The 50,387-nt window shown below is 61.3% G+C and carries 69 protein-coding genes, 2 tRNA genes and 1 pseudogene (1 of these 72 running past the window's edge); 36 read left to right on the top strand and 36 right to left on the bottom strand.

Annotated elements, in window-relative coordinates:
* Window positions 1-22: the beginning of a phosphoribosylformylglycinamidine cyclo-ligase gene (gene purM / locus AC0L3D_RS23560; protein WP_027152620.1), read on the bottom strand. 1,043 nt of this gene lie to the left of the window's left edge; only the first 22 of its 1,065 coding nucleotides appear in the window; the start codon lies at window positions 20-22; its stop codon lies off the left edge, out of view.
* Window positions 23-280: 258 nt separating this feature from the next.
* Here purM and AC0L3D_RS23555 point away from each other — a divergent pair, with 258 nt between their 5' ends.
* Genes AC0L3D_RS23555 through hdaA form a run of 3 tightly spaced genes read left to right on the top strand, consistent with a single transcriptional unit; the run spans window position 281 to window position 2,719 of the window.
* A complete protein-coding gene (locus tag AC0L3D_RS23555) occupies window positions 281-838 on the top strand; it encodes a CDP-alcohol phosphatidyltransferase family protein (RefSeq protein ID WP_473627737.1) in 558 nt (185 codons plus the stop codon).
* Window positions 810-2,009 (top strand): AI-2E family transporter, encoded by a 1,200-nt coding sequence (locus tag AC0L3D_RS23550; RefSeq protein WP_473627651.1) that lies wholly within the window; start codon window positions 810-812, stop codon window positions 2,007-2,009. Before AC0L3D_RS23555 ends, AC0L3D_RS23550 begins: the two co-directional genes overlap by 29 nt.
* A gap of 5 nt (window positions 2,010-2,014) precedes the next feature.
* Window positions 2,015-2,719 carry a DnaA regulatory inactivator HdaA gene (gene hdaA / locus AC0L3D_RS23545; protein WP_023800641.1) on the top strand — a complete coding sequence of 235 codons (705 nt, stop codon included), beginning with the start codon at window positions 2,015-2,017 and terminating at the stop codon, window positions 2,717-2,719.
* A gap of 381 nt (window positions 2,720-3,100) precedes the next feature.
* On the opposite strand, the gene AC0L3D_RS23540 is transcribed toward hdaA, so the two are convergent.
* A complete protein-coding gene (locus tag AC0L3D_RS23540) occupies window positions 3,101-4,102 on the bottom strand; it encodes a GlxA family transcriptional regulator (RefSeq protein WP_473645968.1) in 1,002 nt (333 codons plus the stop codon).
* 128 nt (window positions 4,103-4,230) lie between these two features.
* Between AC0L3D_RS23540 and AC0L3D_RS23535 the strand changes: the two genes are divergently transcribed.
* Window positions 4,231-5,058 (top strand): alpha/beta fold hydrolase, encoded by an 828-nt coding sequence (locus AC0L3D_RS23535; RefSeq protein ID WP_287341773.1) that lies wholly within the window; start codon window positions 4,231-4,233, stop codon window positions 5,056-5,058.
* A gap of 132 nt (window positions 5,059-5,190) precedes the next feature.
* Here the strand turns inward: AC0L3D_RS23535 and AC0L3D_RS23530 are convergent.
* Window positions 5,191-5,267 (bottom strand) — tRNA-Pro (locus AC0L3D_RS23530).
* A gap of 375 nt (window positions 5,268-5,642) precedes the next feature.
* Between AC0L3D_RS23530 and AC0L3D_RS23525 the strand changes: the two genes are divergently transcribed.
* Together AC0L3D_RS23525 and AC0L3D_RS23520 are read left to right on the top strand one after the other, a co-directional pair.
* Window positions 5,643-5,948, top strand: coding sequence for an ETC complex I subunit (locus AC0L3D_RS23525; RefSeq protein WP_027152615.1), 306 nt, complete (start codon window positions 5,643-5,645; stop codon window positions 5,946-5,948).
* 61 nt (window positions 5,949-6,009) lie between these two features.
* Window positions 6,010-6,086, top strand: a tRNA-Arg gene (locus AC0L3D_RS23520).
* 61 nt (window positions 6,087-6,147) lie between these two features.
* On the opposite strand, the gene AC0L3D_RS23515 is transcribed toward AC0L3D_RS23520, so the two are convergent.
* From AC0L3D_RS23515 to AC0L3D_RS23475, 9 genes are all read right to left on the bottom strand, one after another.
* Complete coding sequence (locus AC0L3D_RS23515) at window positions 6,148-7,182, bottom strand: tyrosine-type recombinase/integrase (protein ID WP_473645967.1); 1,035 nt, start codon at window positions 7,180-7,182, stop codon at window positions 6,148-6,150.
* A 237-nt stretch (window positions 7,183-7,419) separates the two neighbouring features.
* The gene (locus AC0L3D_RS23510; protein ID WP_473645966.1) at window positions 7,420-8,091 is read right to left on the bottom strand and encodes a Lar family restriction alleviation protein; all 672 of its coding nucleotides are present in this window, start codon (window positions 8,089-8,091) and stop codon (window positions 7,420-7,422) included.
* Between the two features lie 181 nt (window positions 8,092-8,272).
* Window positions 8,273-8,665, bottom strand: coding sequence for an HNH endonuclease signature motif containing protein (locus AC0L3D_RS23505; protein ID WP_473645964.1), 393 nt, complete (start codon window positions 8,663-8,665; stop codon window positions 8,273-8,275).
* The gene (locus tag AC0L3D_RS23500) at window positions 8,665-8,844 is read right to left on the bottom strand and encodes a hypothetical protein (protein ID WP_473645963.1); all 180 of its coding nucleotides are present in this window, start codon (window positions 8,842-8,844) and stop codon (window positions 8,665-8,667) included. The genes AC0L3D_RS23505 and AC0L3D_RS23500 overlap by 1 nt, the downstream gene beginning before the upstream one ends.
* Complete coding sequence (locus tag AC0L3D_RS23495) at window positions 8,841-9,110, bottom strand: hypothetical protein (RefSeq protein ID WP_473645962.1); 270 nt, start codon at window positions 9,108-9,110, stop codon at window positions 8,841-8,843. Before AC0L3D_RS23495 ends, AC0L3D_RS23500 begins: the two co-directional genes overlap by 4 nt.
* On the bottom strand, window positions 9,107-9,877 hold the full coding sequence (locus AC0L3D_RS23490; protein WP_473645960.1) for a hypothetical protein: 771 nt from the start codon (window positions 9,875-9,877) through the stop codon (window positions 9,107-9,109). The genes AC0L3D_RS23495 and AC0L3D_RS23490 overlap by 4 nt, the downstream gene beginning before the upstream one ends.
* Window positions 9,874-10,266, bottom strand: coding sequence for a recombination protein NinB (locus AC0L3D_RS23485; RefSeq protein WP_473645959.1), 393 nt, complete (start codon window positions 10,264-10,266; stop codon window positions 9,874-9,876). Before AC0L3D_RS23485 ends, AC0L3D_RS23490 begins: the two co-directional genes overlap by 4 nt.
* Before the next feature lie 2 nt (window positions 10,267-10,268).
* Window positions 10,269-10,943, bottom strand: coding sequence for an ERF family protein (locus tag AC0L3D_RS23480; protein ID WP_473645957.1), 675 nt, complete (start codon window positions 10,941-10,943; stop codon window positions 10,269-10,271).
* A complete protein-coding gene (locus AC0L3D_RS23475) occupies window positions 10,940-11,116 on the bottom strand; it encodes a hypothetical protein (RefSeq protein WP_473645956.1) in 177 nt (58 codons plus the stop codon). Before AC0L3D_RS23475 ends, AC0L3D_RS23480 begins: the two co-directional genes overlap by 4 nt.
* Before the next feature lie 141 nt (window positions 11,117-11,257).
* On the opposite strand from AC0L3D_RS23475, the gene AC0L3D_RS23470 reads away from it, so the two are divergent.
* On the top strand, window positions 11,258-11,875 hold the full coding sequence (locus AC0L3D_RS23470) for a hypothetical protein (RefSeq protein ID WP_473645954.1): 618 nt from the start codon (window positions 11,258-11,260) through the stop codon (window positions 11,873-11,875).
* 123 nt (window positions 11,876-11,998) lie between these two features.
* Here the strand turns inward: AC0L3D_RS23470 and AC0L3D_RS23465 are convergent, their stop codons facing one another.
* Entirely contained in the window at window positions 11,999-12,298 is a 300-nt protein-coding gene (locus AC0L3D_RS23465) for a hypothetical protein (protein WP_473645952.1), read from the bottom strand.
* A 108-nt stretch (window positions 12,299-12,406) separates the two neighbouring features.
* On the opposite strand from AC0L3D_RS23465, the gene AC0L3D_RS23460 reads away from it, so the two are divergent.
* From AC0L3D_RS23460 to AC0L3D_RS23450, 3 genes are read left to right on the top strand one after another with little or no spacing between them, the layout of a single operon-like run.
* Complete coding sequence (locus AC0L3D_RS23460) at window positions 12,407-13,051, top strand: hypothetical protein (protein ID WP_473645950.1); 645 nt, start codon at window positions 12,407-12,409, stop codon at window positions 13,049-13,051.
* A 4-nt stretch (window positions 13,052-13,055) separates the two neighbouring features.
* Entirely contained in the window at window positions 13,056-14,006 is a 951-nt protein-coding gene (locus AC0L3D_RS23455) for a hypothetical protein (RefSeq protein WP_473645949.1), read from the top strand.
* Window positions 14,007-14,029: 23 nt separating this feature from the next.
* Window positions 14,030-14,710, top strand: a complete 681-nt coding sequence (locus AC0L3D_RS23450; RefSeq protein ID WP_473645947.1) for a hypothetical protein — start codon at window positions 14,030-14,032, stop codon at window positions 14,708-14,710.
* Here AC0L3D_RS23450 and AC0L3D_RS23445 read toward each other — a convergent pair.
* Entirely contained in the window at window positions 14,703-15,065 is a 363-nt protein-coding gene (locus tag AC0L3D_RS23445; RefSeq protein WP_473645946.1) for a hypothetical protein, read from the bottom strand. The genes AC0L3D_RS23450 and AC0L3D_RS23445 overlap by 8 nt on opposite strands.
* A gap of 163 nt (window positions 15,066-15,228) precedes the next feature.
* Here AC0L3D_RS23445 and AC0L3D_RS23440 point away from each other — a divergent pair, with 163 nt between their 5' ends.
* From AC0L3D_RS23440 to AC0L3D_RS23420, 5 genes are read left to right on the top strand one after another with little or no spacing between them, the layout of a single operon-like run.
* Entirely contained in the window at window positions 15,229-15,894 is a 666-nt protein-coding gene (locus AC0L3D_RS23440; RefSeq protein ID WP_473645944.1) for a glycoside hydrolase family 108 protein, read from the top strand.
* A complete protein-coding gene (locus tag AC0L3D_RS23435) occupies window positions 15,891-16,094 on the top strand; it encodes a Pam3-gp28 family putative phage holin (RefSeq protein WP_287257643.1) in 204 nt (67 codons plus the stop codon). The genes AC0L3D_RS23440 and AC0L3D_RS23435 overlap by 4 nt, the downstream gene beginning before the upstream one ends.
* Window positions 16,091-16,330: an ABC transporter permease gene (locus tag AC0L3D_RS23430; protein WP_473645942.1), complete on the top strand. Its 240-nt coding sequence runs from the start codon at window positions 16,091-16,093 to the stop codon at window positions 16,328-16,330. Before AC0L3D_RS23435 ends, AC0L3D_RS23430 begins: the two co-directional genes overlap by 4 nt.
* 17 nt (window positions 16,331-16,347) lie before the next feature.
* The gene (locus AC0L3D_RS23425; RefSeq protein WP_473645940.1) at window positions 16,348-16,545 is read left to right on the top strand and encodes a hypothetical protein; all 198 of its coding nucleotides are present in this window, start codon (window positions 16,348-16,350) and stop codon (window positions 16,543-16,545) included.
* Window positions 16,546-16,570: 25 nt separating this feature from the next.
* Complete coding sequence (locus AC0L3D_RS23420; protein WP_473645939.1) at window positions 16,571-16,864, top strand: hypothetical protein; 294 nt, start codon at window positions 16,571-16,573, stop codon at window positions 16,862-16,864.
* Window positions 16,865-16,899: 35 nt separating this feature from the next.
* On the opposite strand, the gene AC0L3D_RS23415 is transcribed toward AC0L3D_RS23420, so the two are convergent.
* From AC0L3D_RS23415 to AC0L3D_RS23405, 3 genes are all read right to left on the bottom strand, one after another.
* On the bottom strand, window positions 16,900-17,184 hold the full coding sequence (locus AC0L3D_RS23415; protein ID WP_473645937.1) for a hypothetical protein: 285 nt from the start codon (window positions 17,182-17,184) through the stop codon (window positions 16,900-16,902).
* A 159-nt stretch (window positions 17,185-17,343) separates the two neighbouring features.
* Window positions 17,344-17,568, bottom strand: a complete 225-nt coding sequence (locus tag AC0L3D_RS23410) for a hypothetical protein (protein WP_473645936.1) — start codon at window positions 17,566-17,568, stop codon at window positions 17,344-17,346.
* Window positions 17,565-17,771: a hypothetical protein gene (locus AC0L3D_RS23405; RefSeq protein ID WP_473645935.1), complete on the bottom strand. Its 207-nt coding sequence runs from the start codon at window positions 17,769-17,771 to the stop codon at window positions 17,565-17,567. The genes AC0L3D_RS23410 and AC0L3D_RS23405 overlap by 4 nt, the downstream gene beginning before the upstream one ends.
* Window positions 17,772-17,851: 80 nt before the next feature.
* Here AC0L3D_RS23405 and AC0L3D_RS23400 point away from each other — a divergent pair, with 80 nt between their 5' ends.
* Entirely contained in the window at window positions 17,852-18,052 is a 201-nt protein-coding gene (locus tag AC0L3D_RS23400) for a hypothetical protein (protein ID WP_473645933.1), read from the top strand.
* Here AC0L3D_RS23400 and AC0L3D_RS23395 read toward each other — a convergent pair.
* The 4 genes from AC0L3D_RS23395 to AC0L3D_RS23380 form a co-directional block, all read right to left on the bottom strand.
* Window positions 18,049-18,357, bottom strand: a complete 309-nt coding sequence (locus tag AC0L3D_RS23395; RefSeq protein ID WP_473645932.1) for a hypothetical protein — start codon at window positions 18,355-18,357, stop codon at window positions 18,049-18,051. The two genes, AC0L3D_RS23400 and AC0L3D_RS23395, sit on opposite strands and share 4 nt — an antisense overlap.
* A gap of 143 nt (window positions 18,358-18,500) precedes the next feature.
* Window positions 18,501-18,692, bottom strand: coding sequence for a hypothetical protein (locus tag AC0L3D_RS23390; protein ID WP_473645930.1), 192 nt, complete (start codon window positions 18,690-18,692; stop codon window positions 18,501-18,503).
* Entirely contained in the window at window positions 18,682-19,005 is a 324-nt protein-coding gene (locus AC0L3D_RS23385) for a hypothetical protein (protein WP_473645928.1), read from the bottom strand. The genes AC0L3D_RS23390 and AC0L3D_RS23385 overlap by 11 nt, the downstream gene beginning before the upstream one ends.
* Before the next feature lie 94 nt (window positions 19,006-19,099).
* Window positions 19,100-19,522, bottom strand: coding sequence for a YidB family protein (locus AC0L3D_RS23380; protein WP_027152614.1), 423 nt, complete (start codon window positions 19,520-19,522; stop codon window positions 19,100-19,102).
* A gap of 277 nt (window positions 19,523-19,799) precedes the next feature.
* Here AC0L3D_RS23380 and AC0L3D_RS23375 point away from each other — a divergent pair, with 277 nt between their 5' ends.
* The 3 genes from AC0L3D_RS23375 to AC0L3D_RS23365 all read left to right on the top strand — a co-directional run bounded on the left by AC0L3D_RS23375 (window position 19,800) and on the right by AC0L3D_RS23365 (window position 21,147).
* Window positions 19,800-20,084 (top strand): DUF982 domain-containing protein, encoded by a 285-nt coding sequence (locus AC0L3D_RS23375; RefSeq protein WP_287395122.1) that lies wholly within the window; start codon window positions 19,800-19,802, stop codon window positions 20,082-20,084.
* Window positions 20,085-20,579: 495 nt separating this feature from the next.
* A complete protein-coding gene (locus AC0L3D_RS23370; protein ID WP_473627609.1) occupies window positions 20,580-20,879 on the top strand; it encodes a DUF1236 domain-containing protein in 300 nt (99 codons plus the stop codon).
* 67 nt (window positions 20,880-20,946) lie between these two features.
* Window positions 20,947-21,147: a hypothetical protein gene (locus AC0L3D_RS23365; RefSeq protein ID WP_023800633.1), complete on the top strand. Its 201-nt coding sequence runs from the start codon at window positions 20,947-20,949 to the stop codon at window positions 21,145-21,147.
* Window positions 21,148-21,465: 318 nt separating this feature from the next.
* Here AC0L3D_RS23365 and AC0L3D_RS23360 read toward each other — a convergent pair whose 3' ends face one another.
* Window positions 21,466-22,758 carry an Nramp family divalent metal transporter gene (locus tag AC0L3D_RS23360; protein ID WP_473627607.1) on the bottom strand — a complete coding sequence of 431 codons (1,293 nt, stop codon included), beginning with the start codon at window positions 22,756-22,758 and terminating at the stop codon, window positions 21,466-21,468.
* A 461-nt stretch (window positions 22,759-23,219) separates the two neighbouring features.
* Between AC0L3D_RS23360 and AC0L3D_RS23355 the strand changes: the two are divergent.
* Window positions 23,220-24,447, top strand: a pseudogene (locus AC0L3D_RS23355) (anion transporter).
* A 38-nt stretch (window positions 24,448-24,485) separates the two neighbouring features.
* On the opposite strand, the gene AC0L3D_RS23350 reads toward AC0L3D_RS23355, so the two are convergent.
* Complete coding sequence (locus tag AC0L3D_RS23350; protein WP_128247585.1) at window positions 24,486-24,875, bottom strand: YkvA family protein; 390 nt, start codon at window positions 24,873-24,875, stop codon at window positions 24,486-24,488.
* 111 nt (window positions 24,876-24,986) lie between these two features.
* Window positions 24,987-26,153, bottom strand: a complete 1,167-nt coding sequence (locus AC0L3D_RS23345; RefSeq protein WP_287395117.1) for a cystathionine beta-lyase — start codon at window positions 26,151-26,153, stop codon at window positions 24,987-24,989.
* Window positions 26,154-26,582: 429 nt separating this feature from the next.
* On the opposite strand from AC0L3D_RS23345, the gene AC0L3D_RS23340 reads away from it, so the two are divergent.
* The 5 genes from AC0L3D_RS23340 to AC0L3D_RS23320 all read left to right on the top strand — a co-directional run bounded on the left by AC0L3D_RS23340 (window position 26,583) and on the right by AC0L3D_RS23320 (window position 31,638).
* Window positions 26,583-27,611, top strand: a complete 1,029-nt coding sequence (locus AC0L3D_RS23340; protein ID WP_023800623.1) for an amino acid ABC transporter substrate-binding protein — start codon at window positions 26,583-26,585, stop codon at window positions 27,609-27,611.
* Window positions 27,612-27,674: 63 nt separating this feature from the next.
* Entirely contained in the window at window positions 27,675-28,862 is a 1,188-nt protein-coding gene (locus AC0L3D_RS23335) for an amino acid ABC transporter permease (protein WP_023800622.1), read from the top strand.
* A 4-nt stretch (window positions 28,863-28,866) separates the two neighbouring features.
* The gene (locus AC0L3D_RS23330; protein WP_027155356.1) at window positions 28,867-30,024 is read left to right on the top strand and encodes an amino acid ABC transporter permease; all 1,158 of its coding nucleotides are present in this window, start codon (window positions 28,867-28,869) and stop codon (window positions 30,022-30,024) included.
* A 21-nt stretch (window positions 30,025-30,045) separates the two neighbouring features.
* Window positions 30,046-30,849, top strand: a complete 804-nt coding sequence (locus tag AC0L3D_RS23325; RefSeq protein WP_023800620.1) for an amino acid ABC transporter ATP-binding protein — start codon at window positions 30,046-30,048, stop codon at window positions 30,847-30,849.
* 102 nt (window positions 30,850-30,951) lie between these two features.
* On the top strand, window positions 30,952-31,638 hold the full coding sequence (locus tag AC0L3D_RS23320) for a TIGR02117 family protein (protein ID WP_473627606.1): 687 nt from the start codon (window positions 30,952-30,954) through the stop codon (window positions 31,636-31,638).
* Window positions 31,639-31,875: 237 nt separating this feature from the next.
* Here the strand turns inward: AC0L3D_RS23320 and AC0L3D_RS23315 are convergent, their stop codons facing one another.
* Together AC0L3D_RS23315 and AC0L3D_RS23310 are read right to left on the bottom strand one after the other, a co-directional pair.
* Window positions 31,876-33,102 (bottom strand): FAD-dependent monooxygenase, encoded by a 1,227-nt coding sequence (locus AC0L3D_RS23315; protein WP_473645926.1) that lies wholly within the window; start codon window positions 33,100-33,102, stop codon window positions 31,876-31,878.
* Between the two features lie 15 nt (window positions 33,103-33,117).
* Window positions 33,118-33,363: a zinc-finger domain-containing protein gene (locus tag AC0L3D_RS23310; protein WP_091590655.1), complete on the bottom strand. Its 246-nt coding sequence runs from the start codon at window positions 33,361-33,363 to the stop codon at window positions 33,118-33,120.
* A gap of 319 nt (window positions 33,364-33,682) precedes the next feature.
* Here AC0L3D_RS23310 and AC0L3D_RS23305 point away from each other — a divergent pair, with 319 nt between their 5' ends.
* Together AC0L3D_RS23305 and ppx are read left to right on the top strand one after the other, a co-directional pair.
* Window positions 33,683-35,884, top strand: coding sequence for an RNA degradosome polyphosphate kinase (locus AC0L3D_RS23305; protein WP_287341764.1), 2,202 nt, complete (start codon window positions 33,683-33,685; stop codon window positions 35,882-35,884).
* The gene (gene ppx, locus AC0L3D_RS23300; protein WP_473535508.1) at window positions 35,884-37,419 is read left to right on the top strand and encodes an exopolyphosphatase; all 1,536 of its coding nucleotides are present in this window, start codon (window positions 35,884-35,886) and stop codon (window positions 37,417-37,419) included. The genes AC0L3D_RS23305 and ppx overlap by 1 nt, the downstream gene beginning before the upstream one ends.
* Window positions 37,420-37,464: 45 nt before the next feature.
* Here the strand turns inward: ppx and AC0L3D_RS23295 are convergent, their stop codons facing one another.
* The 4 genes from AC0L3D_RS23295 to AC0L3D_RS23280 all read right to left on the bottom strand — a co-directional run bounded on the left by AC0L3D_RS23295 (window position 37,465) and on the right by AC0L3D_RS23280 (window position 40,883).
* Window positions 37,465-37,887, bottom strand: a complete 423-nt coding sequence (locus AC0L3D_RS23295) for a DoxX family protein (RefSeq protein WP_473645924.1) — start codon at window positions 37,885-37,887, stop codon at window positions 37,465-37,467.
* Window positions 37,888-38,038: 151 nt separating this feature from the next.
* Window positions 38,039-38,473, bottom strand: a complete 435-nt coding sequence (locus AC0L3D_RS23290) for a DoxX family protein (protein WP_023800614.1) — start codon at window positions 38,471-38,473, stop codon at window positions 38,039-38,041.
* Between the two features lie 122 nt (window positions 38,474-38,595).
* Window positions 38,596-39,993, bottom strand: coding sequence for a class II fumarate hydratase (gene fumC, locus AC0L3D_RS23285; protein ID WP_128169203.1), 1,398 nt, complete (start codon window positions 39,991-39,993; stop codon window positions 38,596-38,598).
* A gap of 107 nt (window positions 39,994-40,100) precedes the next feature.
* Window positions 40,101-40,883 carry an NIPSNAP family protein gene (locus tag AC0L3D_RS23280; RefSeq protein WP_473627603.1) on the bottom strand — a complete coding sequence of 261 codons (783 nt, stop codon included), beginning with the start codon at window positions 40,881-40,883 and terminating at the stop codon, window positions 40,101-40,103.
* Between the two features lie 95 nt (window positions 40,884-40,978).
* Here AC0L3D_RS23280 and AC0L3D_RS23275 point away from each other — a divergent pair, with 95 nt between their 5' ends.
* On the top strand, window positions 40,979-41,644 hold the full coding sequence (locus tag AC0L3D_RS23275; protein ID WP_473645922.1) for a TetR/AcrR family transcriptional regulator: 666 nt from the start codon (window positions 40,979-40,981) through the stop codon (window positions 41,642-41,644).
* A gap of 37 nt (window positions 41,645-41,681) precedes the next feature.
* Here AC0L3D_RS23275 and AC0L3D_RS23270 read toward each other — a convergent pair whose 3' ends face one another.
* Window positions 41,682-42,269, bottom strand: a complete 588-nt coding sequence (locus AC0L3D_RS23270; RefSeq protein WP_473627599.1) for a hypothetical protein — start codon at window positions 42,267-42,269, stop codon at window positions 41,682-41,684.
* Window positions 42,270-42,388: 119 nt separating this feature from the next.
* Between AC0L3D_RS23270 and AC0L3D_RS23265 the strand changes: the two genes are divergently transcribed.
* On the top strand, window positions 42,389-43,519 hold the full coding sequence (locus tag AC0L3D_RS23265) for a metallophosphoesterase (protein WP_473627597.1): 1,131 nt from the start codon (window positions 42,389-42,391) through the stop codon (window positions 43,517-43,519).
* 69 nt (window positions 43,520-43,588) lie between these two features.
* Here AC0L3D_RS23265 and AC0L3D_RS23260 read toward each other — a convergent pair whose 3' ends face one another.
* Complete coding sequence (locus tag AC0L3D_RS23260) at window positions 43,589-43,768, bottom strand: CsbD family protein (protein ID WP_091590669.1); 180 nt, start codon at window positions 43,766-43,768, stop codon at window positions 43,589-43,591.
* Between the two features lie 271 nt (window positions 43,769-44,039).
* Window positions 44,040-44,294 (bottom strand): hypothetical protein, encoded by a 255-nt coding sequence (locus tag AC0L3D_RS23255; protein WP_473627595.1) that lies wholly within the window; start codon window positions 44,292-44,294, stop codon window positions 44,040-44,042.
* Window positions 44,295-44,337: 43 nt separating this feature from the next.
* On the opposite strand from AC0L3D_RS23255, the gene AC0L3D_RS23250 reads away from it, so the two are divergent.
* From AC0L3D_RS23250 to AC0L3D_RS23230, 5 genes are all read left to right on the top strand, one after another.
* Window positions 44,338-44,547, top strand: a complete 210-nt coding sequence (locus AC0L3D_RS23250; RefSeq protein WP_010915421.1) for a cold-shock protein — start codon at window positions 44,338-44,340, stop codon at window positions 44,545-44,547.
* 347 nt (window positions 44,548-44,894) lie between these two features.
* Window positions 44,895-45,122: a hypothetical protein gene (locus AC0L3D_RS23245; protein ID WP_128248410.1), complete on the top strand. Its 228-nt coding sequence runs from the start codon at window positions 44,895-44,897 to the stop codon at window positions 45,120-45,122.
* Window positions 45,122-45,529 carry a hypothetical protein gene (locus AC0L3D_RS23240; RefSeq protein ID WP_027155370.1) on the top strand — a complete coding sequence of 136 codons (408 nt, stop codon included), beginning with the start codon at window positions 45,122-45,124 and terminating at the stop codon, window positions 45,527-45,529. The genes AC0L3D_RS23245 and AC0L3D_RS23240 overlap by 1 nt, the downstream gene beginning before the upstream one ends.
* A gap of 1 nt (window position 45,530) precedes the next feature.
* Window positions 45,531-45,698, top strand: a complete 168-nt coding sequence (locus tag AC0L3D_RS23235) for a hypothetical protein (protein ID WP_287120983.1) — start codon at window positions 45,531-45,533, stop codon at window positions 45,696-45,698.
* A 5-nt stretch (window positions 45,699-45,703) separates the two neighbouring features.
* Window positions 45,704-46,087, top strand: coding sequence for a YkgJ family cysteine cluster protein (locus tag AC0L3D_RS23230; protein WP_473627593.1), 384 nt, complete (start codon window positions 45,704-45,706; stop codon window positions 46,085-46,087).
* Between the two features lie 138 nt (window positions 46,088-46,225).
* Here the strand turns inward: AC0L3D_RS23230 and AC0L3D_RS23225 are convergent, their stop codons facing one another.
* The gene (locus tag AC0L3D_RS23225) at window positions 46,226-47,530 is read right to left on the bottom strand and encodes a metal-dependent hydrolase family protein (protein WP_473627591.1); all 1,305 of its coding nucleotides are present in this window, start codon (window positions 47,528-47,530) and stop codon (window positions 46,226-46,228) included.
* 490 nt (window positions 47,531-48,020) lie between these two features.
* Here AC0L3D_RS23225 and AC0L3D_RS23220 point away from each other — a divergent pair, with 490 nt between their 5' ends.
* Entirely contained in the window at window positions 48,021-48,632 is a 612-nt protein-coding gene (locus AC0L3D_RS23220; RefSeq protein ID WP_473627590.1) for a LysE family translocator, read from the top strand.
* Between the two features lie 12 nt (window positions 48,633-48,644).
* Here AC0L3D_RS23220 and AC0L3D_RS23215 read toward each other — a convergent pair whose 3' ends face one another.
* The gene (locus AC0L3D_RS23215; RefSeq protein WP_287064456.1) at window positions 48,645-49,031 is read right to left on the bottom strand and encodes a nuclear transport factor 2 family protein; all 387 of its coding nucleotides are present in this window, start codon (window positions 49,029-49,031) and stop codon (window positions 48,645-48,647) included.
* A gap of 17 nt (window positions 49,032-49,048) precedes the next feature.
* Window positions 49,049-49,498, bottom strand: a complete 450-nt coding sequence (locus AC0L3D_RS23210; protein ID WP_473645920.1) for an OsmC family protein — start codon at window positions 49,496-49,498, stop codon at window positions 49,049-49,051.
* 115 nt (window positions 49,499-49,613) lie between these two features.
* On the opposite strand from AC0L3D_RS23210, the gene AC0L3D_RS23205 reads away from it, so the two are divergent.
* A complete protein-coding gene (locus AC0L3D_RS23205) occupies window positions 49,614-50,225 on the top strand; it encodes a TetR/AcrR family transcriptional regulator (RefSeq protein ID WP_027155376.1) in 612 nt (203 codons plus the stop codon).
* The last annotated feature ends 162 nt before the right edge of the window (window positions 50,226-50,387 follow it).

The following is a 50,387-nucleotide window of genomic DNA, read 5'->3' as shown; positions in this document are numbered from 1 at the left end:
GCCCGTTCTTGCGCTTGCTCATCACTCTTTCCTGCTTTCCGGGGCTCTTCGCATGAACGGCTGCGCCTCGCAAGGATAACGGCTGGCTCAGGCATTTTCGGCATCACAAAATCGTGGACAGAGGCCCCGGGCAAATCTCCAACATTGGCGATGGCGAAGGCTTTGAAGACAGCCAATCTCTCCCCACGAGCGGAGATTGGCAGCATCTGCGTCGCTCTGACTTGCCGTAGCCTCTCATCTCTATCATGTATCATCAAAACAGAAGCGACGGGACATGCGTTTGACCATCCCCAACATGATCACGATCATGCGTTTCGTGCTGGTGCCGGGCGTGGTACTTGCCATGCTGCAGGGGCGCTGGGACTGGGCTTTCGCCGGCTTCCTGATCGCCGGCGTTTCCGACGGCGTCGACGGCTTCATCGCCCGCCATTTCAACCAGTTTTCGCAGCTTGGCGCCTATCTCGATCCGATGGCCGACAAATTGCTGCTGGTCTCGGTGTTCGTGGTGCTGGGCTTCATCGGTGAATTGCCGCTGTGGCTGGTCGTCACCATGGTGTCGCGCGATGCGCTGATCGTCTGTGCCGTCGTTTTGTCCACCGTCATGGCCCACCCGGTCGAGATGAAGCCGCTGTTCGTGTCGAAGGCCAACACCGCCGTCCAGATCGGGCTGGCGGCGGTGGTGCTGGGCGAACTGGCCCTCGCCATCGATCTCGATCCGCTCAGGCCGGTGCTCATATTGCTGTCCGGGGTCTTGACCGTGGCTTCGGCCGCGGCCTATCTCGTGGCTTGGCTGAGGCATATGAGCGGCTATGGCGAAGGCTCCAAACCGGATACCTGACCAGAACATCGACGCGGCAGCCGAAGCTGCCGCTGCCGATGCGGCCGCGTCTGGCGTGTTTCGGCGCCAAATCCGCTTCTGGCTGATCAGCGCCATCATCCTCGCGATCTTCCTCTATGTCTTCAGCGGCATCCTGCTGCCGTTCGTCGCCGGCATGGTGCTCGCCTACTTCCTCGACCCGGTCGCCGACCGGCTGCAGCGGCTCGGCCTGTCCAGGCTGATGGCGACGATTGTCATCCTGTTTGCCTTCATCGTCGTTCTGGTGCTGGCCTTCGTCATCCTCATTCCGGTGCTGGCTTCGCAGATGGCCGATTTTGCCAGCAAGCTGCCGGAATACCTGACCCGGCTGCAGAGCCTGATCACCAGCTTCGATCCGAGATGGCTGGAAGAGCAATTCGGCGTCGACGCCAATGGCCTGCGCGAAGGGTTGAACTCGCTGCTGACCTCCGGCTTCGGCCTGCTGACCACGGTGTTCACCTCGATCTGGAGTTCCGGCGTGGCGCTGGTCTCGGTGGTCAGCCTGTTCGTCGTCACGCCCGTCGTCGCCTTCTACATGCTGCTCGACTGGGATCGCATGGTGACGATTGTCGACAGCTGGGTGCCGCGCGATTATGTCCAGACCGTCAGGGCGATCGCCAACGACATCAACACCGCCACCGCCGGCTTTGTGCGCGGCCAGGGCACGCTGTGCCTGGTGCTGGGCGCCATGTACGCCACCGGGCTGACCTTGACCGGCCTGAATTTCGGCATCCTCATCGGGCTGTTCGCCGGGCTGATCTCCTTTATTCCCTATGTCGGCTCGCTGACCGGGCTGGTGCTGGCCGTCGGCGTCGCCTTCGTCCAGTTCTGGCCGGACTGGACCATGGTCGCGGCGGTGGCCGGCGTGTTCTTCGTCGGCCAGTTCATCGAGGGCAACATCCTGCAGCCGAGGCTGGTCGGAAAAAGCGTCGGCCTGCATCCGGTGTGGCTGATGTTTTCGCTGTTTGCCTTCGGCGCGCTGTTCGGCTTCGTCGGCCTGCTGATCGCCGTGCCGGCCTCGGCCGCCGTTGCCGTCCTGGTGCGCTTTGCCATCGCCCGCTATCTCGAGTCGCCGCTCTACAAGGGCCACAACACCGAACCTATGCCGCCGCTGCCGGCGCGTCGCCGCGGGAGCGGTGGGCCGCGCAGTTGAGCCAGATGCCGGACAACAAGATCGACCCGCCGCGCCAGTTGCCGCTCGATCTCGGCCACGGAACCGGCTATTCGCGCGACGAACTCGTCGTCTCAGGCACCAACAGCCAGGCGGTGGCGCTGGTCGATCGGTGGCCGGACTGGCCGTCGCCGGTGGTCGTGCTCGCCGGCCCCGCAGGCTGTGGAAAAACCCATCTGGCGTCGATCTGGCGCGCCCGCGCCGGCGCAGTGAAGGTCGACGCCGGGCGGATCGGCGACTGCATGGCGAGCCTCGGCGCGCGGCCGGCCCTGATCGACGATGTCGATGCCGGTCCGGTCGATGAAGAGGGGCTGTTCCATCTGATCAACGCGGTGCGCGCGGCCGGCTCGACCTTGCTCTTGACCGCGCGGCGCTTTCCGTCCGCCTGGGGTGTCAGGCTCCCCGACCTCGCATCGCGGCTGAAGGCGGCGGCGATGGTCGAGATCCACGAGCCCGACGATCTCTTGCTGGCCGGTGTCATCACCAAACTGTTCGCCGACCGCCAGGTAGAAGTCGAGCCGCACGTCGTGCAATATCTGGTGCGCCGCATCGAGCGCTCGCTGGCCACCGCGATGCGCGTGGTCGAGCGGCTCGACCGCACGGCACTGGAACGCAAGACGCCGATCACAAGGGCGCTCGCCGCCGAAACCGTCAGCGCCATGGATGAGGGGCAGGGCGAGTTCGAGATTTAGGCCGTGGGAGAACTTCCCTTCTCCTCTTATTGTGGGAGAAAGTGGCCGAGCGAAGCTCGGTCGGATGAGGGTGTTCCAGCTTGGCGAACACCCCCGTCCAAATCGGGCGCACTGCGACAGGATCGCCAGCGCCTCATTTCTTCCAGCACCCCTCATCCGGCTCGGCGCGGCGCGCCGATCCACCTTCTATTACAAGGAGAGAAGGAAAAAGCTCCGGTCGGTGTCCCATTTCGGGAAACATTGACTGGCATCTCTCTTGCACATGCAAGCTTGCCGGCTAACACCGGTCCTGATGCGTATCAAATCAGGTTGTAGGCTCGCCGGGAGATGAGGCGGTTGGGGTTCTCTTCCCGGCGAGCTTGCCTTCAACGAGATGATAACTCAACTCCCTACGCCCACCACCGCCGCTCGTTCCGCGCCGAAGCGCCTGCGGTAGTCGCCCGGCGCCAGGCCGGTTATCCTGGCGAACACTTTGCGGAAGGAGCCGGGATCGTCATAGCCGACATCCCAGGCGATCTGGTCGATGGATCGGGTCGTCGCTTGCAGCATCTCACGCGCCTTGCCGACGCGCAGGTGCTGGCAATACTCGGTCGGCTTGAGGCCGGTGGCGTTGCGAAAGCGGCGCAAAAAAGTCCGCTCCTCCAAGGCCGCATGCTCCGCCATGGTGGCAAGCGTCACGTCGCGCGCGCCTCTCGTCTGGAGCCAGTGCTGCACCTTGAGGATGGCCTCGTCGCCATGGTTCAGCCTGGGAGCAAAGGGGCTGTAGAAGCGTTGCTCGCGTCCCGGCGGGTCGACCAGCATGAAACGGGCGGTGTCCATCATGACGGTCGGCCCAAGCACCCTGTCGACGAGTTTCAGGCCAAGGTCGGTCCAGGCCATATAGCCGCCGGCGGTGATGATGTCGCCGTCGTCGATGACCAGCTTGTCGGCATCCAGTGCGATGTCGGGAAAGCGTATCGCCAGCGCGTCGCGATAGGCCCAGTGCGTGGTCGCCGCACGACCCGATAGCAGACCGGCCTCGGCAAGCACGAAGGCGCCGGCGCAGACCGAGCCGAGCGTCGCGCCGGCAGCGTGGCGGGCCCTGAGCCAGTCGGCATAGGGCGCGGCCGCCTCGCGAGCGATCGGATCGCCCAGGGTCGGAGGCAAGATGACCATGGCAGGTCCATTGTCGGGGCCGGGCTCGCTGTCGAAGCTGCGGATGACGGTTTGGCTCGCTTCCTGCCACTGCCAATGGCTGACGCGAAGCCTCAGCGCGTCCGGCGACCGGTCGGCAGCCAGCCGGTTGGCCAACTGGAACAGGTCGGTCAGACCGAGAACTGCCGCCTGCTGAACGCCGGGATACACAACAAGCCCGATTTCGACCCGATCACGCCCCGCACGCATCTGTCAGTTTTGCCACGTTCAATGTCTGTTTTGCCAATACTCACCATGACTCCGTTGCAATAGCTTGTCCACAGAAGGAACGAACCTTCCCCCCACCAATCCAGCCAACTGCAGCAAGGAGCACGACGATGAGCACATTCACCACCCAGGACGGCACCGAGATTTTCTACAAGGATTGGGGCACAGGCCAGCCAATCGTGTTCCATCACGGCTGGCCTCTGAGCGCCGACGACTGGGACAACCAGATGCTGTTCTTCCTCGACAAGGGCTATCGCGTCATCGCGCATGACCGGCGCGGGCACGGCCGCTCGACACAGACCGCGACCGGCAACGAGATGGACACCTATGCCGCCGACGTCGCGGCTCTGGTCGCGCATCTTGATCTCAAGAACGCCGTCCATATCGGCCATTCGACCGGCGGTGGCGAGGTGGCGCGTTACGTGGCCCGCTACGGTGGCGAAGGACGCGTCGCCAAGGCGGTGCTGATCGGCGCGGTGCCGCCGATCATGCTCAAGACCGACAGCAACCCCGGCGGCCTGCCGATCGAGGTCTTCGACGGCTTCCGTGCCGCTTTGGTCGCCAACCGCGCCCAGTTCTACAGGGATGTGCCGGCCGGCCCGTTCTATGGCTTCAATCGCGAGGGCGCCAAGGTTTCGCAAGGGGCCGTCGACAATTGGTGGCGCCAGGGCATGATGGGCGGAGCCAAGGCCCACTACGACTGCATCGAGGTTTTTTCCGAGACCGACTTCACGGAAGACCTGACGAAGATCGACGTGCCCGTCCTGATCATGCACGGCGATGATGACCAGATCGTGCCGATTGCCGACTCAGCCCTGCTTGCCGCCGAGTTGGTGAGGCACGGCACGCTCAAGGTCTACAAGGGCCTGCCGCACGGCATGTGCACCACCCACCCGGAGATCATCAATCCGGATCTCCTGGCGTTCATCCAGGGCTGACGCTTCGCAAGCTTCAGGCGGGCACCCCGGGAAGTCCGGGCTGCCCGTTGGTCGCTTGGGTGCTTCGTCAGTCGCAGATGCTGTCCGGCGCAGGTGCGCCGGCAGCACGGCCGGTGATTTCCGGTGAATGGATGGTCGGAGTGGAGAGATTCGAACTCCCGACCCTCTGGTCCCAAACCAGATGCGCTACCAGGCTGCGCTACACTCCGAGTCCTTGGCGGCGTATAGGGTTACGGGCTTGGCTGCGCAACCCCTAAAAGACGAAAACGCAACAAACGGCAGGCCCGGGTCGAGAGCGGAGTCGGAAATGCCGGCCGGCGCAACGGTTTCGCGGCAGCGCCACCTCAGGCACCCAGGTTGCTGTCCAGCGGCACGCTGCCGTTAACCCGGATAAAACGTCCCCGCCGGGAAGAAAACGCCCGGCGCGATCTCGGTCGTCCTGTCCACGGCCGTCACCTCGCGCGATCATCGTCGGTGGCCCGCCGTGAAGGGGTACGGCAGGCTCGGCCTTGCCGCCGGCAGCATTGCGCAGTAATGACGGGAATACAGCGGCGGTGCCGCTTGCACGTAGCAACGAGGTGTTCATGTCCGCGCGCATTTTCAGCCCAGCCAAAACCGCGATGCAGTCCGGCAAGGCCAAGACCGGCCACTGGGTGCTGGAATTCGATCCCGAGATGCGCAAGAAAATCGATCCGCTGATGGGCTACACCACGTCCGGTGACATGCGGAGCCAGATCAGGCTCACCTTCGACACAAGGGAAGAGGCGGTGGCCTATGCGGAGAAAGAGGGGCTGGCCTATCGCGTCGAGGAGCCGAAGGAATCCAAGCGCCGCCAGATTTCCTATGCGGAGAATTTCCGCTATGACCGCAGGACGCCCTGGACGCATTGACCGGCAAATGCCGGGCAGCCGTCCCAGCGCATAAATTAGCCGGCCCTTGGCGTCGGCCAGCGGTCCCGTAGCTCAGCTGGATAGAGCACCGGCCTTCTAAGCCGATGGTCACAGGTTCGAATCCTGTCGGGATCGCCAATAAATTCAAGTGGTTAGCCTAACATAAGGGCGAGCCGGTTTACAGCAAAAATCGTGCGGTTTACACATCTGTTCGCTTTTTGCCCCGCTCCATCTTCAGGATAACGGCGTCATTCGTCTCCTGATCGTGTGCAAGATAATGCGCATCGAGGACGCGGGTTATTTCCTTCATGCTGTGGCCGGAAGCGGCCGATATCTGTTCCAGGGTTGCCCCATGCCGTCGCGCAACCGTGATGAACGTGCCGCGCAAGTCGTGGAATGTGACGCCGGCAATCCCCAGCTTTGCCTTGCGCATCTCCTTGCCCCAGCTCGTCTTAAAACCATCGCTCGTCCACGGCTCTCCTGACAGATTGGTGAGGATCGTACCCTCGGTGCGCTTCATGCCGTCGAGCATCGTCTTCAGATCCGAATAGACGAGAATCGCCACGCGCTTCCCAGTCTTCGATTGCTTCAGGCGGATATGCGTACCGTCATAGGCCATCCATGTGAGGCGCAGGAGGTCGCCCTGTCTCTGCCCAGTCCACAGCGCCAGCATCATGGCCTGCATGACCCGCTCTGAGGCCAGCCCCTTCACCTTGGCGATTTGCTCGGGCGTCCAGATGATGTCGGCCCGTTCCCCGCCACTGTAGAGGCGGCCGCCCTTGTCGCAGGGGTTTCGGGTAATCTTCTCGCCGTCAACGGCCCAAGAGAAGACGCGGCGCAGCACGGCCCATGCCCTATCCGCCTTGCGTGGGTTTGCGGCCATCGTGTCGCGCCAGTCCTTGAACAGTCCGCGCGGACCCTTCTCGTTCAACGCTGCAACCGGCATCGTGCCGAATTCCTCGCGGATCATGTCAAAGAACGGCGCATAGTCGCGCTTCGAGGCGTTGGACAGCTTTGCGAATTCGGGTGAGGACTTGTAGCCGACGACAAGGCCCGCGAGCGTGTCGTCCTCCGGAAGTTTCTTGGTAAGCCGGCCGAATTCTGCTACAAATTCAGGGGTGCCATGCTTCGATTTGAGGCGCGGGCCGCCGCGCCAAGCATAGTAGTAGGTGCGAATAGAACCGTCCGCCAAGGGCTTCTTGACGGTGTGAAGTCCGCTAAGCACGACGCGCATCCTTGGAACCCTTCCAGCGCTCGAAAGCCGAAAGGTTAGAATAGTCCTCGTTTTTATCCAAGGATGACAACCACTCATCGAGGCGCTGTCGAAGGTATCTGTGGCCTCGTGTGGATTGCGTGAAGGGAATCGGCTTGACCGGACAAACCTCTTTGAAAACTTCCGGCGATAGGCCACAATATGCGGCCGCCGAATGCAGCGGAAGCGCAGCCGGCCAAAATGGCACGGTTTCTCGCGTCACTCTGCCCTCCTAGATGCAAGGGAACGGGCGGCGCGGCGAAAATCGCTTGCGTCAACTAAAGGTGCGTCGAAACTGTTGGTCTTCGCCCTAACGATGTATTCCACAGAGTTGCCGGTGATCGCGCTCCCGACCTTCGCAAACGGCTCCAACGCCGCTTCGAGTTCCGTGCAGCGCGCTCCGAGCGTTGCATTGGCGATCGCAAACTTGATCGACCCATCCCGCAGTTGAGCTATTTCAGCTTCAAGGGCGGCCATATCCGGCCATGCCTGGGTGGCAGGGACTTCTGCCCAAATATGATTGTCAAAAACAGGAGCGTTATCAGCCCATCCCGTCATTGCTTCATCAAGCTGTTTTGGGTGGTATTCGCACACCCATGCAAGAGCGGCCCCTTTGTCGGGGAAATGCAGTTGTTTCACGACGTACTGCAGTCCGTGCTTACGTGCGCGTTTCCAGTACTGTGGACGCGAAGCCACCGCCACAGCAGGAACAGGCTGTGATGCGAGAGCGCGGCGGTTCCACGCTGCAATGGAGCGTTCCCTGCTGCGGTCATCCGACGTAGCCGAACAGCCTTCGCAGCGGACGTAGTGACAACCGGGCGCACCACTCATGATTTGCGCTGGCCCATAGCAAAACGGGCATGGCTTCAGATCCTCAGTCGGGTCGGTCATGGCGCTGCCTCCCACGTTTCAGGATGATCGATCGTCATGGTATGCGAGCAGCACTTTGGCCAGCCGGAGCGCAGGCATTCAGCGCTGTCGACTTTCTCCTCTCGGCGACATGTGCGGCACCAGACCTTCCCGCGCTGCAATGACGGGTGGCTCTGGGAGAGTTCTTGGTAGTCGAGCGGCTTCATGCGCTGGTCCTCGCGGTGTAAAGCGACCTACGGGCCGGCATAGCCTTCGGTGCTGGCTTCTCGGGTTTGGGTGGGCTGGGTATCTTGACTTTGATCTTGGTCTTCATGCCCATGAGCGACTGCGCGACCGTCTTCGCCGCGGTCGGCGTGTCATGCTTGGCCGTCTTGTAACGATGGCACTTGATGCAAACGGCAGCGCAGTTTTCGAGGCTGTTATCCTTGGAATTGGCGTCGAGAATGATATGGTCGTATTCAACGCCATAGGCGAGATCAGCGGCGCAGCGCCGGCCAGCATCTAGGCCATACCAGGCACCAACAGCCTCGCAGCGCATGTCGGAGCGCTTCAGGGCAGCCTTGCGCACCTTGCCGGTGAACTCGCGGCGAGCCATCAGTTCGCATCCTCGGCCAACTCGCGAGCAAGCTCCTCGGCCAGCTCATGTTCTTCGCTGGCTCTCCTCTCCATTTCTAGTAGATATGCGCGGCCGAGTTCGAGATGAACGCGGGCGAATGCATCGGGACGCTCTGGGATCTTGCGCCAGTAAGCGCTGACAGGGCGAAGTCGGGTCATTGACGCCACTCCCATCCGTCACATCCACCGCCGACACGCCAATTGGCATAGATCGGGCGATAATATTGCGGACACCCAAGAGTGCGGAGAAGCCAAGGCGTCTGCTTCCAGTCTTGTGAACCGCGAAGTTTTTCAACGTGCGCTTTGGCTTCATCAACGGTGTCATGGCCCACGTATTCAGCCACGGCTCTTTGCTCATCGCACATACATGAGTAGTCAACGATGGTCCGGCAGATCGGGCATGTGAAAATTAAGGCACCGGTCATGCTGCTTCTCCAAGGTCCATCTCTGCGATGTGGCAGAGGAAATCGCAGGACGGCTGGATTGGGCTCGTTGTCGGCTGGTTCGCCGGGATCTCATCAATGAAAATCCGCTCATCGTTGATGCGGCTAAGGCGCACGTCCAGTTCCCGCGACAGCTTCGCCATGCGCTCGAAATCGGCTGGATAGGACTTCCTGACGAGCGCCCAATAGTCGGGGCTGGTGGCCTTCACACACGTCTTGCAGTTATTGTTTTGAAAGCCCAGTAAGTAGGGGGCGGGGAGTTCGATTCCTGCGCTTTGCACCATCGCCAGCACCGCGCTCTTGGTCAGCCCCGCGTCGATCAGCGGCGTTAGGATGGTTAGTTCAGGGTAGTTCTCCCGAAGCTGCTTTGCGCGCTTCATATCTGGACCATCCGCCGTATAACCGAACACATGGATATCGGTCGGGCGCTGGAAGGCGAGGCGCGGTTTGACCTTCAATTCGATCGTGCAGCGAGCGCCGTTGATCCCGGCAAGCCATCTGGTCTTTTCCCAAACGTCCCAGGTGTCGGCGTATTCGTCGGATTTAAGGCGAATGACCGACTGGCCAAACCAGTCTTCGCAATTCTCCATGAACCGCCTGCTGTCTTCGTGCTCTTGACCTGTCTCGCAATAGGCGATCCAGACATTCCCCGACAGATTACCGGGTCGTGGACCGTGCTCTTTGAGCGTGAGTTTTGTCGCAACCGCGCTGGCGGCACCGCAGGAGAACCAACAAACGATCCGGCTCATGCTGCTTCTCCATAAGCCGGGTCAGTCCAACGAACGCCGTGGCGCGTGCCGTACTCGGTCACGAATTCCATCAGATCCGACATTTCCGCCTTGGTCAGGCGCGATGAGCGGAAACCGACCGGGAACGGCTTTCCGTCAAGCCCATGCTCGAACTGCACCGCATGGCCGCAGGCGTGCATGAAGAGGTTCTTCCAAACCTCCGGCGTGTGCATCCGGCCATCAGGCTTGGCGCGGCTGACGTCCGACAGCATGGCCCAGAGACGGGCGTTCTGGTCCAGCGAACGCGATGCTTCCTTGATGGTGACAACTGCATCGGCCGGCGCGCGATCGAGGAGGGCCTTGGCGAAATCGCGCTGGGACTGTCCTCGAAGGATTACGGTCTGGGCCATCGCTATTCTCCTGCCTGCAGCGTTTCAGCCTTCATCAAGGCGTCTTCCTGAAGATCAAATTCGTTCTTGAGAGCGCCAAGCCACGCCGCCGGCCAGCCGTTATCCTTGGCCTTCACGCGGTAGTCGGCACGGAGTTTCGCCAGCGCAACCGTTGAATGACAGTCTGCGAAGTCATTGCGCAGTTCGCTCTCCAGCCGCTCCCATGCGCCATCGCGCTTTAGGGAGGCGCTGGACGCAGGCTTGATGGGCGGGCCGGTGACGGTGTTCGGCGTGCCTGCCTGGCGCTCCATTGCCGCTTCACCGTCATCATCGGTCGGTGGCAGCCCAAGCATGGCCATGAGGGAGTAGCGGCAGCCGTAGGTAATGGCAGAGCCGACGCCTTGCGGATCGCGCTTGCCGAGCGGCACATGCAGCGTGGCCTTCATCCACTCGCCAGACGAATGGACCAGCATCGTGGTCACTTCCACAGATCCATCGACCACCAGGCCGGGAGCCTGGACGAAGGCGATTCCAGCCTCTTGCAGAGCCGGCCGCGCGGTGTCGATGACGTTTTCCAGCGTCGCGTAGCTGCTACGGAAATGCGGGTTCTTGGCGTTCTTGTGGACGCCGCTGATAGCGCCCTGGACCTTGATAATGCCGGCGGTCAAGGCTACGATTTGTTCGCTTGTTTCGATCACTGCTGTAACTCCCAAATGTACCGGCGCCAGTAGAACCGGGCGTTGTTGACGAGGCGGGCGACTTCGTTGGTGTTGCCGTATTCCTTGGCGTCACGCGCGGCGCCGGCAAACTTGGCGGCCAAACCGCCAAGGGCCGCGCCTATTCCAACCTGGCGCAAGAGCTTCGCGGCCATCTCAAGGATTTGGTTCCAGAATATGGGCAGGCACTCGAAACCGCCGCCGATCCAATTCGCCGATCCAAGGCCGTTGAGCTAGGTTCAAAGCTGTTTTCGCCGGCCACGACGCGCGACCAGGTTGACGAAGCCGTTCGAGGCATGACGCAGGCCGAAAAGGACGCGGTAGCGCAGGGCGTTCGCTCGCGCCTCGATGACGCCATGGCGAACGTTACGCGCACTGTTCAGGACGGCGATACGCCGGCCCGGGAAGCGATAAAGGCGATAAAAGACCTGTCCAGCCGCGCCAACCGCGAAAAGCTGGAAGCCGTGATTGGCAAGCAAAAGGCCGATGCTCTGTTCTCCGAGGTAGACAGGGCCGCGACCTCTTTCGATCTCAGGGCATCCGTAGCCGAAAACAGCAAGACGTATGCTCGGGATGCGACTGACAAGCGCATTTCGCAGATGACGCAGCCGGGTCCAGTTGGAACACTGGCGCAGGGAAAGCCGCTCAATGCTCTGCAGCGCATTGCACAGACTTTGACGGGGCAAACCCCGGAGAAGATCACGGCGAAACAGGATGCTGTCTATTCGCAGCTAGCGGAGATTCTGACCCGCGGCGGTGCGCAGGCGCAGCCCGTTTTCGATGCGATCCAAGGACTTGGGAAAACTGATGCGGCAACAAAGCTCATGAGCGATCGGATTGTTCGCGCGCTTTCCGGGCCGCGTCTCGCTTATCCGACCACCATCCAAATGCAAGACAGGCTGCGCAGCCGGTAGTGCATATTGCCAGAAACGGCAAAAGCGGCATGTTCTCTGAGAGTGTCCAGAGATAGCGCGCCAGAAACGAACAAAAGATGGTCGCGACGACCGTTCCAAAGATGCCGGCGGCGAGAGGGCTGTTCATCCCATGCAGCCATAGTTGTGCATTTGATCGTAGATGACCGCCTTCTGCCAGTCAGACAAATAACGATTGCCTAGCGCTTGGCCGGCATATAGGCAATATTCTCGTCTAGTGTATTTCTCGCCTCGCCAGCATTGAGCCATCTCTTGAGTCGATGCTCCCCAGTCATGGGTGCAAGCTTTTAGGCGCTCTGCACTGTTTATTTTCGACGTGAGCTTGATCTCGGCCGATGGTGCATCGGTTTCGCCGGGGTTCGATTGGCATCCGACAAGCAGAAGAACGACGAGGATATGGCGCATCGGCGGAATATGCCTATTCGCTCTCGGTTCCGCAAGGTAGCCAAATCACTATAGTTTTCGTGTTTAGCCCCTCCACAGTGCTCCTCACGATCAACGTGAGGCAACGCTGTGCTGCTTCCTGTAGCTCTCATTCCGAAGACGGCTGCAAGCTTTGCACCTGCGGCCGGCGCCTCCGCGCGTGATTTCGGTGTTTTCTGCCGTAAATTCATGGCCGCGTTGACAATGCGTGGCTGCCTTCCTCTTCCCAGAGGAGGCGAGGATCGCGCGCCTCATGCTTTCTCGGTGCTCTTCTGGGTCTCGGGTGGGTTCTTTCCCGAGCGCCTTCTCAAGGCTCAATCCTTTAGCCGCCCGAGCGACGATGGTGTCAGTCTTCAGGCCAGTTATGGCGGACAGAACAGACGCTTTGTATTCGACATCCTCGATGGTCACGAACCGCGTCCGACGCTGGTTGCGGTTCTGGACGATCTTCACGGCCCACTGGCAGTTGTCTGGCTCGTAGTTGCCGAATGTGTCGATGCGATCAATCGAGTGCTTGGCAGTCGGCTTCGGCCCCATATCGGCGACGAATGCAGCGAAGCTGTCCCATCGCGCGCATACGGTCACGCCTTTAGCGCCATAGAACTGAAAGAGCGGGTTGCGTGGATTGCGGCATCTCTGCCGCATGTTCACCCAAGTTTTGTAGAGCGGATGGGGGTTTTTGAAGGGCATTCCTTCACCTATCACGCCGTCGCCTCAAAAGCAATCGGAGATTAGGTAGATGCCAAGAAACGGCGCAGGTACATACGTTTTGCCGGGGACCTACGAAGCCATCTCGGGCGAAACCATTCTTGCCACGCAGCACAACGACCCGCTTGAGGATCTGGAGCAGGACGCCAATACTGTCAGGCCTATCGTTGCCGGCGGCACCGCCTCAGCAACGGCAATCGCTGCCAATGATGCGCTCAATACGACTTCCGTTAATCTCGCGTCATCCGCAACCGTTGATCTGTCCACCGCAACCGGAACCGTCGTCAACATCACCGGCACAACCACAATCACCGCACTTGGCACGGTGGCCTCCGGTGCAGAGCGTGTTCTGGTCTTCGCCGGCATCCTGACACTCACCCACAATGCCACCAGCCTGATCCTGCCTGGCGCCGCCAACATCACCACCGCGGCCGGCGACATTGCCACGATGCGCTCTAAGGGGTCCGGAAACTGGGTCTGCGTCAGCTACCAGCTGGCCAGCGGTATAGGAGGCTGGGCTCTGGCGACCAATCTGGAAACTCAGACCGGCACCGATGCAGATAGCGCCGTCACGCCGGCTGGGCTAACCTCTAAGGAAGCCACCGCGGCAAACTACCGGGCGAACCTCGCCGACCGCATCCTGACCACGGATATTGTTTGGTCGTCGGCGCTCGAAGTCACTTTGACCGATGCCGCGACAATCGCCCTTGACATGTCCACCTTCATCAATGCCGTGGTCAACCCAATCGGTGGCAATAGAACTCTTGGGAACCCGACCAACGAAAAGCCGGGGCAGACCGGGCGTATCCGAATCGTGCAGGACGGCACTGGATCGCGAACGCTTGCCTACGGCACGGATTGGGAATTTGAGGGAGGGGTCGCGCCAGTTCTGAGCACGGCGGCCGGAGCGGTGGACATTCTGTATTATGATGTCCTCGCCAGCAACAGCATCTTCGGCAGACTCGTCAAGGCGGTTGGCTAATGCTCCCGGGGATCGCAGGGATCATGGCGGGGCTTGGCGAAGGTTTTTCAGTCGAATTCCTCGGGTATTCAGAAAACGAGACAAATCAGACAACATACACCTTTCTAGCCGAAGATTTCGGTTCTCCTTCACTAACGAGAGAGATTTTTGTTGGAGTAAGCTTTGCTGGGGGTGTCACCGCTTCAGGAGCCCCTTCGGGAACAATTGGAGGTGTTGCAGCTACAATTCAACCAGGAGCATTTGGTTTTTCAGATGGAGTGGACCAGAGTATCGGAACACTTATAATGTCGGCAGCAATACCCTCAGGGACTTCCGGTACTATTGCTATAACCTTTACTAACGGGCAGCGTTTGTGTGCCATAGGTGTGTATAGAGTAGTACATCGAACCAGTATCGTTGATACAGCTTTCGATTCATACTCTGGAGTAAACCCAATTGCTTTGTCAGAGACAATTGACGTTGGAAACAATGGTGCAATTATTGCTGCTGCGACGTTCAGCAACAGCGAAGGGAGTGTTACTTGGGTTGGTGCAACAGAAACTTATGATGACACAGAAGCTGGCGGGAGTGCTCCAGAGCAAACTAGATACTCTGGTGCTTTGATCACAGGATTGCCAACTGAAGTTGGCCGAACTATTTCGGCAACACAGACTTCAACGACTCCTCCATCTGGCGCAACAATGTCTTTTATCTCGATCAATTAGGATGGTCTGCCGGCCAGCCGTTGCAATGGCCGGTTTCGTGGCGAAGGACAGCCTCCGGCGTGGCAAGCGCATAGATTTTCTCGATCACAATCACGATGCAGGATGTTTTGCCAGTGATCGCGGCGCACCCGCGCTGGGTAAAGGTAGATTTCGCAGCGACCTTGTATTTGGCAAAAAGATTAGCGCAGGCCATGACGACCTGCTTCTGAGGCAGGTAGCGCACCGTCAGTTTGCCGGTGTAAGCATAATCGAACCTGGCCGGCGGATTCCACTCGGCATCGTTCTTCCCGGCAGTGGCTGTATTAGCCATCGCTAAATTAGTTAACAATACCATAAGAAGAAATGTCGAGCGCATAACTCTCAATATGAGAGATGCACTGACTCTGCGCAATATATCGCCGCGCTTTTATTTAAGGTTAACAATGTGTGGGGCTGGCGCTTTCCGGCTCCGGCGCAAATCACTACGGGTTTCGCAGTTGCCGGAAATACTCTGTTGCCGAAAAGCAACGGAGCTTGGCATGAACCGTAATTTTGATCGGGCGCTTTCTCTGGTCCTGAAGCATGAGGGCGGTTACGTCAATCACCCGAAAGACCCTGGCGGCGCGACCAACAAGGGCATCACGATCGCCACCTTCCGCAGGTACGTGAACGCCAAGGGAACGCCCGATGATCTCAAGAGGATCACGACGGCACAGGCCGGAATCGTTTATCGCAAGCAGTATTGGGATGCCATCCGGGGCGACGATCTCCCGGACGGTGTTGATTATGCCGTGTTCGATTTCGCGGTCAACAGTGGGCCGGGAAGAGCGGCGAAGTATCTTCAGGCAGTTGTCGGCGTTGCGCAGGACGGGCGCATAGGTCCAGCGACGATTGCGGCATCCAAGGCTAAGCCATCCGGCGCGGTCATCGACGCGCTGTGTGATGCCCGCCTGTCGTTCCTGAAGAGGCTTAAGACGTGGGGGACATTCGGCAAGGGCTGGAGCTCGCGCGTGTCATCGGTACGCTTCGAGGCTCTCGTGATGATCAAGGCAGCCCCGCCAGCGCCTTCGAAGCCTATCCCGGCTCCAAAGCCCGTCACGCCTCCAGACGCTTCCCAGCGCCTGCCTACGCCTGCAGAAAAGCAAGGCTTTTGGGCTGCGCTGATTGCAATCCTCAAAGCAATCTTCGGAAGGAAACCGAAATGACCGCCGTCATCGTTCGCATCGCGCTTCGTTATTTCGCCGGCATCCTTGTCGCCCGCGGGCTGCTATCAGCCGACGACGGCGCAGGGTTCTCGACCGATCCGGATCTTCAAATGCTGATTGAGACCGGGGCAGGGATGGTCATCGGCGCCGTCACGGAAGGCTGGTACTGGATGGCTCGGAAGATGGGCTGGGCAAAATGAGCGCTCTCCTCGCATGGGTTCTCAGCAACCCGACTATTCTGGCGATCGGCGCCGGCATCATCGCCGTAGCTGGCGCATGGTTCAAAGGCAGGCTCTCAGGCGCAAAGGCTGAGCGCCACAAGCAGCAAGTCGAACAGTTGGCCGCTCGCGACATCAGCGACCAGGTGGATTCGGACATTGGCGCACTGCCGGCCGCCAAAGCTCGTGAAGAGCTCGGCAAGTGGGGCAAGTCATGAGGCGGCGGATCACGGACATGCTCGTGCGCGTCCTGATCCTCCTTGCCGTTCTCAACGGGGTTGTGGCCTGCCAGACGGCCAAGGGGTCATTCTGCCAGATCAGCGAGCCGATCCGCCTATCCTCGCAAGCTGTCGATGCCATGTCGGATGCCGAGGTGAAGACGGTGCTATCTCACAATCGCAAGATGACGGCCCTTTGCGGCGTTAAGCCTTAGCATGCACAGAACGGCGGAACAAAGAATGGCGGATGAACTTATGGACACAGGCGATTTGCGCTCTCGAATGGTCAATGTGGAGCACCGAGGCGCCGAACACGCTCAACGGCTCACAGCTCTTGAAACGTGGAAGCAGCAGAGCGACATCGCGGACGCTAGGAAAGACGAGCAGTGGACGACGCTCAAGCGCGATCTGGGCTCACTGACGACCAGCATAGGCGAGGTGCAAGGCACGCTGAAATGGATCGGTCGAACGATTATCGGCGCCATCATCGTGGCCGTCGTCGCTTTTCTGGTGAAGGGCGGCTTTGCGCCTTAACGTCGCGCTTCTCGGGGCTGGCGTTCCAAGGCCGTTCAGCTTCTGCCCTTGCGCTCTTTGGAAACCTCGCCAACGAGGTCGATGACGGCGCGGCGCTGCTCACGAGACTTCCCGGACCACATGCCTTCGACATTGCCGGTCAGGCTTCGCTCGGAAGCTCCGTTGGCCGCCATGCAGAGGCGGGCACCGTCACAGCCGCAATCCGGGAAACTGCAATAGTCGAACTGGTCTTCGGTGTTCCCATAGGCATCAACTTGCAGACCACAGTCGGGACAATGAGCATCGGTGGAATTGAGGTGGTCTGTGCAGTTCGTGGTCATCTGTCGTCTCCAGTTCTTTTTCGTCGTGAAAGAAGGGTTCCCAGGGACAGATTCCATCGCCGCCTTCCTGCTCAATCTCGAGATCGCACTGATCTTGCAAACCAGCCCCGCAGTAGCGGCAAATCTTACCGGCGTTCATCTGTCGTCTCCAGTGCTTGTCTAGTTGCCGTCGCGTTTCGGACGCAGCGCCTGCTCAAGTTCTCCCGCTTCCGGCCAGATGACGGCGTAGGCACGTCCCGTGAGTACCCACCAAGCCGCGCGAAGGCGGTTGCCGTCGTAAGGCATGGCGACCGCGCGGGCGTAGGTGCCATCTGGCCGGCCAGCCGAGCAGTTGGCGGGGTACATGCTCGCGATGGTGTGGACGCCCCAAGGTCTGTGGGTCATGACGGCACCTGTGATGTCTTGGCGAAGGAAATTGCCCGGTTCAGTTTGTCGAGGTAGGGGCCGGCGGTGTTGCCGCGCGTGTGCACTTCTCGCCTGATCTGAGCCAGCAGAGCGCGCTTGTCGCTCTCCAGACAGGTAAGCCACTGCTCGACTGTCAGAGCGTCGGGCTTCGTAAAATCTGACTTGCGCGGCTTGGTTGTCATCGGGGCGTTCCTCTGCCGTCTTGCGTATCATCAGCTAACGTGTATATTACAGACTATGGCATTTAGCGCAAGAGGTTGATATGGCGATCCAGACGAAAATCAGAGAATCAAACGTGCCGCCAAAATTGGAAGAAGGATCGGAAACCGAGCGCATCCAAATCGTCGCGCCCGCCAGTTGGGTCCAGCGCGTGGAGGAATGGCGGCGCAGGCAACCGCGCATTCCCAGTAAGTCCGAGGCCATTCGAATTCTGGTTGACAAAGCGCTGGCGGCAGAGCGCTAATCCACCTCATCCACAAGCCGCTTCTTCCGCTTCGGCGGCTTATATCTCTCCACCAGCTTGACCGCTTCAATGCCGACCGTGACGCCTAGATGCTCGCCGACCACCGTTACCTTCTCATCGTCTACCCTGATGACTTCGCCCGTGAGCTCGATCTTCTGGCCTCGCTTGACCTTGGATGTGGAATCTCGGATCGAATGCGGGAATTTGTAGCTTGGGAGCGAGACGCTTACGCGGTCCTCTAAAACCCGCCGCCGCACGGTGGCGGTGATCGAAACGGTGTCGCCGATGCTTATGCCCTTGCCCATCCTGTGATGGTGGGGCGTGGAAGGCGCGCGTCAAGGGGCCCAGCCAAGCCACTGAAGCCAGCGATAGATCAGCCCGCCAACGATCACGAACGGCGCGACAATCAGGGCAGCGGTGACGATGAGGCGGGCGCGGCGCTGGATTCTCATTCTTTGATGATCCGAAAATTGGTGAAGCCTTCGCCGCCGTTGGCTCTGTCGTTCATCCTCTCAAGCATATCCTCAAGCCACCGGTCGCTGTAGGGCGCGCTGCCCCTAGGCTGCAGTCTCTCGCTCAGATCCCAGTACAGCGCGTCAGCTTCCTTGCGGGTCAGTTCGCGTGTCGATTTAACGCCCATCTACCGTTCCTTTCACCTTCCGAATTGCGTTGCCACTGGTGATCATCACATATCCGTCTTCAAATTCCACGCGAATGCTGTTGAACTTGCCTCGCGCCGTGACCTTGCATGTCTGGCCTTTGCGGCCCTGCCGATCCCAGCGGTAGGTGTAGAGTTGAGTGGTCGTTTTCGGTTTACAATTTCGTTCTAACCCATTGATTTCCATCTGGGCAAATCGGCCTTTTTCTACAGCCACACCATTGAAATCATTGGAAAGGAACCGGCCTTCTAAGCCGATGGTCACAGGTTCGAATCCTGTCGGGATCGCCAGCATTTTCTGTGTCCAGCCCGGAGACATAGTATCGGCGATACGCTGATCGGCCCGCGTCCTCGCCCGGAGGCGCGGGCTTTGATTTTTCAGCTTGGTGCTAAGTGCGACTAGCTCCAGGTGCCTCGTCGAGGAGATTTGGACCTTTACTCACAGGCATCTGGCCGTCGGGAGTAAGCTTGTCCACTGCGTCGGGCAGTTCACTTGTGAGCCGGTCGAGAAGTTCCTCGCGGGACAATCCGGTTTGCTCGGCGAGATCGCTCAATGTTTGCGGGTCGATCGCTTTCTCGACTTGGTCGCGCTGAACGGGGCGATTCGATCCTGTACCAACCCAAGAATCGACTTGATCGCCCGCACCCGCATTCTTGAGACGCTCCAGGATGTCGCCGAGCCCGCCGGTGGAGCCAGCGTTTTTGGCATCTGTCGAGTTCCTACCGGCGATTAACTCGCCGATCTTGTCCCTATTCTTGTAGGCAAGCAGGCCAAGCAAGGCTATGGCGACTTTTCCTATGTCAAGGCTCATTTCGCACCTCCTTTCATGAAGAACGGACAAGGCATGCGGCTTTGAAAGGTTCCACGGTATTTGCTGCTGGGCTGGTTTTCAGTTCGGTTAAGGACGATGGGGCTTCCCGGTCGAATCCAGGCAGGACTTCAGCGCGGGCGCCGCCGAAACGATCAAGGCTATCGGACGTGCGTGTTCAGCCTCGATCGTTTCGGACAGCGGCGCTCTGAATTCACAACCATGCAACCACTGCCTTGTCTTTGCGTTTAGCCGCTTTCAATCCCGGCGAGCTTTAAAAATGACGGCGTTCACCCCGATTTCAATCACCTTGAATGGCAAAGCGAAGGCGATCGCGTCGATAGCCGACGCTGCGAAAGCGCTGCAACAACCATGGCCATCCATGGACAAGCCGTCCCGACTTGAAGCAATCCGAATGATCGAGGAATGCCTGGCCGGACATTGCAGTCACCAGGCTGCGTTCGCCGCTTTCGAGGCGGCCGCATCTGAACAATGCCTTCTTGAGCAAAAGCCTCCAAGCGCGGGCCTCAGGAAATTCGACGGGGTTGCCGAAGACCTGATGTGAAGTGATGCTGCCGCGCGACCTTCGAACCGCTGACAGGCCTCGCCCGGGCGGAGTTGGCCAGTCGTGATTGTGGACCACCCGCCAACAAAATTGAGGAATGGCGGGTAGTCCGTATCAGCGCAGGAAGGGACGTAGCTGCGCAGATCGCAATTCATTCTTGGTCCAATCGTCAAAGTCCGGCTTCCCTGGCCACCGACCGTTCGCCAAGGAACGAGATGGAGACGGCGAAGACCGCAGCGAGTAACCAGCGGGCTTGGTGGACGCCATTTTCCATCGGCTCCTTGCGTGAGCTCACAGCAAGCGACTGCTACGAGCAGCCGCAGTGCCGGGTGGCGCGGTGTCCGGGCTATTACGCGAAAACAGGTGAGACTTAGGTCCCGTCTCGAATCAGACCGAAGCCCAACCAAGGAACGTTTGCGGCTGCCTGAGGTTTGGTGAGCCTGGCGCGAAGACGATGCCGTTCAGCGCAATAGAGCTCACATCAAGGAGGCACTTATGAGTATGCGTCTTTCCACTGCAGCCGCTGGGTTTCTGTTGCTGGCCGGTATCGCCGCCGCTGCCGCTCAGGACGTAGTCATCGAGCCTGAACAGGAGACCGTCATCAGGGAGTATGTCAAAAAGCAGCCGCTGGCATCGGTGGAAATCCCTGGAGTGGAGCTCAATATCGGCTCAACCTTGCCCGAAACCGTCGAACTTCATGAAGTCCCCGACACAAAATACCGTTACGTGGTGGTCGACAACCGGACCGTTGTGGTTGACCCGGGCACGCGCAAGATCATCAAAGTCATCGAATGAGCTAAGCGACTGGACCCGCCGTGCCGAAAGGTGCGGCGGGAGTCGAGCGACGAGGAATGTGATCACCATGTCGAACCGTGAGATTGGAGCGTCGCAGGCGCTGCGAATACGCGTGGCTGACCTCGCTGAGAGGATGCGCGGCGCCCGGATTACCGAAAACGAACTGAAGACCTTTCGAAAGGTCGCAGCAGTCCTGGAGGACGGCAAGGGCAGAATCGATGCCGACGATTTGATTGCCGCATCCTTCGTCGTCGATCCGCCAGACTGACAAGAAGTGCTGCAATGTCCCTGTCTCCCAGCCTATTCTCTGTTGGCCTGACTTTCCAATGCCCGCAGTGCAACTTCACCGTCATCAAGAACGGCCGCTGGTTTCAGGTCGTTTCCCATTACAAGTGCGAGGGATGCGGACGCGAGATCCGGATTACCTATCCCGACAAGATTGCGATCTTCCAGAAGCACGCGCACTTGGCCATGCCGCCGGGAGCGCGGTAGCTGCGGCAGATGTGCAGACCAACTCCTTCATTGCCAACTCCTTCATTGAAAGTGAGCTCGAATTGCCGGACTCGAGCGCGAGCGTCATGGTGACCTAGATAAACCAGGTCGCCACCAGCCCCAAAGAGGCGGAAAAGATTGCGATCGTAGTAGCCCATCCCAAGGCGTTGGTTGTCCGGCTGTTGACCTTGTCTCCCATGATCCGCGGGTTGTTCGTCATCAGCATGATAAGAAGAAGCAGTGGCGGCGTGGAAAAGCCCTGCACGATACCGGACCAGACGAGCGCCTTCATTGGGTTGAAACCCAGGAAATTCAGGCCAACAGCAATCAGCGTGAAGGCGCCGATCGCGGTATAGAACTTTGGCGCCTCACGCGGCTTGGCATGAAGGCTGTGCTCCCATCCAACCGCCTGCGCCAGATCGTATGCGGCACCTGTCGTCATGACCGGAACGGCAAGGAACCCGACCCCGATCACGCCGGCCGCGAACAGTACGCCAGCGGCTGCACCAGCGAGCGGCTTGAGAGCTTCGGCTGCTTGAGCGGCGGTCTCGACGTCGTGCTCGCCGGCTTCATAGAGCGTAGACCCTGTCGACAGGATGATAAAGTACATGATGAGGTTGGAAAAAATCATGCCGATCAGGATATCGCGGCGGGAGCGGCGCAGTTCACCGTCGGTGGCACCCTTGCGCTTCCTCAACGTCGTTCTCCCCTCGGCAATCTCTTCCTCCACCTCCTCATTCGACTGCCAGGTGTAGAGATAGGCTGAAAGGGTGGTGCCGATGATGGCCACCAGAATGGACAGGAACTCGCGGCTGAACTGGATTTTTGGAACAAGGGTTCCCCACAGCACGGCTGCCGCATCCGGCTTCGCCAGGATGGCCGAGCCGACATAGGCAAGCAGGGCCAGCGCGAGCCAGCGGAAGATGTTGCGTATGAGCGTGTAAGAGCCCCAAAGCTGGAGAGCAAAGATAGCGGCCGCGACTACAACCACAATGAGGGGAATCGGAACAGGAAGGAAGATGTTGATGGATGCAGCCATGCCGCCGAGATCGGCGGCTGCTTCGATCGTGTTGCCGATCAGCACGCCCACCAGGACAGCCCAGAGCAGCCATCGGGGATAGAAGTCCTTGATCGCATGAAAGAGGCCGCGGCCCGAAACCTGTCCAAGCTTCGACGAGAGATACACGACCGTGTACATCATCGGCAGCGTTACAGGAGCGGTCCAAAGCAGGTCCGGGCCAAAGCGCGCGCCGGCACTTGCATAGGTGCCGATCGCCGAGCAATCGTCGTCGGCGGCGCCGGTGATAAGGCCGAGTCCAAGTGCTCGCCCTATGCCGTCCTTCTTGTCTTCCCGTGGTGAAGTGGCGTTACGATCGCGCTGCGTCATTGCGGCCACGCCGCGCAAAGAGGGTCACGCGCAAGCACGAGAAAAACGTCGCGAGCAATTATCCTATAAATGTACTGCAGCACGGGAGTGGGTCTCATACCGGCAAACCTCTACCGCCGTTCCAACTCCGCAATCGGCTGCTTGTTCCCCGCGTCAGCCGAGTGTTCAGGGCATGATAGAGCCCACAATTTCAATGAGCTTGGGCATCTTCCAAGCCTTTCATCTTTTGACGGAACCCTACCCGACGTTTTACGAGATATTCTGCCGGTGTGATTGTCTGTTGGCCGATGGTGCGCCAGTCCAATGGTTCGACGGCGTGCGCGTCACATAAATGTTTGATGTTGCCAAAAGGCTTGCTCGATCGGATTGAGCTAGGGTGAGTATGGCGGCAGGAATCACAGCTTGCGCCGGCTGCCCTTAGGGCCTGGGGCAGGGCGGATCTGAACGGGGCTTTTCCACGAATGACTTTGATGGGCGCGGCGGCACTGCTGATCCTGATCCTGACCTATGCCGGCGTCGCCGTCGGCAGGTTCCCCGGCCTGCGCCTCGACCGGGCAGGCATCGCGCTGCTCGGCGGTGCGGCGATGATCGCCATCGGCGCACTCAGCCTGGAGGACGCATACCGCGCCATCAGTTTCGACACCATCACGCTGTTGCTCGGCATGATGATCGTCGTGGCGCATCTGAAGGTCTCGGGCGCCTTCCGTGCGCTCGGCGCCATTGCCATCGAGCATGCGCATGCGCCGTTCATGCTGCTGGCGATGGTGACGCTGCTGACCGGGGTGCTGTCGGCGTTTCTGGTCAACGACGCGATCTGCCTGGTCATGGCGCCGATCGTCGTCCACGTCACCCGCGTCATCAACCGAAACCCTGTCCCCTATCTGATCGCCACCGCTACGGCGTCGAATTGCGGCAGTGTCGCCACCATCACCGGCAACCCGCAGAATATTGGTCATCGGCGCGCTGTCGAGGATTTCCTATCCGGCCTTTTCGGCGGCCCTGGCGCCGGTCGCGCTGTTCGGCCTCGTCGCCGTCGTCGTCATCGTGCGCATCGTCTATCGCGCCGAGTTCGCGCGCAAGGCCGAACTCAGCCCCGAAGTCTATCGCGGCCGCATGTTGCCGGGCCAGGTACTCAAGGCGGTGGTCGTCTGCATCGGACTGGCGATCGCCTTCTTTGCCGGCGTTCCGGTCGCCAAGGCGGCGCTCATCGGCGGCGCCATTCTTCTCGTGACCCGTGCCATAAAGCCGGCGCGCATCTACCGCGAGATCGACGGGCCGTTGCTGTTCATGTTCGCCGGCCTGTTCATCGTCGTCGCCGGCGCCGAGAAGACGCTGCTCACGCCCGACATCATAGCCTCGGCAAAAAGCCTCGGGCTGGACGACGTCTGGCGGCTGTCAGGCTTCACCGCGGTGCTGTCCAACATCATGAGCAATGTCCCGGCCGTGCTGGCGCTGCGGCCGTTCATACCCGGCCTGGACGACCCTGAGCGCGCCTGGCTGGTCGTCGCGATGAGCTCGACGCTGGCCGGCAATTTCACGCTGCTCGGTTCAGTCGCCAATCTGATCGTCGCCGAGTACGCACGGGTCTCCGGCACACCTCTGTCGTTCGCCGACTTCTTCAAGGTCGGGCTGCCGCTGACGCTGGTTACGCTGCTTGCCGGGACGGCGTGGCTGGCGCTAGGGTTTTAGCAGCAGGCAAGGCTGCTTCAGGTGCAGGCCTGGTCGGACTATTTGGCGTGCGTGGGCCAGAACGCCCAGATCAGCAAAGCTGCCAAAGCCAGCCAGAGCGCCACGACAATGAACATCCCCATCCTGCTTTGCGGCTGTTTTTCGAGCGCGGCAGCCCGCGCCCTAAATTCGGCCATCAGCGACGGCGCAACAAGCCTGATGGCCAGGACTACGCCGAGCGGAACGATGATCAGATCGTCGATATAGCCGAGCACCGGAATGAAGTCGGGGATGAGGTCGATGGGGGAAAGCGCATAGGCGGCCACGATCCCGGCAACGAACTTCGCAAACCAGGGCACCCGAGGGTCGCGCGCGGCGAGCCACAGGGCGACGACATCAAGCTTGATGTCGCGCGCCCAGCGCTTTGCGGCTTCCAGCCAGGCTTTCATAGCGCTATTTTAGCACAGATTGTCCGCCGACACCCGAGCGACGGTTGCTGACTGGCAGGGTTCGATCACGGTAAAGCCGTCAGCAACTTTTTCGAATCAGCTTGGCAAGCCTTAAGCGGCCGCCGCGGCGAGGCCGCGCGCCAGATCGGCTGTGAGGTCCTCGACATCCTCGAGCCCGATCTGCAGGCGGATGAGCGGGCCGTCATAAGACCCCTTGGCGACGACGCGGTCGCCGAGGAAGACCGGCACCGCAAGGCTCTCATAGCCGCCCCAGGAATAGCCGAGGCCGAATATCCTGAGCGCGTCGAGGAAGGCATGCTGCTGTTTCTGGCCGCCGCCCTTGAGCACGATCGAAAAAATGCCGCTCGAGCCGCAGAAGTCGCGCTTCCAGAGATCGTGGTCGGGATGGCTGGCAAGCGCTGGATGCAGCACCCGCGCCACGCCCGGCTGGCCCTCCAGCCAGCCGGCGATCGCCAGAGCGCTGCGCTGATGGTGGTCGAGGCGCACACCCATGGTGCGCAGGCCGCGCAGCACCTGATAGACGTCGTCCGGCCCGGCGCAGCAGCCCATCGTGTAAAATGTCTCGCAAAGCTGTTTCCAGCAGGCCTTGTTGGCCGACGCCGTGCCGAGCAGCACGTCGGAATGGCCGGCCGGATATTTCGTCGCCGCATGGATCGAGATGTCGACGCCGTGGTCGAGCGGGCGGAAGTAGAGCGGCGTCGCCCAGGTGTTGTCCATCATCACGATCGCACCTGCGGCGTGTGCCGCGCTGGAAATGGCCGGTATGTCCTGCACCTCGAAAGTGTTGGAGGCCGGCGATTCGGTGAACACGACCTTGGTGTTGGATTTGATCAACGCCGCTATACCGGCGCCGACATGCGGATCGTAATATTCGACCTCGACGCCTAGCCGTTTCAGCATCGTGTCGGCGAAATTGCGGGTTGGGTGATAGACGGAATCGACAATCAGGACATGGTCGCCCGCCGACAGGAAGGCGAGCAGCGGCACTGTCACCGCCACCAGGCCGGAGGGCACCACAATCGTGCCGGCCGAGCCTTCCAGTCCGTCGATGGCGCTGGCAAGCGCGTCGGTGGTCGGCGTGCCGCGCGTGCCGTAGGTGTATTTCTGGCCGCGTGCCGCCATCGTCGCCGCGTTGGGAAAGAGCACGGTCGAGGCATGCACGACCGGCGGGTTGATGAAGCCGAAATAGTCATGCGGATTGTTGCCCGAGTGGGCAAGCCGCGTGTTGATGCCCATTTCATTGCCGTCTTTTGCCATTGCGCTTCGCCTCTGATGAAGCGCTAGCCATAGTGCGGCGGCATTGGCCGCGCAACCGTTCGCCAACCGCCAGCCGGCGGACTGGTTGTGCCAATCGCTCCGATGGCTTTCCGGCGCGGCGCTGCCTCCCCGAAGACGGATTTTAGAAGCCAGCTCCGATTCGCGTTGGCCGGACCTCGCAGTTGCTGGCTAATTTTCGGGCGCGTTTGTCTGCAATTCAGGCATTTGCGGCAAATGGTTTGAAACTCTTTGGGTTTCGGTCATTTTCCTTGACCTCACTGTGATAATCGCCTTCGATGCAGTTCGTGAATGGGAGGCAGCGCGTCGGTTGCGATGCGGGTTCCGGTAATGGGCCGGAACGGGAAGCTGCGTTCACACGGAAAAAAAAGTCAGGTTCGCCTGAAAAAAACAGAAAAGGGTCTGTGGGTTATGAAACACATTGCAATCGGCATTCTGGGCGCCGCCGCGCTTGGATTGGTGGCTTCGGCCGCGTCGGCGGCCACGCTCGACGACGTCAAGGCCAAGGGCTTCATCCAATGCGGCGTGTCGACCGGTCTGGCCGGCTTCTCGGCGCCGGACGACAAGGGCGACTGGCAAGGCATCGATGCGGACTTCTGCCGCGCTGTCGCGGCCGCCGTGTTCGGCGATGGCACCAAGGTCAAGTTCACGCCGCTCAGTGCCAAGGAACGCTTCACCGCACTGCAGTCAGGCGAGATCGACGTTCTGTCGCGCAACACCACCTGGACCATCAACCGCGATACGGCGCTTGGTCTGAACTTCGTCGGTGTCACCTATTATGACGGACAGGGCTTCATGATCAACGCCAAGAAGCTGCCGGGGGTGAATTCCGCGCTGCAGCTTTCGGGCGCGGCGGTCTGCGTGCAGAGCGGCACCACGACCGAACTCAACCTCGCCGACTACTTCAAGACGAACAAGATGGAGTACAGCCCGGTCGTATTCGAACAGCTGTCAGAGGTCGACGCGGCCTATGACGCCGGCCGTTGCGATGTCTACACCACCGACCAATCAGGTCTCTACGGCATCCGGCTGACGCTGGGCGCGCCCGCCGACCACGTCGTGCTGCCTGAGATCATCTCCAAGGAGCCGCTCGGACCGGCCGTGCGCCAGGGCGACGACCAGTGGTACCACATCGTCAAGTGGACCTATTTTGCGCTGCTGCAGGCAGAGGAACTCGGCATCACCAAGGCCAATGTCGAGGAAATGAAGGCCTCGGACAATCCCGAGATCAAGCGCGTGCTCGGCCAGGAGGCCGATACCAAGATCGGCACCGATCTCGGTGTCTCCAACGACTGGGTCGTCAACATCGTCAAGACCGTCGGCAATTACGGCGAAATGTTCGAACGCAATGTCGGGTCGGGCAGCCCGCTGAAGATCGCGCGCGGCATCAACGCGCTGTGGACCAAGGGCGGTCTGCAATACTCTCCGCCGATCCGCTGATCGAAATGTGATCCGGGAGGCAGATCGTCTGCCTCCCGGTTTCTCTTTCCAGGGGATGGTCGAATGGCATCGCAGGAAATTCTTCGCGAGGAGCCAAGCCGCGGCTCCTTCATCAATGATCCAAAGGTCCGCGGCATAGTCTTCCAGGCGGTGGTCGTCATCGTGCTGGTTGCGTTGGTCTGGTGGATCGTCCAAAACACCATCGACAATCTGACGCGCCTGCGCATTGCGTCAGGCTTCGGCTTCCTCAGGGGTCGCGCCGGCTTCGACATCAGTGACAGCGCCATCGCCTATTCGTCGGATTCGACCTATGGCCGCGCCATCGTGGTCGGCTTTATCAACACCCTCATCGTTGCCGCCGCCGGCATCGTCACCGCCACCATCATCGGCTTTATCCTCGGCGTCGGCCGGCTTTCGCACAACTGGCTGATCCGCAAGATCTGTATGGTCTATGTCGAGGTCTTTCGCAACATCCCGCCGCTGCTGGTCATCTTCTTCTGGTATTCCGGCGTGCTTTCGGTGCTGCCGCCGCCGCGTGAAAGCATCAATTTGCCGTTCAGCTCCTTTCTCAACCAACGCGGCTTTTATTTTCCACGCGCCGTGTGGGGCGAAGGCTCCTGGCTGATCCTGGTTGCTTTGCTTCTCGGCATCGCCATGGCGTGGTTCGTCGCCCGCAAGGCGCGTCAGCGGCAGATGGCGACCGGCCAGCAATTCCCTGTGTTCTGGACATCGGCGGCTTTGATCATCGGCTTGCCGTTGCTGGCCTACGCGCTCAGCGGCTTCCCGCTGAGCTTCGATTATCCAAAGCAATCGACCTTCAACCTGACTGGTGGCTTTCAGGTCAAGCCGGAGTTCCTGTCGCTCTACCTGGCGCTGTCCTTCTATACGGCGGCCTTCATCGCCGAAATCGTGCGGGCCGGCATCATGGGCGTCAATAAGGGTCAGACCGAGGCAGCCGGTGCGCTCGGGCTGCGGCCGGGATCGATCCTGCGGCTTGTCGTCATTCCGCAAGCCATGCGGATCGTCATTCCGCCGCTGACCAGCCAATATCTGAACCTGACCAAGAACTCGTCCCTGGCCATCGCCATCGGCTACCCGGATCTGACGGCGACGACCGGCACGGTGCTGAACCAGACCGGTCAGGCTATCGAGTGCGTGCTGATCATGATGGTGGTCTATCTCGCACTCAGCCTGTTGACGTCGGCGGTCATGAACGTGGTCAACGCCAGAATGGCGCTGGTGGAGAGGTAGCGACATGCAGGAGCACGATCTTTCCTTCGTCCGCGTCGAAATGGCGCTGGCACAGTCGGCGCCTGCAAGCGAGCGCGGCCTGGGCGCCTGGATACGCAAGAACCTGATTGCGTCGACCGGTGACACGATCCTGACCATCATCGGCATCGTGCTGGTCGCGATGATCCTGCCGCAACTGATCAGCTGGGCCTTCATCAACGCCCAATGGACCGGCGCGGACCGTACCTTTTGCGCCACGGCGGCACAGGGCGGCGTCCAGCCGGACGGCTGGTCCGGCGCCTGTTGGGCCTTCGTCAACGCCAAGTTCGGCCAGTTCATGTTCGGCCGCTATCCGATCGATGAGCGCTGGCGGCCGATCCTGGTCGCCATCCTGTTCGTGGCGCTTCTGGTGCCGCTGCTCATCCCGAAGGTGCCGCGCAAGGGGCTGAACGCCATCTTGTTCTTCGGGGCGCTGCCGATCTTTGCCTTCATCCTGCTGGTTGGTGGCGTGTTCGGCCTGCCGCATGTCGAAACCCCGCTATGGGGAGGGCTGCTGGTGACGCTCACCTTGTCCTTCGTCGGTATTGCCGTGTCGCTGCCGCTCGGCATCGTGCTGGCGCTCGGCCGGCGCTCGAAGATGCCGATCGTCAAGATGCTGTGCGTCATCTTCATCGAGACGGTGCGCGGCATCCCGCTGATCACCGTGCTGTTCATGGCCAGCGTCATGCTGCCGCTGTTCCTGCCGGCCGGCGTCAGCTTCGACAAGTTCCTGCGCGCGCTGATCGGTGTTTCGCTGTTTGCCGCTGCCTATATGGCCGAAGTGGTGCGGGGCGGCCTGCAGGCGATCCCCAAGGGCCAGTATGAGGGTGCGGATTCGCTCGGCCTCGGTTACTGGCAGAAAATGGGCCTGATCGTGCTGCCGCAGGCGCTGAAGCTGGTCATTCCCGGCATCGTCAATACCTTCATTGGCATGTTCAAGGACACCAGCCTGGTTTCGATCATCTCGATGTTCGACCTGCTTGGCGTCGTCAAACAGAATTTTAACGACCCCAACTGGGCAACGCCGCAAACGGCCAGGTCCGGCCTGGTGTTTGCTGCCTTTGTCTTCTGGCTGTTCTGTTTCGGCATGTCGCGCTATTCGATGTTCACGGAACGCCGGCTCGACACCGGCCACAAGCGCTAAGAACAAAAAAGGGAACCTTCCATGACAATAGAAAATGCAGTCAGCGCGGAAGAGATCAAGGTCAATGCCGCCAAGATGCAGGTTTCCACCACCGATGTCGCCATCGACATCATCGCCATGCACAAATGGTACGGCGAATTCCATGTGCTGAAGGACATCAACCTGAAGGTGATGCGCGGCGAGCGCATCGTCATTTGCGGCCCTTCGGGCTCGGGCAAATCGACGATGATCCGCTGCATCAACCGGCTGGAAGAGCACCAGAAGGGCAAGATCATCGTCGACGGCAAGGAATTGACCAACGATCTCAAGAAGATCGACGAGGTGCGCCGCGAGGTCGGCATGGTGTTCCAGCACTTCAACCTGTTCCCGCATTTGACCATCCTGGAAAACTGCACGCTGGCGCCGATCTGGGTGCGCAAGACGCCGAAGAAGCAGGCCGAGGAAATCGCCATGCACTTCCTCACGCGTGTCAAGATTCCGGAACAGGCCAACAAATATCCCGGTCAGCTTTCCGGCGGCCAGCAGCAGCGCGTCGCCATCGCCCGCTCGTTGTGCATGAATCCGCGAATCATGCTGTTCGACGAGCCGACCTCGGCGCTCGATCCCGAAATGATCAAGGAAGTGCTGGAGACGATGGTTGGCCTCGCCGAAGAGGGCATGACCATGCTCTGCGTCACCCACGAGATGGGCTTTGCACGCAAGGTCGCCAACCGGGTGATCTTCATGGACCAGGGCCAGATCGTCGAGCAGAACACGCCAGCCGAGTTCTTCGACAATCCGCGCCACGAGCGCACAAAACTGTTCCTGTCGCAAATCCTGCACTGATTGCTCTCACGCGAATCAAAAGAGCCCGGCCGAAACCCTGCCGGGCTCTTTTGCGTCTGAGCCGTCAGCAGGCGATTGCGCCCCGATTGCGAGCCGTCCCTCATGAAAAAGCCGTCCCTCGTGAAAAAGCTTGGGCGTTTTCTCGCCATTCTGGTGGTGGCAATCGTGCTTGCCGTGGTTCTGGGCACATTCATTCCACGGCCGCTCTTGCCGGCGGCCGCCGCCGATCCCGCCGCCACCAGGCACGTCCTGGTGCGGAAAAATCCGATCCACACAGATATCGCCATCCCGGACGATGACGACGTGCGCAAGCGCTTCCATTTCCTGGTCGGTGGCGGCATTCCGGCCGACATGGCTGGGGTCCGCTACATCGTCTTCGGCTGGGGAGGCCGCGCCTTCTATCTGGAGACGCCGACCTGGTCGGAACTGAAGGCGGCGCCGGTGATGAAGGCGCTGACATTGGACGCATCGGTGATGCATGTCGATGTCGCCGGCAACATTGTCGAGCCGCACCCCGACGTCGCCGGCTTCGACATCAGCGAGCAGCGTTTTGCAGCGCTGCTCGACTTCATCGCGGCGAGTTTCCAGCAAGGGCCGAACGGTCCGATCCTGATCGAGAATGCCGCTTATTCCAAGTTCGACCGCTTCTACGAAGCCAACGGCCATTTCAATGCGCTGGTTGGCTGCAACACCTGGACAGCGGCGGCTCTGCGTATCGCCGGCCTGCGGACAGGCTGGTGGAATCCGCTGCCGGCCTCACTCGACCTGTCGATGCGGATTTATAATTGATGCTCCGGGTAATCAGCGCCTCATCCCGGCGCGCCCTCTCTGTCCTGCCGGACATCTCCCCCACAAGGAGGCCCAAGGAGGGAGATATTCTGTTTCGGCGCCGCGCTTCATCCTGCAACGTTGGAGATTGGCAAAAGCCGAGGTGACGGCCGATCTCCCCCCAAGTGGGGAGATGCCAAGTTTTTGGCAAAGAGGGCAGGACAGAAGGGGGCGCTGTCCCGCCAACCGGTCGAGCTTTCATTGCCGATCGCCATCCGGCGGCCGCCAGCCATAGAGCCAGTCGAGATCGGCCGCGAGCTTTTCCGGCGAGCGCCACTTCAGGAACAGGTTGCGCGCGACGGCCACCGGCCCCGCTGCATGCCAGGCGAGCCGGTTGACGGCACCGCGGCGGGCGACCTTGGCGACACGCGGCCGCCGCATCTTCTCCCAGGCGGCAAGCGCGCCCCAAGGATCGGCGGGTGAGGCGGCGACAAAGCCGGCAAGGGTTGCGGCATCCTCGATCGCCATCGCCGCCCCCTGCGCCGCGAACGGCGTCATCGCATGCGCCGCATCGCCGATCAGCGCGATGCCGGCGGGCGTCGTCCATGGCTGTGCCTGGTCTACCGTATGGATCGGCCACGCAGCCCACGGGCCGGCATCCTCGGCAAGCCGGGCCAGTGCTGCCGCCGTGCCACGCATGGCGCCGAGGAGGATATTGGGGTCGGCGTGGCCCGACCAGCGCTCGGCGATGATCTCGCCCCTGGTGAAGGCAGCCAGGTTGAACGCCGTGCCGTTGCTGACCGGATAGGCGACGAGGTGGAAGCCGGGATGCAGGAAGGTGGTCACGCAATTGGCGGCGCCGACCGCCGCAAGGGCTTCTCCTGCGACACTGTCTGCACTGATCGTAGCGCGCCAGGCAAGCTCGCCCGAAAACCGGCTTTTGGCCGCAAACCCGCCAAAAGCCCGGATCGCCGACCAGACGCCGTCGGCGCCGATCAGCAGAAAGCCGCCGGCTTCGACTGTCTTGCCGGCAATCTCGACTGTTGCCGTGGCATGGCGCGGTCCTATGGCGATGCCGCCGACGCGCGCGCCGGTGACGAGACTGATGTCCGGCCGTTCGGCAAGGCGCGCCATCAGTGCATCTTGCAGGTCAGCCCGATGAGCGACGAGATAAGGCGCCTGCCAGCGCCTTTCGGCCGCTTCGCCAAGCGGCACCCGCGCCAGCTCACGTAGCGTGGCGGCGTCCTTGAGCACGACCGCCTCCGGCCGCACCGCCGCCGGCAACAGCCGGTCGAGCACGCCGAGCTGGCGAAGGATGCGCGTCGCGTTGGGTGAGAGCTGGATGCCGGCACCGGCCGCTTCGAGGCGCGGCGCCTGTTCGAACAGCCGCACCAGATAGCCGCGCTCGGAAAACGCCAGTGCCGCGGTCAGTCCGGCGACGCCGGCTCCGGCGATAACGACCTGCCGGGACCGGTTGTCGTCCATCGGATGGTGTGCGCGTCAGGCGGCCTGGTGGATATAGAGGCATCCGGCAGGCTGCGTTTCCGTCGCCTTCAGCTTTGGCGAATAGCGATAAAGCGTCGAGCAATAGGGGCAGACCTTTTCATTGTCGTCGCCCATGTCGAGAAACACATGCGGATGGTCGAAAGGCGGGTTGGCGCCGGTGCACATGAATTCCTTGACGCCGATGTCGATCGCCGCATAACCCGCATCGTTCTGGAAATGGGGAATGGAACCGCCTGCCATCGTCGTCTCCTATATTTGCTGCATGACCCCGGATCATGTGCAAAATCAAAATTCCACCGCGTCCTTTGCGCGTCCAAAGGACGCGCCGCGCTGTACCTGGATTGCATCTGGATCATAAGCAGTCTCTTTGCAAGATCGATGAAATCAAACTGTCGTAAAAGCCTGTCACAGGATAAGCTAAGCCGATTAAGGCATGGCCCCGAAAACCGAATTCGGTTTTGCTGGGGATCATGCGTAGCTTAAGTGGCGGGAGCGTCCTTTTGCGCGTCCGCAACGACGCGCGACGCTGTGGCCAGCGGGTGCGAAACGAGCAGGAACCATGAACGAACTAAAGCCGGTGCAGAGCGAATTCACCACTGTCGAGGTGGCGAGCCCAGAGGGCGGCAATCCGGACCGCTTCGTCAACCGCGAGTTTTCCTGGCTGCAATTCAACCGCCGCGTCCTCGAAGAATCGCTGAACGCCAACCATCCGCTGCTCGAGCGGGTGCGCTTCCTGTCGATTTCGGCCGCCAATCTCGACGAGTTCTTCATGGTCCGTGTCGCCGGTCTCGCCGGCCAGGTTCGCGAAGGCATCACGCTGAAGAGCGCGGACGGCCGCACCCCTGAACAACAGCTGGAACAATTGCTGCGCGAGGTCGAGCGCCTGCAGGAGGACCAGCAGAACAGCCTATCCGCTCTGATGCTGCTGCTCGACAAGGAAGGCATCGAGAGCATCAGCCGCGATGGGCTGACCAAGGACGAGAAGACCTGGCTCGAGGATCATTTCCAGGAGCAGGTGTTTCCGGTGCTCACACCGCTGTCGATCGACCCGGCGCATCCGTTCCCGTTCATTCCCAATCTCGGCTTCTCGATGGCGCTGCAACTGCGCCACCGCAGGAATGGCGAGGAGATGAGCGCGCTGTTGCGTCTGCCGGTGGCGCTGAAGCGCTTCATCCGCTTGCCTGACCGCAAGCATCATGTCCGCTTCATTCCGCTGGAAGAAGCGGTCGGCCTCTATATCGGCAAGCTGTTCCCCGGCTACGAGGTCAAGGGCTCCGGTACGTTCCGCATCATCCGCGACAGTGACATCGAGGTCGAGGAGGAGTCCGAGGATCTTGTGCGCCTGTTCGAGACGGCGCTGAAACGGCGTCGTCGCGGCTCGGTCATCCGCATCGAATTCGACAAGCTGATGCCGGCCGAACTGCGCGAGTTCGTCGCCGGCGAGCTTGGCGTCTCGTCGAGCCGGATCAGCGTGCTCACCGGTCCGCTGGCGCTCAGCCAGATTTCCGAGATCGTCGCCATCGCCCGCGACGATCTCAAATTCAAGCCTTACAATCCGCGCTTTCCCGAACGCATCCGCGAGCACGGCGGCGACTGTTTCGCCGCCATCCGCGAGAAGGACATCATCGTTCATCACCCCTACGAATCCTTCGACGTGGTGGTGCAGTTCCTGCGCCAGGCGATGGCCGATCCGGAAGTGGTGGCGATCAAGCAGACGCTCTATCGCACCTCGAACGACAGCCCGATCGTGCGCGCTTTGGTCGACGCGGCGGAGGCCGGCAAGTCGGTGACCGCGCTGGTCGAGCTCAAGGCGCGTTTCGACGAGGAAGCCAACATCCGCTGGGCGCGCGACCTCGAGCGCGCCGGCGTTCAGGTCGTGTTCGGCTTCCTCGAACTGAAGACCCACGCGAAAATGTCGCTGGTGGTGCGGCGCGAGGACGGCAAGCTGCGCAATTATGTGCATCTCGGCACCGGCAACTACCATCCGGTCACCGCGCGCATCTACACCGACTTGTCCTTCTTCACCACCGCTCCGACAATCGCCCGCGATGTCGCCCAGCTGTTCAATTTTATCACCGGCTACGCCGAGCCGACCGAGGAGATGCGGCTGGCCACCTCGCCGTTCACGCTGCGCAAGCGCATCCTCAAGCACATTTCGGACGAGATTGGCCATGCGCTGGAGGGCAGGCCGGCCCGCATCTGGATGAAGATGAATTCGCTGGTCGACCCGATCATCATCGACGCGCTCTATGACGCCAGCCGCGCCGGCGTCGAGATCGATCTCGTCGTGCGCGGCATCTGCTGCCTGAGGCCCCAAGTGCCGGGCCTGTCGGAAAACATAAGGGTCAAGTCGATCGTCGGCCGCTTCCTCGAACACAGCCGAATCTATTGTTTCGGCAACGGCCATGGACTGCCGTCGGACGGGGCGATCGTCTACATCTCATCGGCCGATTTGATGCCGCGCAATCTCGACCGCCGCGTCGAAACCATGGTGCCGATCACCAATCCAACGGTGCATGAACAAGTCCTCGGCCAGATCATGCTGGGCAACATCATGGACAACCAGCAAAGTTTCGACGTATTGGCTGACGGAACCTCCCGGCGCGCCACGCTCGAGGAGGGCGAGGAACCGTTCAACGCGCAGGAATATTTCATGACCAATCCGAGCCTCTCCGGACGCGGCGATGCGCTGAAATCGCATGCGCCCAAGCGCATCGCGCAGTTCAAGCGCCGCAAGAAAAACGCCGCAGCGACCGGCTGATGATTTCAACGTCCCAGGGCCGGCTTCAGGACCGCCGACCGCTGTCCATCATCGACATCGGGTCGAACTCGATCCGGCTTGTCGTCTATGAGGGGCTGGCGCGCTCGCCGACCACACTGTTCAACGAAAAGATGCTGGCCGGCCTCGGTCGCGGCATCGTCTCGACCGGAAAGCTCGATCCCGAGGCGGTGACCCGTTCGATGGAGGAGTTTCGGCGTTTCCGCGCGCTGTCCGAGCAGGCCGGCGCCGAGCATATGTACGTGCTGGCGACCGCCGCCGCCCGCGAGGCGGTCAACGGCCCCGATTTCATCCACCGCGCCGAAGATGTGCTCAAGACCGAGGTCCAGGTGCTGAGCGGGCGCCAAGAAGCCCACTATTCAGCGCTTGGCGTCATTTCCGGCTTCCACCCGGCCAACGGCATCGCCGGCGACCTCGGCGGCGGCAGCCTTGAACTGGTCGACGTCGATGGCGAGGCAATCGGCGACGGCATCACGCTGCCGCTGGGCGGCCTGCGCCTGCAGGACATGGCCAAGAACTCACTGGCCCAAGCGGCAAAGATAGCGCGCGACGAACTCGCGAAGGCAAAGCTGCTGAAAGGCGGGCAGGGCAGGCCGTTCTATGCCGTCGGCGGCACCTGGCGAAACCTCGCTCGGCTGTACATGGAAATGACCAGCTATCCGCTGAGCGTCATGCACCATTACGAGATCGGCATCGACAGCGCTGCGAACTTCCTCAAGCAAGTCGCCAAGGGCGAGATCGAGAAGATAAGGGGTATCGAAGGCGTCTCGAAGAACCGCCGCTCGCTGCTGCCTTATGGCGCCATCGTGCTGCAGGAGATCATGGCGGCGATGCAGCCGTCCAGGATCATCGTCTCGGCACTTGGCGTGCGCGAGGGCTTTCTCTATTCGCTGCTCGATAAAGCCGAGCAGAAGGCGGATCCGCTGATCTCGGCCTCGGAAGAACTCGCCCGGCTGCGTTCGCGCTCGGTCACCCACGCGCATGAGCTTGTCGAGTGGACGGGCAAGACCTTCGCCGCCTTCGGCATCGAAGAGACGGTCGACGAGGCGCGCTACCGCCAGGCCGCCTGCCTGCTTGCCGACATCGGCTGGCGCGCGCATCCCGAATACCGGGGCAAGCAATCGCTCAACATCATTGCCCACGCCTCCTTCATCGGTGTCGACCATCCCGGCCGCGCCTTCCTGGCGCTGGCCAACGCCTACCGTCATGAGGGCATCTTCAACGAATCGATTGCGCCGGAAATCAAGGCGCTGGCGACGCCGCGCTATATCGAGCGCGCCCGTGTGCTGGCCGCGGTGATGCGCGTCGTCTACCTGCTGACGGCGGCAATGCCTGGGGTCATGCCGCGGCTGAAATGGGAGAGGCGCGGCAATGGCGTGCTGGCGCTGGTGCTGCCGGCGTCGCTGGCCGATCTTTACGGCGAGCGGCCGGCCGGACGACTGGCGCAACTGGCGAGGGTCACCAATCGCCGGCTGGTGCTGGCGGTCGAGGGCGGCCCCACTATGCCAGCCAAGTAATCTGGGTCAGTCAAGTATTCGGCTCAATCAGGCAGCTTGTGTCGGTCAAGTCGTTTCAGCGCCGATCCGAAGCATCCGCCCGTCGATCGAGTAGGCGCCGGCGCCTGCCATTGCCAGCGCCAGAAAACCGCCCGATAGCGCGATGTCCTTCATCAGCATCTGCGAATGCATGAAGGTCAGCGTCGGATCGTCGCCGCCCTGGCCATAGTGGCCGATGAAGCCTGCCGCGATGCAGAAAGCGGCAAGCAGGAGCGCCACGATCGGCGTCTTGAGGCCGACGAGGATGAGCTGTCCGGCGATCATTTCGAACAGGCCCGTCGCCCAGGCTGCGAGTGTCGGCAGCGGCAGGCCAAGGCCGGAAAAATACCCCGATGTGCCGGCAATGTCGGTAAGCGCGTGAAAGCCGGACGGAACGAATAGAGCGGCGAGCAGCAGCCGCGAAAGCAGAAGCAGCGCATTGCGGGGCATTGGTCACCTCCGACGTCGGCGGCGGTTGGCTTCACCCCGACACCTCATCCTAGCAGAAAGTCCGGCCGGCTGATCGACGGGCATAAACCGACAACGAAAAAGGGACGCGGAAAATTCCGCGCCCCTTGCTGCAAGTGGTTCCTGGACTGCTTCAGCCGCGCTTGGCGTCGACCGAATAGGCGCCGGCGCCCGAGGAAGCCAGTACGAGGAAGCCGCCGGCAATCGCCAGGTTCTTCATGAAGCTGATCATCTGCATCTGATCGGCCCAGCCGGTGTGGGCGACCAATCCCGTGGCGACGGTGAAGATTGCCAGCACCCAGGCGGTGATCCGGGTCTGAAAGCCAATGAGGATGGCGAGGCCGCCGAGCAGCTCGAGCAGACCGACGACAATCGCCGTCACGGTCGGCATCGGCAGACCCATGCTGCCGAAGTAACCGGCGGTGCCGGCGATCGCAGTGAGCTTGCCGAAACCGGAAAGCACGAAGATGACCGAAAGCAGGATACGGCCGAGCAGGATGGTGCCTGAGGCGTTGGAAGCGGCGTTGGAAACGGTGCCGGAACCGGCAACGGACGTGTTGGTGGACATGATGGGCTCTCTCCGGGAGGGGTTGTGGTGCCCATCCACATAGAGCAGGGCGACTGTTCACCAAAGATGCAGATTTGGTTACAGATTGTTCACCGCAGTAAAGTTTTGCGATCAGCGCAAGATCATCCCGGATGCGTCATCTCCTCCGGCCGAACCAGGCGGTCGTAGTCGGCTTCGCTGACCAGCCCGGTGGCAAGCGCTTCCTCACGCAAGGTTGTGCCGTTCTTGTGAGCGGTCTTGGCGATCTTGGCGGCGTTGTCGTAGCCGATGGTCGGCGCCAGTGCTGTCACCAGCATCAGCGAACGGTCGAGGGCGGCCTTGATATTGTCTTCCCGCGCCTCGATGCCGACGACGCAATTGTCGGTGAACGAGATGGAGGCGTCGGCGAGCAGTTGCACCGACTGCAGGAAATTGTAGGCCATCAGCGGGTTGTAGACGTTGAGTTCGAAATGGCCCTGGCTGCCGGCGAAGGTCACGGCCGCATTGTTGCCGAACACCTGGATGCAGACCTGGGTCATCGCCTCGCACTGGGTGGGATTGACCTTGCCCGGCATGATCGACGAACCCGGCTCGTTTTCCGGCAGCGACAGTTCACCAAGGCCGGAGCGCGGGCCGGAGCCGAGCAGACGAATGTCGTTGGCAATCTTGAACAGGGCGCCGGCGCAGGCGTTGATGGCGCCATGCGAGAACACCATGGAATCATGCGCCGCCAGCGCCTCGAACTTGTTTGGCGCGGTGATGAAGGCGATGCCGGTGATCGCGGCGATGCGATCCGCCACTCTCTCGGCAAAGCCGACCGGCGCGTTGAGGCCGGTGCCGACGGCCGTGCCGCCTTGCGCCAATTCCTGCAGGCCGGGCAGCGTCATCTCGATGCGTTTGATCGAGGAGGCGACCTGCGCGGCATAGCCTGAGAATTCCTGGCCAAGGGTGAGGGGCGTCGCGTCCTGCGTGTGGGTGCGGCCGATCTTGACGATGTGGGCGAATGCTTTGGTCTTGGCCTCCAGCGCGGCGTGCAAATGCCCGAGCGCCGGCAACAAATCGTGCACGATGCGCTCGGCGCAGGCGATGTGCATGGCCGTCGGATAGGTATCGTTCGACGACTGGCTCATATTGACGTGGTCGTTGGGATGCACCGGTTTCTTCGACCCCATGACACCGCCCAGCAGTTCGATCGCCCGGTTGGAGATCACCTCGTTGGCGTTCATGTTGGATTGCGTGCCCGAGCCGGTCTGCCAGACGACCAGCGGGAAATGATCGTTCAGCTTGCCGTCGATGACTTCCTGAGAGGCTTCGATGATCGCGTTGCCGATGGCCGGGTCGAGCCGCTTCAGCTCCATATTTGTTTCGGCCGCCGCCTGCTTGACGATGCCGAGCGCGCGAACGATCGACGCCGGCTGCTTTTCCCAGCCGATTTTGAAATTGCCCAGCGAACGCTGCGCCTGCGCGCCCCAGTAACGATCGGCGGCGACCTCGATGGGGCCGAACGTGTCGGTTTCGGTTCTGGTCTCTGGCGCGCTCACATGTCTCTCCGGTCTGTCGAACCCGGCACCGGCGTATCGCGTTGCACAAATGGCTTCAAGCGGAGATTGCGGGCGACAAGGATGCAAATCGGTTGAAGGAGCGCCTCTCACCGCCCAAGCAGCGACTGTGAGGTTGGAGATAGGCGCAAGGTCTCGGTCGATCTAGCCAGACATGACTGGGCATCCCGCTCGAATGCCTGCCACTCCGGGGAACTGGCAAGGACTGCCTCGTGGCGGGCATGGGCGTCCGCGCTGTCGAAGGCGGCGACGCTGATGAAGACATTTTCGCCTGATCGTACCGGCAGGCGGGGAAAGCAGTTTTCGGCATGTTCGGAGACAAACGCAGCAAGTGGCCGCGCGCCATGTGCCGCCAACACGGCAATCGCGTCGGTTTTGAAGCGGCTGGCGAAGTCGGCTTCGGCGCCGTGCCGCAGATGATGAATCTTGATGACAACAATATCCGACAAGCGATTGTCTCCGCTTGGTTTTTCGTAACCATCCAAGGCTGCTCGTTGCGATCCCGACAGATCGAAGCCGGCGCCGGGCCATGCCGGTTTCAGCAACAGCACGTCGTCGGAGGAGATCATCGTGGCGTTGGCGGCGTCGCGCCAGGCGGCCCAGACGGGCCCCTCATAGAACGCGGTCAGTGCATTTTTCCGCGCTTCCATACCCTCGAAGCCGCGCAGCCAGATGAACATGTCAGGCCGGTCGAGATCGTGAAACTGACCGAGGATGGTCATGTCAGCCGCTTCCTGACCCTCGACGAGGTGACCGTCGAAGATGCCGATCAGCGTGTCGCGCCGGCCAGGTTTCATCGTGTATTGCCTGAGCTCGACGACCGGCGAGGCGTTGAGGCCGGATTTGGACCGGGCATTCAGGGGCAGGCTCATCGCGCAATCTCCAAAACAGGGCGTTCATCCTGTTTTATAAACAGACCGGTTGTCCTGTTTTGTCAATCTGCTATCGTTGAAAAATGTCAGCAGAGATGACCGCTCGCCCAAAGGCGCAGCCCGGCAAACGCACCAACGACCCGGAAGGCCTGCGCAAACGCGTGCTCGATGTCGCCGAAGCCTCGTTTCAGGCGCGCGGCTACTATGCCTCCAGCCTCGGCGACCTGATGGCCGCGGCAGGCGTCACCGGCGGCGCGCTGCATCATCACTTCCCGACCAAGAAGGCGCTGGCGCTGGCGGTGATCGAGGAGCGGGTCGCCGCGGCCGTCGAAGCAACATGGATCGCGCCGGTGCAGGCGGCAGGCTCGACGCGCGAGGGCGTGCGCAGCGTGTTCGAGGCAGTGGCCGCGGAACTGGAGCAACAGGGTTTCGTGCGCGGCTGCCCGCTCAACAACCTGGCGCATGAATTGTCGCTTGCCGATCCGGATTTCCGCACCGCCCTTGCCGGCATTTTTTCGGCGTGGCGCCAGGCGATCGCCGACAAGGTCAGGGCCGACCAGCAAGCGGGCAGGGAGCAGCACACCGATCCGCAGCGCTTCGCGGCACTCGCGGTCGCCTCCTATTCCGGCGCCATGTCGATGGCCAAGACAATGCAGGATTCTGCTGTGCTGCGCGATTGCCTGAACGCGCTGGAGCAGGGAGTTTCCTCAGCAAGAGCGAAGCGACGTCGCAGGGTGCTGCGGCAGTACAAAGCCTTTTGATGCCGGAGCGCCAGTCGGCTCTCTGCCCTGCCGGGACTTAATTCGGCAGCGGTTTGATGGTCTCATAGCCAACCACGCTTTCGGCGTTGGTGCCCTCGTCATAGCGCCTGGCCAGAACCGCCTGCAGGTCGGGAGCGTAGAGCGCGGTGAATTCATCCTGGGTCTTGCCGGCCTCGTTCTTGATCGTCTGCCTGACCGCCAGCACGTTGTATTTGCAGTCGCCCAGGCTGAACGTCTCCTTGCCTTTTACGTTGATCTCGAGCGTCTCGGTGTCCTTCGGCTGTTTGTTTGAAGCGAGGCGGACGAAAACGGTCGTGCTTTTCGCCCCGGCCTTGAGCGGAAACAGCTTTCTGAGATCCGAAAACGGGATCATCGCAAGCTGACCGGTCTCGCTGTCGCGAAACACCTCGATCAGACCGCCGAACAGAAACTGCGTCTGCGGCGATTGGGATTGGTATTCGTTGGCGACCGACACCATTCCACCCGCCGCCGGTCGAAACTCGCTGTGGATGCCGGGCCTTTCGAGAATGAATCCGGCCTTGGCGGCTTTGGCGTCGATGCACTCGGCACCATGAGCGGCGCTCGCCAGGATGGTAAGTGCCGTTGCGATGGATATAGTCTTCATAGCGTTTGCCCGCGCAAGTTGAGTCCTGACCTGAAGCAATGCCAGACCTGCGGCAGCGTGTCGACATACCGTTCGCGGCAACTGGACGAAGAGGCGCCGGCTGTGCTGAATTTCACGCCATGAATCGCATCTCGGCAGGATCACTCTCCCGGCGCCGCTTCCTGGCCAAGGCGGCTGGGTTTGCTGCGGCCGGTGCGCTGGCGCGACCGGCGCTCGGACAGACCGGGCAGCGCATTGCGCCTGTCGACGCCACCTTCCTGTTCGTCGCCGATGTCCATGCCTGCCGCATGGCCAGCGGGCTGAGCCCCAATTGCCAGCAGGAAGGCAAGACCGACGCCGCCTTGCTGCGCAGTGTCGCCGCGTTGAACGCCATTGGCGAGAAGCACTGGCCGGCCGAAATCAACGGCATCGCCACCGGCCTGCGCTCAGCCGGCAGCCGCATAGGCACGCCGCTCGGCCTCGTCGTCGGCGGCGACATGACCGATGACGGCGGCGGCCAGGTCATCCAGCCCAGCGAAGGCACGCAGCTGCTCCAGTTCAGCCAGCGTTACCAGCAGGGCGTCGGCCCCGATCGCGTGCATGTGCCGGTCTATGTCGGCCTCGGCAACCACGATCTCGACCAGAACGGCCCGCCAAACCACGTCGACTGGTACCGCCGCGAAATGCGCGACTATGTCGAGGTCAACCATCGCGCCGGCGTGTTCTTCAAGCCGCCGGTGCCGGTGACCAGTTACGATGTCGACACCGACTGCTACTCGTGGGACTGGGGCGGCCTGCATCTCGTCCAGACGCACCGTTTCGCCGGCGACACCGGCCATGGCGCCGTCTCCGGCCTGCCATGGCTGAAGCAGGATCTGGCGACCTATGCAGCGGACGGCCGCCCCGTCATCCTGTTCCAGCACTATGGTTGGGATGTTTTCTCGATCGAACGGTGGGATGCCGCCAAAGGAACCTTCGACGATGAAGGCGCTGGTGCGCCGCACTGGTGGAGCGAGGCGGACCGGCAGGCGCTGCTGGCGGCGCTGAAGGGCTACAACGTCATCGGCATCTTCCATGGCCACCAGCACGAGACAGCGATGATCTACCGCGGCGATGGGCTCGACCTGTTCAAGCCGAAGGCCGCTTATATGGGCGGCTTCGCGCTGGCGCGGGTGAGCGGCGACAGCATGGACGTGGCGCTTGGCGAAGCCGTTGGCGACCATGGCGAGATCGCCTTCACCAACGTTTTCTCAAAGAGCCTGAATTTCTAACGGCAACTGAAGCAGACAGCGGACCGCTAAACCGCTTTCCTCATCGCTATCGAAACAGCAGCGCAGGGGTCAGATCACCTTCCTGAACTTGTCCTTGATATCGCCATAGGCCTTCTGCATTTTGCCGGCGATCTTGTCGGCCACGCCTTCAGCCTGGACGCGCCTGTTGCCGGTGGCCTTGCCGGCGGCTTTCTTCACTGAGCCCTTGAGCTGCTTGGCTAGGCCCGCAATCTGACTCTTGTTCACCATGGCCGCATCTCCCGGAATCAATCTGCTATTTGGGGAACGGGTGGCTGGGTTTTCGGTTCCGGAGCCCTGCCTCGTCGGTCAATCAACAGGCCACGGCCTTTGGCCCTGACCGCCATGGCGATTGCTACTCGGCATAAAAGAACGCCCCTCGCGCGTTTTATTGCACGGGAGGCGTCCTTTGTGTCAGCCTTTCCTGAGATTGCTCTCATGAACTGCTGGCGATATTTAAAATGCACGGATGCCAAGATGGTTCCCGGCATGGCGCGATTTTTTACATTTTTAACAGCTGGCGCTGGGCCCGGTTTTCGGCGTCACATCCGCCGTCGAATTGCCTGCGCAGCCAGCGTGCCGCCATCGGCCCGCCGACGACGAAAGCAGACGGCGAAAGCAAAAAATTGACACGGCGCCAAAAGAAGTCTAAAAGCAATTCGTCGATATTTGTTTGACCGACTTTTGTTATCCGCGTGTCCAGGCGCGCCTTTGACGAACTTCCCCCATCAAAATCGAGACAAACGCTGTTGTGCATTCGCATGACGGTGAACGAATATTTGCCACGGAAAGGGTTCGTTATGAGCACAGGCACAGTTAAATGGTTCAATGCCACCAAGGGTTTCGGTTTTATTCAGCCTGACGACGGCTCGGCTGACGTTTTTGTCCACATCTCGGCCGTAGAGCGCGCCGGAATGCGCGACATCGTCGAGGGCCAGAAGCTCGGCTACGAGATGGTCCGCGACAACAAGTCGGGCAAGATGTCCGCCGATCAGTTGAAGGCGGCCTAAAACGGAATTCAGCCTCGCCGGTGACCACGGATGTACTGGCACCGGTGAACGGCTAATTCCAGCGCATGGCCCCGGAAACACCGGTTTCCGGAAAGGATCATGCGCAGAATGAGCAAGTGCACGCGCGTTCAACCGGACGCGCGGCGCTCCGGCGGAGGTCAGGCAATGCCTGGCCTTTTGCGTTTCGGGCGCCGCAAAAGTTCGAAAAGAGCACCGCGCGTTCGCTTGAACGTGCTAAGGATGCTCCAGCAATTTGAAATCGACTGCCGTATTGCTTTGTGCGTGGTCCTGGTCGAAAGACCGGTCTCGCCATTTTCGGCATTACGCTCCGAACCGGGAGAAAGACCTTGACCGCCACTTCGAAGAAATCCCGCGACCACGCCGAATCCATCTTCAGCAAGACCCAGACCCAGTCCATGTCGCTCAACCGCATTATTTCCGAGCAGGATGCTGTCAGCCAGGCCCGGGAAGCCAAGACCGCGCGGCTGCGCGAACTGCGCCTGGAGAAAGAAGCCGACGAACTGGCTGCAGCCGCCGCGCTCGCTGCCGCGCCGAAGCGCGTGGGCAAACGCTGATGGCCACCAAGCGCGTCCCGCAAGAGGCGATCGCCGCCGATTCGACCATCGCCGATGTCGTGGGAGCCCTCGACAAGCCGGTCGAGTATGTCCGGCGCGTTCTCGAAAAGCTCGAGCGCTGCAAGCGCGCCCATGGCGATGCCCAGGTCAGGCTCGGCGTGCGTGGCCGCTCCGAATGCCCGAACTATCTGATCGAGTATGTCCGCGAAAATGCCAAGACCCATGAGCGCGTCACCCATCAGGATGCCGCCTATAGCGGCAGCACGCATCGCGAACTGGCACCCCGGCACATCGAGGAGGCCAGGAACTGGTCGCCCGAGGAAATGAACATCACGGCGGTCTCGGCGCTGATCGGCCGGCTTCGCAACCCGAATGCGCCATCATCGCGTTTCTCCGACGAGGATTGATATGGCCATAAAATTTTCCGCCAAGGATCAGCCGGCAGCAGCCGCTGCCACCGCAAAGCTGGCCAAGCCGGCCGCCGCGCCGAAAGCCGATGTTGCCGCCGAGGCAGCGACCGACCTGTTCAAGTCCCCGGCGGACGTGGCGTCGCGCAAGACCAGGAAGAAAAAATAGCGCCCTTGCCGCGAAGCGCCGACCTGAATCCCGTTGCCTCAGGGCTGCTCGCCCCGGCGAGCGCCGGGGACTTTTCGTCACTGGAGGAGCGCGCCGCCCCTCTCTTCGACTGCCAGAGCTGTGGCGCCTGCTGTTCCTATTCGGCCGAATGGCCGCGCTTCTCGACCGAAGATGACGCGCAGCTCGACCGGATCCCGCAGAAATACGTGGCTGCCGACGAAGCCGGCATGCGCTGCGACGGCGTGCGCTGTTCGGCACTTTCCGGCGAGGTCGGCAAGTCGACAATTTGCGGCATCTACGACGTCAGACCGGACGTCTGCCGCGCCTGCATGCCCGGTGGCGGCGATTGCCTGATGGCGCGCAAGGCACATGGTCTGCCGGCGCTGTGATAACGGGCCTCGATAGGTCTCAGTTTGAATTTCCACCTCGGGTGGGAAGCCGCGCCATTCCTGGTCGCTCGGCTGTGGAATTCCAGCGCTCTGCGGCCAGGCCATCGGATGCGTCGAGTAGAGACGGGCGGCTCAGTCTCACTGAGTCAGCGTGTTTTTGTAGATCAGGCCGTCCTTCATGATGATTTTGAAGTTGTTGGCAGGATCGGCCACCAGGTCGAGGTTCTCCAGCGGATTGCCTTCGACGAGCAGGAGGTCGGCGAGCGCGCCCTCTTCGATCACGCCGAGCTTTCCCGGATAGGGATTGCGAAGGCCCGACAGCGCGAGCAGCTCGGCATTGGTCCCGGTCGCCATGACGAGCGCTTCGGCAGGCGTGTACCAACGCGCAAGCGACGCCAGGATTGCTCCCTGCTGCTTCGCCAGCGCGCGGGAGAACAGGACATCGGTGCCCCATGCCGTCTTGATCTTGTATTTCTTCGCGAGTTCGTAGGTCCTGCCGATGCCCGGCCACACCTCATCGGCCTTGGCTCGCTCGACCGAACCCTCTCGGAGGCCTGTCCTCATCAATTCGGGAAGCGGCTGCAAGCTCAGCCAAACGTCCTTTTCGGCGATCAGCTTGGCGGTTGCCTCGTCCATGAGGAAGCCGTGTTCGATGCACTTGACGCCAGCCGCGACAGCCTTCCGGATCGCATCCGAGGTGAAGGCGTGCGCGGCGACGTAGGTGCCCCAATTCTCGGCAATTTCAACGGCGGCCCGCAGTTCGGGCTCGGTGAAGGTGGTGACGTCGAGCGGGCTGTGGGGCGACGACACTCCACCGCCCGCTGTCAGCTTCAGCAGCGCGGCCCCCTGCATGAATTGCTCGCGGGCACGCAAACGCACCTCGTCGGGGCTGTCCACGACTATGCTGCCGCCGTTCCTCTCCATGGGGGTGAACAAGCCGCCGATCGTCCGGGGCAAGTCGCTGAGCTGGCGGAAATCACCATGCCCGCTGGTCACGGTGATCATGGCTCCGGACGGATAGATGCGCGGTCCCGCGACGATGCCTTGATCTATCGCGCGCTTGAGGCCGAACACCGGCCCGCCCACGTCGCGAACGGTGGTGAAGCCGCGCATCAGCGTATCCGTCGCCTCGTCGCCGGCCGCAAGATTGGCGAAGCCGATGTCGCCCATCGCCTCTGCCGGGGTGGATGCAATCAGCATTGCGTGCCAATGCGCATCGATCAGCCCCGGCATCAGCGTTCGCCCGTTGCCGGCGATGCGCTGCGCGCCCTCGGCCGCGATGGGACTTGTCGAAATCCGCGCGATCAGGTTGCCCTGCACCAGCACACTCGACGGTGCCGAAAGTGCGGCGCCCTTCCCGTCGAAGATACGGACGTTTTCGAAAAGCACGTCATCGGCGCTCGCGCTGGCGCAAAGTCCAAGCAGGAGAGCCGCCGCAAGCATTTGTCTGCCAGAGCGAAGCATCGTGAAAACCGGGCGCGCAACAAAGAACAACACAGCAGCGCAGGACAGGGCATGCGCCACAACCTTGCCTTTCGTCAGCTCCTGCGATCCAAAGGATTGGTGACACATGACGATTATCCGCTTCAGGAGAGGTGGCCACGGCGCAAGGACAAGTTTGTAGCTTGCACGGCATCGGGTCAAGAAGTGTTCCGGACTGGCACCGGACCGGCCTCGTTCGCAGTGAAGGTGGTGTCCAAAGTCAGGCCAATGCGATGACGGCAGGGCCAGCAGTGCAAGGTTTGCCTTAGGAAACGAGCAGACGATTCTGACGAAACGTCGCCTACGGGAGTTGGTTTAAAATCCCGCCGAGGGATTCCGCCTTGGGTCGTGATCCGAAATTCGAAATGAGGCACTAACGGTCCTCGGGCTGGCTTGTGCCCGCGCGTTTCGCTGGCTACCTTGCCGGCGGCAGGTCATCGGAGGACGCATCGTGAGCATCGAATTCTTGTTGACGTCGCTGATCGTCGTGGCTTCGCCCGGCACCGGCGTTCTCTACACGCTGAGCGCCGGGCTTTCGCGTGGCGCGCGCGCCAGCATCATCGCGGCTTTTGGTTGCACGCTCGGCATCATTCCGCACATGGCGGCCGCCATCACCGGCCTGGCGGCGCTGCTGCACACCAGCGCGCTCGCCTTCGAGACGCTGAAATATCTGGGCGTCGCCTACCTGCTCTACATGGCATGGAACACGCTGAAGGAGAGCGGCAGCTTGAACGTCGGGCAGGATGTCGCGCCGCGCTCGGCCGGCAAGGTGATCACCTCGGGCATCCTCATGAACATCCTCAACCCGAAGCTGTCGATCTTCTTCTTCGCCTTCCTGCCGCAGTTCGTCAGCACCACCGAACCGCATGCGCTGTCGAAGATGCTGGAGCTCAGCACCGTCTTCATGCTTTTGACCTTCGTCGTCTTTGTCGGCTACGGCATTTTCGCCGCCTCGATCCGCAGCCATGTCGTGTCGCGGCCGATAGTGCTGACCTGGATGCGCCGCACCTTCGCCGGCGCCTTCGTCATGCTCGGCGCAAAACTGGCGCTGACCGAGCGGTAGCGCCTGTTGGCGCTATCCCTTTACATATCCCATCGCTTCGACGATCAGCCCGTCCGCAACGCGCATCAGATTGACGCCACGGATGGAGTTGCCTTCGGCGGGCCAGTAGCGCCAGCGGATTGTCGCCCGCTCACCGGCGACGAACGTTTCTTCAACGTCGAAGCGGGTGCCGGGTTCGCTGGCGATCGCCGACCACAGCCGCACGCATGCCTCACGGCCGGCATGGCGGGCGCCATCCGGCGCCGGCACGGTGTTTTCGATGACGCAGTCTTCGGCCACCAGCTCGGCGAGTGCCGACGGATCATGAAGTTGGAACACATCGTTGAAGCGCCGCATGATCTCGGCCGTCTGTCTGGATTGGTCGTCGGGATGGACGACAATGATGCTATCCCGTTTCATCTCGGTACCTCCTGATTTCATTTTTCCGCAGCGGCGGCCGTGACGAGGTCGGCCTTGAGCCTGATATCCGCCACGCCCGCCAAAGCCCGGGAGACGAGGCATGTTGCTTTCGCCGATTGGGCAAGGCGCTGGAATTCCTCGGGCGCCAGGCCCGGGATTTCGGCTTCCGTTTCGAGGTCGATGCGGGTGAGCGTCGGTCCGGCCGTGCTCGTGAAGAGATGCACCTTGGCGACGGTGTGAATCCCTACGGGGACATGGCCGCCGCTGCCCAGTATGGCGCTCAACGCCATTGAAAAGCAGCCGGCATGTGCCGCCGCAATCAATTCCTCGGGATTGGTGCCGGGACCGTTTTCGAAGCGCGACGGGAAGGAATAGGCGCCTTCGAAGACGCCGCTGCCGAGCCGCAGACGGCCCGAGCCTTCTTTCAACGAACCCTGCCATTGGGCCTCTGCTTCACGGATGGTCATTTTGTCGTTCTCCCCTTCGATGAAACGCCGAATATATAGACTGATCTACATACTATATAGACCGATTGTCATATTCGGCGCAAGCCTATAAAGCTCACTCCTGACAGAGGTTGACATGGCGAACGACACCCGCATCCGCATGATCGAGGCGACGGCGCTGCTGCTGAGGCAGCGCGGCTATCACGGCACCTCGCTCAACGACATCTTGAGCGCCTCCGGTGCGCCAAGAGGATCGCTGTACTTTCATTTTCCGGGCGGCAAGGACCAATTGGTCATCGAGGTGACGCGCGACAGCGTGGACAAGGTGTCTCGATGGCTTGCCGAAGAGCTGACCGCCGAAAAGGATCCGGCGGTGGCCGTCCACCACATCTACCAGTCGGTCGCACGCATGCTGGAGGACAACCAGTTCACGCTTGGCTGTCCGATCGCACCCGTGGTGCTGGACTCGCCGGCCGACGTGCCGGAGTTGGCCGAACTGTGCCGGTCGGCTTTCGAGCAATGGGTAGGCCTGCTGCAGGGGGCCTTCGTCAGGGCAGGGGTGCCCGAGCGCCGCGCCCGCGCCCTGGCGCTGCTTGTCGAATCATCGCTGGAAGGGCTGATGGTGATCGCGCGCGCCAGCCGCGACCGCGCCCCGGTGCTGGCGGTGGCCGATGAAGTCGCTGCGCTGATTGAAGGTGCCTTGCCTGCCAAAGGGGAACTGACACGGCGCATTGACGCCGCCGTCTGAACCGGGCAGCCCGCTAAATAAAGCAAACAAAAAGGGCGCCTTTCGGCGCCCTTTCCGTGAATGCGAGGCAATGTTGGATTAGAAATCCATGCCGCCACTCAAGCCCGCTTGCGGGCTTGAGCAACTTAGATTCATGGGCGTGCTTATGGACTTCTTAGAAGT

The sequence above is a fragment of the Mesorhizobium sp. WSM4837 genome, assembly GCF_055811435.1.
Note: the sequence above shows the minus strand (reverse complement) of the source record. Positions and strands in the feature narration are given on the sequence as shown.

What these genes read in the sequence shown, in the direction of transcription:
- AC0L3D_RS23550 (WP_473627651.1), top strand. Translation starts at nt 810, where the DNA reads ATGGCGAAGGCTCCAAACCGGATACCTGACCAGAACATCGACGCGGCA.
- hdaA (WP_023800641.1), top strand. Translation starts at nt 2,015, where the DNA reads ATGCCGGACAACAAGATCGACCCGCCGCGCCAGTTGCCGCTCGATCTC.
- AC0L3D_RS23540 (WP_473645968.1), bottom strand. Translation starts at nt 4,102, where the DNA reads ATGCGTGCGGGGCGTGATCGGGTCGAAATCGGGCTTGTTGTGTATCCC.
- AC0L3D_RS23535 (WP_287341773.1), top strand. Translation starts at nt 4,231, where the DNA reads ATGAGCACATTCACCACCCAGGACGGCACCGAGATTTTCTACAAGGAT.
- AC0L3D_RS23525 (WP_027152615.1), top strand. Translation starts at nt 5,643, where the DNA reads ATGTCCGCGCGCATTTTCAGCCCAGCCAAAACCGCGATGCAGTCCGGC.
- AC0L3D_RS23515 (WP_473645967.1), bottom strand. Translation starts at nt 7,182, where the DNA reads ATGCGCGTCGTGCTTAGCGGACTTCACACCGTCAAGAAGCCCTTGGCG.
- AC0L3D_RS23510 (WP_473645966.1), bottom strand. Translation starts at nt 8,091, where the DNA reads ATGACCGACCCGACTGAGGATCTGAAGCCATGCCCGTTTTGCTATGGG.
- AC0L3D_RS23505 (WP_473645964.1), bottom strand. Translation starts at nt 8,665, where the DNA reads ATGGCTCGCCGCGAGTTCACCGGCAAGGTGCGCAAGGCTGCCCTGAAG.
- AC0L3D_RS23500 (WP_473645963.1), bottom strand. Translation starts at nt 8,844, where the DNA reads ATGACCCGACTTCGCCCTGTCAGCGCTTACTGGCGCAAGATCCCAGAG.
- AC0L3D_RS23495 (WP_473645962.1), bottom strand. Translation starts at nt 9,110, where the DNA reads ATGACCGGTGCCTTAATTTTCACATGCCCGATCTGCCGGACCATCGTT.
- AC0L3D_RS23490 (WP_473645960.1), bottom strand. Translation starts at nt 9,877, where the DNA reads ATGAGCCGGATCGTTTGTTGGTTCTCCTGCGGTGCCGCCAGCGCGGTT.
- AC0L3D_RS23485 (WP_473645959.1), bottom strand. Translation starts at nt 10,266, where the DNA reads ATGGCCCAGACCGTAATCCTTCGAGGACAGTCCCAGCGCGATTTCGCC.
- AC0L3D_RS23475 (WP_473645956.1), bottom strand. Translation starts at nt 11,116, where the DNA reads ATGGCCGCGAAGCTCTTGCGCCAGGTTGGAATAGGCGCGGCCCTTGGC.
- AC0L3D_RS23470 (WP_473645954.1), top strand. Translation starts at nt 11,258, where the DNA reads ATGACGCAGGCCGAAAAGGACGCGGTAGCGCAGGGCGTTCGCTCGCGC.
- AC0L3D_RS23465 (WP_473645952.1), bottom strand. Translation starts at nt 12,298, where the DNA reads ATGCGCCATATCCTCGTCGTTCTTCTGCTTGTCGGATGCCAATCGAAC.
- AC0L3D_RS23455 (WP_473645949.1), top strand. Translation starts at nt 13,056, where the DNA reads ATGCCAAGAAACGGCGCAGGTACATACGTTTTGCCGGGGACCTACGAA.
- AC0L3D_RS23450 (WP_473645947.1), top strand. Translation starts at nt 14,030, where the DNA reads ATGGCGGGGCTTGGCGAAGGTTTTTCAGTCGAATTCCTCGGGTATTCA.
- AC0L3D_RS23445 (WP_473645946.1), bottom strand. Translation starts at nt 15,065, where the DNA reads ATGCGCTCGACATTTCTTCTTATGGTATTGTTAACTAATTTAGCGATG.
- AC0L3D_RS23440 (WP_473645944.1), top strand. Translation starts at nt 15,229, where the DNA reads ATGAACCGTAATTTTGATCGGGCGCTTTCTCTGGTCCTGAAGCATGAG.
- AC0L3D_RS23435 (WP_287257643.1), top strand. Translation starts at nt 15,891, where the DNA reads ATGACCGCCGTCATCGTTCGCATCGCGCTTCGTTATTTCGCCGGCATC.
- AC0L3D_RS23430 (WP_473645942.1), top strand. Translation starts at nt 16,091, where the DNA reads ATGAGCGCTCTCCTCGCATGGGTTCTCAGCAACCCGACTATTCTGGCG.
- AC0L3D_RS23425 (WP_473645940.1), top strand. Translation starts at nt 16,348, where the DNA reads ATGCTCGTGCGCGTCCTGATCCTCCTTGCCGTTCTCAACGGGGTTGTG.
- AC0L3D_RS23420 (WP_473645939.1), top strand. Translation starts at nt 16,571, where the DNA reads ATGGCGGATGAACTTATGGACACAGGCGATTTGCGCTCTCGAATGGTC.
- AC0L3D_RS23415 (WP_473645937.1), bottom strand. Translation starts at nt 17,184, where the DNA reads ATGACCACGAACTGCACAGACCACCTCAATTCCACCGATGCTCATTGT.
- AC0L3D_RS23410 (WP_473645936.1), bottom strand. Translation starts at nt 17,568, where the DNA reads ATGACCCACAGACCTTGGGGCGTCCACACCATCGCGAGCATGTACCCC.
- AC0L3D_RS23405 (WP_473645935.1), bottom strand. Translation starts at nt 17,771, where the DNA reads ATGACAACCAAGCCGCGCAAGTCAGATTTTACGAAGCCCGACGCTCTG.
- AC0L3D_RS23400 (WP_473645933.1), top strand. Translation starts at nt 17,852, where the DNA reads ATGGCGATCCAGACGAAAATCAGAGAATCAAACGTGCCGCCAAAATTG.
- AC0L3D_RS23395 (WP_473645932.1), bottom strand. Translation starts at nt 18,357, where the DNA reads ATGGGCAAGGGCATAAGCATCGGCGACACCGTTTCGATCACCGCCACC.
- AC0L3D_RS23390 (WP_473645930.1), bottom strand. Translation starts at nt 18,692, where the DNA reads ATGGGCGTTAAATCGACACGCGAACTGACCCGCAAGGAAGCTGACGCG.
- AC0L3D_RS23385 (WP_473645928.1), bottom strand. Translation starts at nt 19,005, where the DNA reads ATGCTGGCGATCCCGACAGGATTCGAACCTGTGACCATCGGCTTAGAA.
- AC0L3D_RS23380 (WP_027152614.1), bottom strand. Translation starts at nt 19,522, where the DNA reads ATGAGCCTTGACATAGGAAAAGTCGCCATAGCCTTGCTTGGCCTGCTT.
- AC0L3D_RS23375 (WP_287395122.1), top strand. Translation starts at nt 19,800, where the DNA reads ATGACGGCGTTCACCCCGATTTCAATCACCTTGAATGGCAAAGCGAAG.
- AC0L3D_RS23370 (WP_473627609.1), top strand. Translation starts at nt 20,580, where the DNA reads ATGAGTATGCGTCTTTCCACTGCAGCCGCTGGGTTTCTGTTGCTGGCC.
- AC0L3D_RS23365 (WP_023800633.1), top strand. Translation starts at nt 20,947, where the DNA reads ATGTCGAACCGTGAGATTGGAGCGTCGCAGGCGCTGCGAATACGCGTG.
- AC0L3D_RS23360 (WP_473627607.1), bottom strand. Translation starts at nt 22,758, where the DNA reads ATGACGCAGCGCGATCGTAACGCCACTTCACCACGGGAAGACAAGAAG.
- AC0L3D_RS23350 (WP_128247585.1), bottom strand. Translation starts at nt 24,875, where the DNA reads ATGAAAGCCTGGCTGGAAGCCGCAAAGCGCTGGGCGCGCGACATCAAG.
- AC0L3D_RS23345 (WP_287395117.1), bottom strand. Translation starts at nt 26,153, where the DNA reads ATGGCAAAAGACGGCAATGAAATGGGCATCAACACGCGGCTTGCCCAC.
- AC0L3D_RS23340 (WP_023800623.1), top strand. Translation starts at nt 26,583, where the DNA reads ATGAAACACATTGCAATCGGCATTCTGGGCGCCGCCGCGCTTGGATTG.
- AC0L3D_RS23335 (WP_023800622.1), top strand. Translation starts at nt 27,675, where the DNA reads ATGGCATCGCAGGAAATTCTTCGCGAGGAGCCAAGCCGCGGCTCCTTC.
- AC0L3D_RS23330 (WP_027155356.1), top strand. Translation starts at nt 28,867, where the DNA reads ATGCAGGAGCACGATCTTTCCTTCGTCCGCGTCGAAATGGCGCTGGCA.
- AC0L3D_RS23325 (WP_023800620.1), top strand. Translation starts at nt 30,046, where the DNA reads ATGACAATAGAAAATGCAGTCAGCGCGGAAGAGATCAAGGTCAATGCC.
- AC0L3D_RS23320 (WP_473627606.1), top strand. Translation starts at nt 30,952, where the DNA reads ATGAAAAAGCCGTCCCTCGTGAAAAAGCTTGGGCGTTTTCTCGCCATT.
- AC0L3D_RS23315 (WP_473645926.1), bottom strand. Translation starts at nt 33,102, where the DNA reads ATGGACGACAACCGGTCCCGGCAGGTCGTTATCGCCGGAGCCGGCGTC.
- AC0L3D_RS23310 (WP_091590655.1), bottom strand. Translation starts at nt 33,363, where the DNA reads ATGGCAGGCGGTTCCATTCCCCATTTCCAGAACGATGCGGGTTATGCG.
- AC0L3D_RS23305 (WP_287341764.1), top strand. Translation starts at nt 33,683, where the DNA reads ATGAACGAACTAAAGCCGGTGCAGAGCGAATTCACCACTGTCGAGGTG.
- ppx (WP_473535508.1), top strand. Translation starts at nt 35,884, where the DNA reads ATGATTTCAACGTCCCAGGGCCGGCTTCAGGACCGCCGACCGCTGTCC.
- AC0L3D_RS23295 (WP_473645924.1), bottom strand. Translation starts at nt 37,887, where the DNA reads ATGCCCCGCAATGCGCTGCTTCTGCTTTCGCGGCTGCTGCTCGCCGCT.
- AC0L3D_RS23290 (WP_023800614.1), bottom strand. Translation starts at nt 38,473, where the DNA reads ATGTCCACCAACACGTCCGTTGCCGGTTCCGGCACCGTTTCCAACGCC.
- AC0L3D_RS23280 (WP_473627603.1), bottom strand. Translation starts at nt 40,883, where the DNA reads ATGAGCCTGCCCCTGAATGCCCGGTCCAAATCCGGCCTCAACGCCTCG.
- AC0L3D_RS23275 (WP_473645922.1), top strand. Translation starts at nt 40,979, where the DNA reads ATGACCGCTCGCCCAAAGGCGCAGCCCGGCAAACGCACCAACGACCCG.
- AC0L3D_RS23270 (WP_473627599.1), bottom strand. Translation starts at nt 42,269, where the DNA reads ATGAAGACTATATCCATCGCAACGGCACTTACCATCCTGGCGAGCGCC.
- AC0L3D_RS23265 (WP_473627597.1), top strand. Translation starts at nt 42,389, where the DNA reads ATGAATCGCATCTCGGCAGGATCACTCTCCCGGCGCCGCTTCCTGGCC.
- AC0L3D_RS23260 (WP_091590669.1), bottom strand. Translation starts at nt 43,768, where the DNA reads ATGGTGAACAAGAGTCAGATTGCGGGCCTAGCCAAGCAGCTCAAGGGC.
- AC0L3D_RS23255 (WP_473627595.1), bottom strand. Translation starts at nt 44,294, where the DNA reads ATGCACAACAGCGTTTGTCTCGATTTTGATGGGGGAAGTTCGTCAAAG.
- AC0L3D_RS23250 (WP_010915421.1), top strand. Translation starts at nt 44,338, where the DNA reads ATGAGCACAGGCACAGTTAAATGGTTCAATGCCACCAAGGGTTTCGGT.
- AC0L3D_RS23240 (WP_027155370.1), top strand. Translation starts at nt 45,122, where the DNA reads ATGGCCACCAAGCGCGTCCCGCAAGAGGCGATCGCCGCCGATTCGACC.
- AC0L3D_RS23235 (WP_287120983.1), top strand. Translation starts at nt 45,531, where the DNA reads ATGGCCATAAAATTTTCCGCCAAGGATCAGCCGGCAGCAGCCGCTGCC.
- AC0L3D_RS23225 (WP_473627591.1), bottom strand. Translation starts at nt 47,530, where the DNA reads ATGCTTGCGGCGGCTCTCCTGCTTGGACTTTGCGCCAGCGCGAGCGCC.
- AC0L3D_RS23215 (WP_287064456.1), bottom strand. Translation starts at nt 49,031, where the DNA reads ATGAAACGGGATAGCATCATTGTCGTCCATCCCGACGACCAATCCAGA.
- AC0L3D_RS23210 (WP_473645920.1), bottom strand. Translation starts at nt 49,498, where the DNA reads ATGACCATCCGTGAAGCAGAGGCCCAATGGCAGGGTTCGTTGAAAGAA.
- AC0L3D_RS23205 (WP_027155376.1), top strand. Translation starts at nt 49,614, where the DNA reads ATGGCGAACGACACCCGCATCCGCATGATCGAGGCGACGGCGCTGCTG.